The following is a 57671-nucleotide window of genomic DNA, read 5'->3' as shown; positions in this document are numbered from 1 at the left end:
GTGATTGAAGAAATAGGACAACAGTTAAAAACAAATGATCCTGATGTCCTTGAACCCACTCTAGTAGATGGTGTAGAAAGTATGGGTGAATCTAATTTGTTGCTGCGAACATTGACAAAGGTAAAGCCGGGAAAACATATTCAGATCCAGCGAAGTTTGCGGAAGATGTTTATGGATACTTTATTGATGGAAGGTATTCTACTTCCTGCTGGTAATGAAAATAGGGAAAATTAATTTGGTATACTCTTTTTCTCTCAAGTTATTATCTCTAAAAAATTTGGTTAAATTAGGTAGTTAGTTAAGTTTTATTTTGGGAATTTTTCTTAAATTTACCAAAAATGATATTGTCTAAAACAACGTGATCAAGATACTTTTTACATCTTGAATTATCTTATCTCTAAACATTGACTGAGATGATTTTTATGGGTTACAAAAATGCAAAAGTTCTTTAATTGCTGTTTCGAGTTAGAATTTTATCTCAAGATTGCTATTGCTTGTACAATGGTTCAGCAGGGATTTTATTTTTTGTTCAATAATATAGAACTTAATTTTATCACCCAGGTATTACTATACTGGCTGCTTGGTTCTATCTCATTTTATGCTATTGGTTTTTTCATTGAAAAATTCATCAAAAGTAAAGATAATTTAACTGAAAAATTAACTGCAAGAGTTAAAAAAGTAAAAAAGCAATCATTTCCTGCTTTCACTTTAACAGGTATAATTACAGGAGAAATTAAAAGTTTAATAGCAGCATTAATCATACTATATTTAGCCCCAGAAGTTCATAGAGGTAATAGTTTACTTTTAAATTTGGGATGGTTTTTGATGAGAATAGTTGCGGCTGATTTCTGCTTTTATGTAGCCCATAGGTTATTTCATACAAAACCATTTCTTAAAATTCATCTTAAACATCATGAATTTCAAGATACATCAAGTTTTGTAGCCGGACATAAAAGCCTTGTGGAATATATTATTGTTACCATTACAGATGTTTTACCTATCTTTATCTTTGGATATGATATTACTCAACTTTGTGCATGGACTTTAATAGGTAACATTTATAATTTAGAAGGACATAGTTCTTTGTCAATATTTTTCATTCCCTCAGACTTTCATGATCTTCATCACACTAATTTTAATGGAAATTATGGTATTCATGGATTTTGGGACAGAGTATTTAAAACACTTAATCATCCTACCAAGAAACTAGGAATTATGTTTCCTGTGAGTATTCTTGAGAATAAAATTAAAACTCTCAAATTATCTAGTAGTGTAGATGTAGAAGTTTCTTAAAATTTCACTGACAATTTTACAAAAGCAACTGACTAACCATGAAACCAAATCCTATCCCCCCGCAACCAGGCCAAGAATCAGTCTGGGACTATCCCCGTCCGGCAATTTTAGAAGATACTAACAAACATCTGAAGATAATTGTGAATGGGATTGTTTTGGCGCAAACACATCAAGCTAAAAGAGTCTTAGAAACAAGTCATCCTCCCGGTTATTATATTCCGGCTGAAGATATTAAGTTAGAACATTTAATTGAGACACCTAGAAAAACTTGGTGTGAATGGAAAGGTTGGTGTCAATATTATGATGTTTCCGTAGGAGATAAATACATAAATAATGCTGCTTGGCGATATATTCAACCCAGTCCTAATTTTATCTCAATTCAAGAATATTACAGTTTTTATCCTAGTTTAATGGATGCTTGTTTTGTGAATGATGAATTAGTTAAAGCGCAAACAGGTGATTTTTACGGAGGGTGGATTACTTCTGATATTGTTGGACCATTTAAAGGTGAACCAGGAACTATGTGGTGGTAAATAAGTTTTCGTAGGTTGGGTTAAGTGATAGCACAACCCAACAAAAGCCTATCAATGTTGGGTTTCCTAACGTCAACCCAACCTACATCATTATAATCCACATTATTATATGCACAATAGCTTAAAGAATGAACAAATCACAGCTTGATTTGATATTACAAGAAGTTAAACAAGCGTTGCAAGAACTTTATCGAAACCAACTGGAAGCAATTATTTTATATGGTTCTCAAGCGAGGGAAGACGCTAAAGAATTTTCTGATATTGATATTCTGGTTGTTCTAAAATCAGAGATTAACCCCTATCATGAAATTGATAAAACCAGTCAAATAATCTCAAACATTTGTCTAAACAACGATGTTGTTATTTCTCGTCACTTTATCTCTTTAGCAAAGTTTGAAAATGAAAATACTCCCTTTAATTATAATGTCAAAAAAGAAGGTATTTTTCTATGACATTTATAAAAAGGTTTATATTTTTGAGAATCAAACATCTGAAAATCTATAATTGTTGAGATTTTAACCACTCACTGACAACTTTTTCCACTGGTTGAGATTGATTATCTACTTGATAATTCATCTTTTGTATTTCTGTTGTGGAAATTTTACCTCCTAATTGATTAATTGTATCTGTTAATTCTGGATATTTTTGGAGAATTTCTTGATTAAAAATAGGTACGGCTTGATATGGTGGAAAGTATTTTTTATCATCTTCTAAAATCACTAAGTTTAACACTGGAATTAAACCATCTGTAGAATTTGCAGCAATAAAATCTACTTGCTTTTCTTTTAATGCTTGATACATTAATCCTAATTCCATTTGTTTGATATTAGCAAATTTTAAGTTGTAGGTTTTGGATAATCCTGGATAACCATCTGCTCTTTCTAAAAATTCATAACCAAATCCTGCTTTCATTTGCGGACTATATTTACCAACTTCAGAAAGGCTTTTAATTTGCCATTTTTTGGCATCTTCTCCACGCATAATCATGGCAAAGGTATTTTCAAAGCCTAAAGGCTTCATCACTGCTAGTTTTAATTTTTGGTCATAGTATGCTTTGACTTTCTGATAAACAATCTCAGGATCACCAATTGGTTTTTCTTTTAAAATAGTTGTAAATGAAGTTCCTGTATATTCTACATAGCCGGCAATTTTTCCCGCTTTTACTGCTTCATGAGCAATAAATGTTCCGCCTAAATTAAAACGACGATCTACTTTTAATTTGGTATGATTTTCTATGTGTTGTGCCAATATTTCCCCTAAAATTACTTGTTCTGTGAAATTTTTTGAGCCGATAATAATTGTTGCTGGTGATTGTTGATAGTTAAAAGCGATTAATCCAGCGATAATTAAAGTGATTATTCCGAAAATAATGCCTATCTGCTGATTAAATTTACCTTTATTTGCTATTTGTTTTGTGAGGTTTTTTTCTAGTAATCCTAAACCAAAATCTGCACTTAAAGCAATTAAAGCTGCGGGAACTGCTCCGGCTAAAATTAATTCATTATTAACTGTGGAAATACCGCGAAAAATAAATACTCCTAAACCACCACCACCAATAGCAGCAGCAATTGTGGCTATTCCTACGGATATAACTGTGGCTACTCTCACACCTGCCAAAATGACTGGTAAAGCTAGGGGAATCTCTACTTGTAATAGTAATTGTTGATCTGTCATTCCCATGCCTATGCCGGCTTCTTTAATGGCGGGATTGATGCTATTAATGCCAATGTAAGTATTACGAATTATGGGAAGTAAAGCATAAAGAGTTAAGGCAAATATAGCGGGAGTTTTGCCAATTCCTCCCAAAAAAGGCACGGAAATTAAAAAACCAAAGATAGCTAAACTAGGGATAGTTTGAATGGCGTTTGCTAAACCAAGAATGGGAGCAGCCAATGTTGGTTGACGAGTGATAAAAATGCCAATAGGAAGACCAATAGAAATGGCTATTGTTAAGGATACAATGACTAAAATTAAATGTTCTCCACTGCGGATAATTATTTCTGAACCGTATTGAAATAAAAACATAATTTTTGGATTTTTTATCTAGTTTTAATGGCTCTACTATTTCCTTTATTTAAAACAAAATTTATTGTAGCTTAGGTTAAGGAACGTTCACGTAGTGTGCCGAAAGCATAACCCAATACTCCTTGTTATCTGCCACTAATGTTGGGTTTCACTCCGTTCAACCCAACCTACAAAAATTAAATTAATATTCATTCTAATTAAGTTGCTCCCAATTATTACCAATATTTAAACAAGCTAGAAATGCTTTTGCTTCTGGATGTTGAGATTGGAGAAATTCTCTTCTAGTTCCTAATACGACTAAATTTCCTGCATCCATTAAACCAATTCTTGTGGCTAAAAAGAAGGCTTCTTGAATGTCATGGGTGACAAATATCACGGTTTTTCCTAATTGTTGTTGTAAATATTGAAATTGTTGTTGTAATTCTAAACGGGTAATTGGGTCGAGTGCGCCAAAAGGTTCATCCATTAATAGTATAGGTGGATCTGCAGCTAATGCTCTAGCAACTCCCACTCGTTGACGTTGACCTCCTGATAATTGATGGGGATAACGTTGAGCAAATTTTTCTGGTTCTAATCCCACTAAGTTTAACATTTCATAGACTCTATTTTGAATTTTCTGTGCAGACCATTTTTCTAAAGATGGTACAAGTCCTACGTTTTCCGCGATGGTAAAATGAGGAAATAAACCTGTTTCTTGGATGACGTAACCTATCCGTCTTCTCAGTTTAATGACATCCCAGTTAGTTGTCGGCCGATTTTGGACTAAAACTTGTCCTTGGGTGGGGACAAGTAAATGATTAATTAATTTTAAAGTCGTAGTTTTACCGCTACCACTGCGCCCTAATAAAATTAAGGCTTCCCCTTGATGAATGCTCAAATTTAAGTTAGATAATAGGGGAAGGTGATTAATCGCAAAACTGGTATTTTGAAACTCAACGGCAATTTCTGATGTTGTTGACATAATGGTTTTGCTAAACAAAATTAAGGTGGTCAGATACCCGACTTCTTAGAGAAGTGGGGGATCTTATTTATTCAAAATTAGTATGAAAAGAAACCAATGTAGTGGGTATTTTTTCTTCACCTCTTTCTACTTTTATGAGATTTTATGCCTGAGTAAGTATTCTCTACCTCTAGCACCTCTCAATGTTGAGGAAGGAATAAACTATTGGAAAACAGCCAGTTTTCAGGCTTGACTTCTAATTCATAAGGTATACATTTATAGAAATTCATTGTCTTTGATTTAATTACTTTTCTCTGTTAACAGTATTGATTTGAGCAAATTTACACCTGTATAGGTAACTTTGGCTAATGACACCGGATACATTGATGATTCCAGAAACAATTGTCCTCGACAACAGAACTTTTACCCCCGCAGACCAAAAAGAGATTTCCGAATGGCCTTGTGTTGTCAGTCAAAGACCACAGCCAACCATTACAGTTAAAGATGATGATTTATTCCTGGTGACAGATACGATGGGGAATATTTCCGATTGTTACCTTTATGGTAGCACTCCTAGTATGGGGATGTTTTGCCGTGATACAAGGTTTTTGAGTCGTTTGGAGTTACAGATTGAAGGGCGATCGCCTATATTACTGAGTAGTAATGCTGACAAGGGATTTGCTCTCTCGGTTTTATGTACCAATCCTGATTTAGAGAATCTTTTTAAGGCCGATACTGTGGGTATTCGTCGAGAATTGGTTCTCAATGGCGCATTATTTGAAGAAATAGAAGTTGCTAACTACAACACTACCAGCATTGTTTTTGAACTGAGTCTGAGTTTTGATGCTGATTTTGTGGATTTATTTGAAGTTAGAGGTCATCATCGCCAAAAACGGGGAAGACTTTTACATTTAAATGAATTAACATCTGATCATGTTGCACCTGTGTCTCCTCAATCATACAAAGAAGAATCTCTTACCCTAGCATATCAGGGTTTAGATGGTTCGATTATGGAGTCTCTAATTCAATTTCAGCATTTGCAACCAACTCGTTTTCACGGTTCTACGGCAGTTTGGCGGATAGAATTGGCAGCTCATGAAACTAAGAAGTTAGGTTATCGGCTAAATATGTTCACTGATAACCAACCTAGTTCTACTATCAGTGCTGCCTCTACTTTAGCACAGGCAAAAGCCGCTGAATTAATGGAGGAGCAAAATTGGTTGCAGCAAATTACTCGCATTAGCTCAGATAGAAGTCTTTTTAATCGCGTCATTTCGCGGGCTGAACAAGATATATATTTGTTGCTTCAGTCCTTTGGCAAACATAAAACTGTTTCTGCTGGAGTTCCTTGGTTTTCCACTTTGTTTGGTCGAGATTCCATCATTACTGCGTCCCAAACCTTGATGTTGAATTCCAAAATTGCCAAAGAAACCTTGCTACTATTGGCAGAATATCAAGGTCAAGCGGATAATATTTGGCGAGAAGAAGAACCGGGCAAGATATTACACGAACTGCGGTTGGGAGAAATGGCTAGATGTCAAGAAATTCCCCACACACCCTACTATGGGACGGTGGATGCTACGCCGCTGTGGTTAATGTTGTATGCTGAATATTACAGTTGGACTCATGATCAAGAAACCTTAGAAGCACTGTGGCCAAATGCTTTGGCGGCTATGGGTTGGATTGATCGTCAAATCCAAGAAACGGGTTATCTCAGCTATGCTCGTAAATCTAAAGGTGGTTTAATTAACCAAGGTTGGAAAGATTCTGGTGATTGTATTGTCAACCGCAAAGGGGAATTAGCCACAGGGCCTATTTCTCTGTGTGAGGTGCAAGCTTATGTCTATTCAGCAAAAAACCGGCTTGCAGAAATTGCCAAAATTCAACAACGTCCAGATTTAGAAGAACTTTGGCAAAAAGAGGCTAGACAACTCAGGGCTAAGTTTAACCAAGATTTTTGGTTAGAAGATGAAGATTTCTGTGCTTTAGCTTTAGATGGAGAAGGTAAACCAGTAGATAGTATTAGTTCTAATCCTGGCCAGTGTTTAAATTTGGGGATATTTACCTCTGCAAAAGCCTATAGTGTGGCGGAAAGACTGCGGGCGGCGGATATGTTCAATGGTTGGGGAATTAGAACTTTAAGTAGCTTGTCACCAGCTTATAATCCAATGGGTTATCATACTGGTTCAGTTTGGCCTCATGATAATTCTATGATTGCAATGGGATTGCGATCGCTCGGTTTAATTGATCAATCGCTGGAACTATTTCAAGGGTTATTCAACATGACCTCCCAGCAACCCTATCAACGCCCCCCAGAACTATTTTGTGGTTATGAAATGAACGGTGATAATGCTCCCGTCCAGTATCCCGTTGCTTGCACTCCCCAAGCCTGGGCTACAGGTAGCATTTTTCAACTCTTGCAAATGATGGTGAATTTAGTCCCAGACGCACAGAATAATTGTTTGCGAATTATTGACCCAGCCTTGCCAGAATCAATTAACAATTTATCTTTTCATAACTTGCGTATTGGTGGCACAATTTTAGATTTAGAATTTGAACGAGTTGGTAGCACTACCGCTTGTCGAGTTGCTAAAAAACGCGGTAACTTGCGCGTCGTCATTGAAGCTTAAATTAGCAAAATTTGAGAATATTCCGTAGGGGCGGGGAAACCCCGCCCTCAATTATAGTAACTCCGTCCACAACAGGTTTTTACTATATATTGCATCAAGCGTGATCACCGCCATAGCAAAAGTTAATTAAACTTTCATCTGTACTTGATGTTAGCTTTATTTTTCCTATGTTAGACTTGCCTAAGTTCTAGAAACTCAGCACCCAGTATTTTTTTGGGTAATCAGATAGAGCAGGTTTTCAGGGATTTTGATGAATTTTATCCATATAGGATAACTCAAGCCTCAAGTAAATCATCAGTAATCATTTGTCTGTTGCCATCAAGCACAACAATTACAAAAATAATCCAGGATGTCAATTTACTTGGCTCAATAAATTTGAATGAATTGGGCCAACTTTATATAGCTTTATTGTAGTTTTGCTGATGAATATTTGTAGCATCCTCACTGAGTACGCCTTTTATCCAACATATCAAAAACATCTTTTCCAAACTATTGAGGTTTATTAATTCATGGTTACTAATATTAGACAAACCGTTCGGGGCATAGTTTTTACAAATCGCCACTTAGCAAGACTTTACTATTTTTTGAGTTTTTCTCGCCCAGTTTTACCACAATGGGTTGGCGCTGATTACTACCGCGAAAAATCATCTTGGGAATTACAACCAGAACGTTGTCCATGTGATCTTGAATTAGTTGAATATTTACAAAAGCATAATATTCAAGATCAAACTATCTTCCATTTTGGCACAGGTTCTCATCATATTCTAGGATTGGAAAATCAGAAATTTTCTCAACCAAATGAAATTATTGGGATTACCGCTTCTGCACCAGAACATCAAGAATATATCCGATTATCTCTTAAAGATCGTCTACTTTTCAAGTATTACAAAGTTCTTTGTACAGATATATACACCTTGACAGACCGTTCTTTACCCATGCTCGATGTAATTTCTCTGTTTCATCTAGGCGAATTTTATATGCCTGAAGAAGCACCTTTTTTGCATCATAATGAAGAATCTCTTCTAGCTATGTTTCTGAGTAAACTGAATCCCAATGGCAAAATTCTCTTCTATACAAAATCAATTGGCTGGGGTCATGCTCAACCAATAATTGAATCATTTGTAAAACAGGGAAAAATGCACAAAATTGAAGAATACAAGAACTTGTTGGTGTATGCCAAAGTAGACTAAACTGATAGACATAGCAATAAGCAGCGGAACAGAATTAATTAACTACACAATTGATTTTTCTGTTCCCTGCGATGCACTGAGCTTGTCGAAGTGTTCCTTATTTTACGTGAAAGATGCTGAAAAAACCTTGAGTTTAAACATCTTCAACAAACTCAGTCAAGAACCTGAACGCTTTCAAAATATAATTAGCACTATCTTGAGGAGAGCTATTATAAAATGATGGCCATGCACTGGTTTTATCTTCATCATAATTATCCTGGCGATGGGGATGAGTTTCTAACCACGCTAACCGGACTGCGTGACCGATTAACACATCCAAAACTATATATTCCTCAATTTGCAATTTAGGGTTATTAGCCACAATTTTAGCCAATTCCATCAAGGCTTCTACATTAACTTGGCGATATTCTGGAGCTTCAATTTTATTCAGTAAATGTTCAACTAATAAAGCAAAATTCCTTTCTCCTGCTGTCATTTCCGATAGCATAATTTCACTTTCTAACCGATTCCGTCGTTCTAATTTATCGCCAATTACTAGACCTTTGCAATGCTGCATTAATAGCCAAACTTGTTTAAAAAAGTCTTTAGGTACACGATTTAATGCCCCTTCTGCTTGACGAAATCTCCGCCAACCATCAGGAGGAACTTCTGCTGCTTCACTAATTACAGGTTGGACAACCCAAGCAATATCACTTTCTTTTTGTTTAACGTGCAATGATTCCTGTTGACGTAATAAACTACTCACGCCACTATATCCAGTTAACACTTGACGCAAACGAATTTTCACTTCAAAAGGTGATAATTGCATTAATCTTTCATAAGCTTCATCTTGGGTGAGGATGAATTCTTTGGCTATGTCGCTAGTAATTAAAAGAATCAAATAACCGACTCTTAATGTCAGAAATCCGCGAAATAATTCTGGTTCTGACTTGATTAAGACACCGAGATAAATTAATATTTCTTGGGTTAAAACTCTATCTCGAATATCCTCACGACAGAAGTTATTAATTTTCTCAGTAATCTCACTTCCAGATATAGGAACAACTATCAAAGAAGCTTGACTATAAGCCCTCCCAACTGCAATTTGCTTACCTTGAACCAAAATACTCGTTATCGCGTCTGATAAGCCAATATCCAGCATTTGGCGTAAACCCGCAGCCCGTCGCACCACCGCCCACAGCCCTAAATCCCCGGCTTTAGTATAAACTTCATCAAGTAAATCGGCTACAGTGACAGCATGGGTAGGACCCGCATAGCCCGTATCAAATTCTAAACCCTGTAACCGAGTTAAAGTTTGCAGTAATTCAATTTGCTCATAAATATTTTCTGATGAGCGCAAATAGTCTAATAATGAATCTAAGTTAGTTTCGCATTCCATTTGGAATTCTTGGGTATGTCCCAAAGACCAACTTTTTTCTAAATGAGAAGTCAGGTAATAACAACGAATACCTCTATTTGCAACTGCTGACTGAGAAAATTGTGCATCTGACAAAAAATCAATTCTTTGCAATGCGGCTGTCAGCATTAATTGATTGAGTTTTCCTAATTTTACCTGGACTCCGTTACAAATACCATCTTTGAGTTCTTGCATTAATTCTAATAATGCTTCCGAACCAGTTTCTAACATAGTTCGAGTAATCATTAAAGTCAAAGTCGGCCGACCTAAATCACTCCAATATTTTTGAATATAAGCCAATTCCCCCCTAATTTGATCTACCAAAAAATGATAATCAAGAGTTAAATAAAACTGTTGAGAATCTAGAAATGATGGTAAAAAGACAACTGTTTGCTCTCGAATCCGAAAGAATCTTGATATGGTCAAACTTCTCAATCTTCGCAGCGGACGACCCGTTAAACCCAATTGATCATTTCTGCCAATTTGCGTATAAATTTGGGAAAGTTCTTCAGATTTTCTAATTTGAATTGGTGCAACTTGGGTAGGAGTTTGGGTTTCAATTCCATATACTTCTAATTGCGTTTGTAGAGCTTCATCTTCTGCTATTAAAGCAATTTGAACTAAAGCACTACGCTTTTTTCCGACGTTTAAATGTCTTCCTAAAGGATCAATATCACCTAAAGAGATTAAGTCTTCGCTTAACATTTCACCCAAATAATATAAGCTTTGCGCCCAAACTAAAGGAATATTTTCATTTGGTAATCTTAACTGAGACTGAGGATTTAATTTCTCAGCTTCTATATTTTCTTCAGAAACATAATAAATTTCTGGTAATAGCTGTAACCTATTTTGTTCTACCAACAATGATTGTAAAAGTTGCTGATATTTTTCAACTTGTGCTTGTTCACCGCGAAATAATCCATCAAGAACTAAATAAGTGAAAAATAATGGCCATTCACATTCAATATGTTCAAATTGTTTAAGTTCACCAGGTTCATAGTGAAGGCGTTCGGTGTCTTCTAAAACGGTTTGATGTCCATCTCGCAAAAACCGTTTACAACCATATTTTCCCTCAAGTTTATTAATAATTTCATTAAAGGTGCGCTCTCGCAATGCTTCATCTTTCACCGCAAAAGCGGGATAACTAATAATACTTAATAACGCCGCATCAACTTCTTTAGAACCTGATTCTCTGGGTAATAATGATTCTAAAGTAATTCTGGCTCTAGCAATTTCATCTGGTAAAACATGAATTACTGATGCTTGACTACCATGAACACCAAATAAGTTTAATCCATTTATAGATTCTAAAGCTGCTTTAGCCATTCCCAAGGAACTAGCATTTAATTCTGCACTACCATGATTAATTTTATTCCCCCGTTCCCAAATCCCAAAATCTGGTGTGCGGTAAGCTCGACCAATATAATAAACTAGGTTTTGGACAAAGTTCACTTCATCCAATGTAAAAATAATTGATAATCCACTGGCGGTCATTTGCGCCAACATCAATAAAAATATAGATGTCGCATCAAGTTGCAAATGTCCCCATTCATCATCACCGACGACTATATCACCTGTAGCTGTATTGTACTTGGCATGAAGTCCATCTAATAAAGATTGTGTATGTTTAAATTTTTCAACTTTATGGGATTGTCGCATCATAGAAAACAACAGACCCCGCATTAATTTAACCACACTATGTTCTAACTCATAGGTGCGTCCATCATCATGATCTAATTTGCGATAGGCTAAAGCTAAACCCCAAACGGCTAAAATACTATACACATTATCTCGCACCCAGGCATCTGTATAATCACCATGAGCAGTAATAGCGGTACTCGCCGGTAATAACCCAGTAATCGGGTTTTGACGCGCTAAAATAATTGTCTTGATTTGCTGATAGTAAAAATCTAAGCGAATCGGGGATGTGGTAGATGTGTTCATTATGCCGCTTTTACAGTGTGAGTTTGGAGATAGGGATGCGAAGTATTTGGGCGTTTACTTGGGGTGCTTTGGTGGGAGTTCTTGGTGGGTTAATCGGTTTGGGGGGTGCAGAGTTTCGGTTACCTGTACTAATTAGCATTTTTAATTATCGCACTCTTCCGGCAATTATTATCAATCTCATTGTTAGTTTAGTTACTGTTACCTGCTCGTTTGTTTTTCGTAGTGGTGTCATTGGTATTGAAAATGTTGTTGCTCACTTTGCCATCATCATCAATATTTTAGCAGGATCTTTGATTGGTTCTTATATTGGGGTTTCTTACGCTACGCGAATTAATGAACGAATTTTAAATCGTGTTGTTGTGATTTTTCTGGTTTTATTAAGTTTTGTGCTAATTGGGCATAATTTTATATTTAGTGTTGGTAGTTTACAATTGCCAAGTTTGTTGAGAATCAGTATTGGATTTGTGGCAGGTATTGTGATTGGCATATTTAGTAGTATGCTTGGTGTAGCCGGTGGTGAGTTGATTATCCCCACGGTAATTTTGTTATTTGCAGTTGACATCAAATTGGCAGGAAGTTTGAGTTTAGCAATTAGCATTCCTACTATTATGATGGGTTTATTTAAGTTCAGAAGTCAGCAACGATTACAGGAAGTTAAATCAGAGCAAAAATTTATTGTTTTTATGGCTTCTGGTTCAATTCTTGGTGCTTTTATTGGCAGCAATTTGTTGAATTATGTATCCAGTTCTTTACTGTATTTAATTTTAGGGACAATTCTCTTATTATCAGCGTTTAAATTAGCCAAGCATAAGCCAGCTAGATAATATTAATCTTCTAGACACTAAATAAAAAAGTTGTATAATTCATCCTGTGGGTGTATGTAACAATTATCCAGAGGAGAATTTATTATCACTACATACTTACCACTAAGTAGGTGGGCGTTAAAAATTGTCGTTATGGCAAGGCAAGAGGCACTCATGCAAGAGGCAAGAGTGAAGAGGGTTTAGGCGATTTTACTTTTCTTTACACAGATTGGTTTTATTGTGTTCACCTACTTACTTAAATTTTTATTTCCCTTGAATTCCCTATTCAAAAACCCTAACGGGGTAATGAACTGGATTTTCCCGGTTCGTTGTCAGGTAATCCCTCTAGTTTATTGAGTATTTGTACTTATTTCTCAACCGGGCTGTTTTCTTAGCGAGAGGCAATGGATAAAAACTAGTTATCTTGTACTATATTCTGAATTCCAAAGTCGGGGTCAATACTCTATCTTTTTCAAAATGAGAATTACTGAGGTTAAGATAGGATTAACCACGAACACCATATATTGAGTCGTATTTTCACTTATTTATCTTAATTTTAAGTAATTAGGACTTACGCACTGTACAAACTTGCCATGATATGAATGAACGAAATTGCGTCGTTTTCGGCTTTGGGAATAACCTATTGAGTAGGGTGCGTCAGACACGATATTTTGACAAAAAAACAGATTTCCTCTATCTGACGCACCCTACAAGGGATAAAATTCACGTTACATATTTGGAGAATCTTGTCAATGCGTAAATCCTAGTAATTTAAGGCTGATAGTAGTAAAAACAAGATAGGCATTTATCAACCTGTTATCAACATAATCTTTCTCATTTTTGCCCACCGTCTATTTCTGGCTTTATAAATAAGTTTAAGAATTAAATTGGTGCAGAATTTGGGATAAAATCTGTGTTCAGCCAAGAAAATCGAAGTATGTATCTTCTTGGATATCAAATTTAGATTACAGATTCGACATACTTCTTAATAAACCAACAGCGTAAACGCAAAACGTTCTAATCTAAAAATTGACCCAGTTAATTTACTGGAGTTTTATAGGCGTAACATACATAGATACGCACAAATGTCAAGCCTTAAAATAAATAACTCAGGCTTAACATATAAACAGTTATGATAGGAGTCTTAAAGAACCAATGAGTGTTAAGGCAAGCGGTGGAAGCTCAGTTGCGCGTCCGCAACTATATCAAACCTTACCTGTCTCTACCATTTCCCAAGCGGAACAACAAGACCGCTTTTTGGGAAGAGGTGAACTCAGTGAACTTAGCAGCTATTTTGCCTCCGGTGCAAAGCGGTTAGAAATTGCCAAGATTTTGACCGACAATTCCGAGATTATCGTTTCTCGTGCGGCTAACCGGATTTTCATTGGTGGTTCACCAATGGCCTTCTTAGAAAAGCCCCAAGAACGAGAATTGGCGATGGTTGGCGCAGGTGCTAATGTCCAAGAGGGCATGAAACTAGGAACAGTCACCTACGTTGAAAGTCGTGGTGGTTTCTTTGAAAACCTGCGTTCTATCTTCAATACTTCTGCTGGTGGACCAACACCTCCAGGCTTTAGACCCATTAACGTCGCTCGTTATGGGCCTAGCAACATGGCCAAGAGTTTACGGGATTTGTCCTGGTTCTTACGCTATGCGACATACTCGATTGTGGCTGGCGACCCCAACATCATCTCTGTCAATACCAGAGGTTTACGGGAAATTATTGAAAATGCTTGTTCTGGGGAAGCAACCATCGTTGCTTTACAAGAAATCAAAGCTGCTTCTTTATCCTTTTTCCGTAAAGATGCCGCAGCTACAGAAATTGTGACTCAGTACATGGATGTGTTGCTGACAGAATTTAAAGCCCCTACACCTTCAGCTAAAGTCCGTCAACGTCCTTCCGGCGACCAACAAGGGCTACAACTGCCGCAAATTTACGCTGTCGCAGCAGAACGTCGTCCTAAATACGCCATGAAGCCCGGTTTGTCTTCTAGCGAGAAGACTGAAATTATCAAAGCTGCTTATCGTCAAGTATTTGAGCGCGATATTACCCGTGCTTATAGCTTGTCTATTTCTGACTTGGAATCTAAAGTTAAAAATGGCGACATCTCCATGAAGGAGTTCATTCGTCGTCTTGCTAAATCTCCCCTTTACCAAAAACAGTTTTATCAGCCTTTTATTAACAGCCGGGTGATTGAATTGGCGTTCCGTCACATTTTAGGACGGGGTCCAAGTAGCCGTGAAGAAGTGCAAAAATACTTTGCCATTGTCTCACTCAAAGGTTTGGCAGGTTTAGTTGATGCTTTGGTAGATTCTACCGAATACAGCGATTACTTTGGCGAAGAAACAGTTCCCTACATTCGCGGTCTGGGTCAAGAAGCCCAAGAATGTCGTAACTGGGGACAACAGCAAGACCTGTTTAAATACAGTGCGCCTTTCCGCAAAGTTCCTCAGTTTATTACAACTTTTGCGGCTTACGAACAACCATTACCTGACCAACATCCCTACGGTTCTGGTAATGACCCCTTGGAAATCCAATTTGGGGCGATTTTCCCGAAAGAAACTCGCAACCCCAGCAGCAGTCCTGCACCATTCAGTAAGGATACCCGTCGGATCTTGATTCACCAAGGGCCTGGTATCAATAACCAACTGAGTAATCCTGGTGCGCGTGGTGTTGCTCCTGGTACTTTGGGTGCTAAGGTATTTAAGTTAGACCAGTTACCTGGAACTATTGGCAGAAAAGCTCCTACTGGTGTAAGTGTCAAGTTCTCCGAAAGTTCTACCCAAGCGGTAATTAAGGCTTGTTACCTGCAAGTTTTCGGTCGTGATGTTTACGAAGGTCAACGCCTGAAGGTTGCAGAAATTAAGCTGGAAAACGGCGATATCACTGTCCGCGAGTTTGTGCGGATGTTGGCGAAGTCGGATTTATTCCGCAAGATGTACTGGACTTCTCTCTATGTTTGTAAAGCGATTGAATATATTCACCGTCGCTTATTAGGTCGTCCTACCTATGGTCGGGAAGAGAACAACAAGTATTTTGATATTGCAGCTAAGAAGGGCTTCTATGCGGTCGTTGATGCCATTCTTGACAGTGATGAATACAGCCAAGCATTTAATGAAGATACTGTTCCTTACGAGCGCTATCTAACTCCTGCGGGTGTGTCCTTACGTCAATTGCGTGTGGGAACTATCCGCGAGGATGTGGCAAATGTTGAAAAACAAGAAACTCCTCGCTTTGTGGAATTGGGTGCAGTCACAGAAATGCGGACTGAACCAGATATTGATTTCCGCATTAACCAAGGTGTTACTAAGCAACGTGAGCAAACCAAGGTCTTCAAACTGACAGCAGTTAAGAATGACAAGGTTGCGGCGGAAATTGTGATTAGCGGCGCTTATCGGCAGATTTTCGAGCGAGATATTGCTCCTTACATCTCTAAGAACGAGTTCACGGTTCTCGAAAGTAAGTTGGTAAATGGTGAAATTACCGTTAGGGAATTTATTCAAGGTTTGGGTTACTCTAGCCTGTACCTGAAGGAGTTCTACACACCTTACCCCAATACAAAAGTAATTGAGTTGGGTACTAAGCATTTCTTGGGTCGCGCTCCTGTTGACCAAGCGGAAATTCGTAAATATAACCAAATCCTGGCTACTCAAGGGATTCGTGCCTTTATTAGCGCGATGGTTGAAAGTGCTGAATATGGTCAGGTGTTTGGTGAAGATACCGTTCCTTTCCGTCGCTTCCCCACTTTACCTGCGGCTAATTTCCCCAATACAGAGAAGCTTTACAACCAATTAACCAAGCAAAATGATGATTTGGTTGTTCCTAGTTTTGAGACTGTGAAGCCTCGGATTAAAACTGAGAATACACCAATTCTAGCGAAGGCGATCGCAGATTTAGCAGCCCAAGCCAAGAAAATGGACAAGACTAAACCCTTGTTTATTGAGTTGGGTCGTTCTTTCAACGATGGTCGTGGTCAATCTGTAGAAGTTGGTGTCGGTACAAGCCGTCGCAAACCAGCCCGGATTTACCGTGCTACCACTGGCACAAATTCCCCAGAAACCAATCAGGTAATCAATGCTATCTATGTCCAAGTCATGGACGTATTTAGCGGTCAAGTACCTGCTTATTTCCGCCGTTCTGACTTAGATAGCAAATTACGTAACGGCGAAATTACCGTCCGTGAATTTGTTCTCGAACTAGCCAGTTCCGAAATCTATCGCAAACGGTTCTACACCCCCTATCCCAACACCAAGGTAATTGAGTTCCTATTCCGTCACCTCTTGGGACGCGCACCCGCTACCCAAGGCGAAATCCGTCAATATAACAAACTATTGGCTGATAGCGGTTTACGGGCAGCAGTAGAGGCAATTGTTAACAGTCCTGAGTATGCTCGCTACTTTGGTGAAGACGTTGTTCCCTACAAACGCTATCCCTCTTTACCAGCAGGTAACTATTTAGGCAGTGTTCAAGCTGAAGCCGACCTAGTGAAACAATCCTGGTCTAGCTTATCTCCTTCTGTTTTAACAGGTGGTCTTCCTAATAGATAGGTGATAGGTGACAGGTAACAGGTGACAGGTGACAGGAAGAAGGTAAGAGGCAAGAGGCAAAAGATAATTCTTCCTTTCTTCTCCCTCATGATTCAGAAAATACCATTTAATCTGGATTTCACAGGCTTTTTACTGTTTCCTGTTCCCTGTTCCCTGTTCCCTGAGAATGAGTGAATCTGAAAATAAGTGTTACAAAATATTAAGAGCAGTAATAAATGCTCAACATAATACTGGACAATATTTTGCGGGAGGTAATTGAGTTTTCCACCTGGTTTACACCAAATCCAGACAATCTGGCTAAAAATGTAAATCAAGTTGTCAAGTCACTGCCAACCACATAAAGTCGTACCAGTTTAATCAAATTCTGGTTCCATTAGTTTTGGAGGAATCCATTAATGAGTATCGTCACGAAAGCCATCGTGAATGCTGATGCGGAAGCTCGCTACCTCAGCCCCGGTGAATTAGATAGAATCAAAGGTTTTGTTGCAGGTGGCGCACAACGTCTCCGCATCGCTCAAGTATTGACCGAAAACCGCGAGCGCATTGTTAAGCAAGCTGGCGACCAATTGTTCCAAAAACGTCCTGACGTTGTTTCCCCCGGTGGTAACGCTTACGGTCAAGAAATGACAGCTACTTGCTTGCGTGACTTGGACTACTACCTCCGTCTCGTTACCTACGGAATCGTTTCTGGTGATGTTACAGCCATCGAAGAAATCGGTATCGTTGGTGTACGCGAAATGTACAAATCTTTGGGTACTCCCATTGATGCAGTTGCTGGTGGCGTTGCCGCTATGAAGAACGTTGCTGCTACCTTGTTGTCTGCTGAAGACTCCGGTGAAGCTGGTTCTTACTTCGACTACGTTGTTGGTGCAATGCAGTAAGTTTTAGCTGTAACTCGGCTCAAACTCAAACTGTAGCAATAAGGTTGGAAATAAGGAAAAAACAACAATGCAAGACGCAATTACCTCCGTTATCAATTCTTCAGACGTTCAAGGTAAATACCTTGATACCGCTGCTCTCGAAAAGCTAAAAGGCTACTTCGCTACTGGTGAACTGCGCGTTCGTGCAGCTACAACCATCAGTGCTAATGCTGCTGCGATCGTTAAAGAAGCTGTAGCTAAATCCTTGTTGTACTCTGACATCACCCGTCCCGGTGGTAATATGTACACCACCCGTCGTTACGCAGCTTGTATCCGTGACTTGGATTACTACTTGCGTTATTCTACCTACGCTATGTTGGCTGGCGACGCTTCCATTTTGGATGAGCGTGTATTGAATGGTTTGAAAGAAACCTACAACTCCTTGGGAGTACCAGTAGGAGCTACAATTCAAGCTATCAGTGCTATGAAGGAAGTAACCGCTAGTTTGGTTGGTCCTGACGCTGGTAAAGAAATGGGCGTTTACTTCGACTATATCTCCTCTGGCTTGAGCTAGGAGTTAGCTTTGCACTTAGTGATGTAGGTGCGGCATTATTAAGGTCTGGAGATCAATCATGATTGCTAGAAGGTTCTCTTGCTAATTGATTGTAAGTGTTATCAGTCTGGTGCTGATGGTTGATTTCCAGCCTTGGAAAAAATAATTGTAAGGAGTCAGCACTTCGGCTTCGCTCAGTGACCAGTCAGGAGTCAGGAGTCAGAATATTTGATATATTGATAAGTAATCAAATACGATTTTTGGCATAAAATTTAAAAAAGCTGACCACTGATAGCTAAATCCTTACAGATAAATTAAAGATTTTCACTCAAGATATTTGAGATAAAAAAGTTTCCCAAACAATATCAGGAGATTTAAAACAAAATGGCTCGTCTATTTAAAGTAACTGCTTGTGTTCCTAGCCTATCTCGGACTCGCACCCAACGCGAATTACAAAATACTTACTTTACTAAGTTAGTTCCTTATGAAAATTGGTTCCGTGAACAACAACGGATTCAAAAAATGGGCGGCAAGATTGTTAAAGTGGAATTAGCAACCGGTAAACAAGGTACTAATGCTGGTTTGTCTTAATTTCTATAAATCAAACATTATTTTATTTTGATTTTGCAAGGGGTCTAAAAAGACCTCTTTTTTTGTGCCTTTGATATTAAGAAGCAATTTGCATTGTGCTTGCTTCAGGGATAGATTCACCTTCTGCTTCCCAGGAAAATTAAGTCATAATACTATGTGACACCCCATGCTTCTAAATGCCAGTTAGTCCAAACTCAAGTTAATATAAATTTTAACTATGATGATCATTTAAAATATTGTAAGCTTCATTTACTAACCTCATTTTCTCTTGCACCTGTTTTTGCATTTGTGGTTTATTCACAAACAAATCAGGATGCCATTTTTTTACCAATGTTCTATAAGCTTGTTTCACTTCTATAAAAGAAGCACTAGATTGTAATCCCAAAACTCTATAAGCGTTAGCAATTTTATCTTGTTGTGCTGGTTTTTTTGGTGAAGTTTGGGCTTTTTGACTTGCACCAGATGATTTCATATTCGCTTTTATTTCTGCGATTTCTTGTTCAAATTCCCAAGCTTGAAATTTGGCTTCTAATTCTGCGGGGTTTGGTGGTGGGGTATTAACTGGTTGACTTGGTGGAGGTGGAGGAGTATTAACTTGTTGACGTGGAGTTTCTACCTTGGGTGGAGGATTTTGAGGCGTATTTTGTTTGGGAGGTGTATATGTATAAACTTGTTGTTTGGGTATTTGAGGATTTTCCGGTTTAGGTTGATATTGATAAGGTTGATATTTACTGCTAATATTTGCCTTTGTTAACTCTGCTAATAACTGATTAAATTGATTTTGCAATCTTTGTAAATCTTCTCGTTGCTGAGTAACCGCTAATGGTTCTTGAGTCTCTACAAAATAAATTACTTTTCCTGCTTTTTGTTGATATGCAGCTAATATAGATAAACCTTGACTACTAAAACTAGATAAATAATTTTCAGCCGCACCGATACAAATTTTAGCAACTTGTTGATGATAAGAGTCTTTAATAGAATTTGCATCTTGTTGCAGATTTTTACTTAAAACATAAGAAATACTCCCAACTACAGCAGCGCCCACTGGACCACCTAATAACCAACCAATTCCACTACCTACAGCAATAGAACCAGGTTCGGTTAAATCACTACTATTAATAGTATTTGGTTTTTCTGGTAAAGTTAATTGTGGTGGATTGGGAAAGGGAATTTTTAAATCTTCTGGACGTTCTGATTTGAAAAAATCATAAGCTTGATATAGCCATTTCATTACAGCATTTTGTAATTCTGTCAAATCTTTTTTAAAAGTTCCTGTTTGCCAAGATTGCAAATTATTTTCCGCAAGTGCAACCGCAATATCACCTTGGTATTTTGTTACTAAATTAGGTAAAGATAACCAAGTTTCTAATTCATAAATACTGGTTTGAAAACCTTGATAAATTAGATTTTGGGCTTTTTGTTTAATTTCTATTTTAGATTTTTCTTTATGATCAAATATTTTAATCTCTTGATCACATTTGTCAATTTTATCAACTAATAAAGTTTGTAATTGAGAAGATATAGTTTGCAATCTTGGTAAACGCACATTACCAGAATTTTGCTGTAAAATCCCGACTAGATTTTGCAAAGCTGTTTCAAAAGCAACTAAACCGCTACTATTTGCAAGCGCTGTATCACCTTTTAATCTCGCGCGTAAAGCAGGTAAAGCATCAACTCGATATAAATTACTAAAACCAGGAGGTAAATCAGCGCGAAAACTTTCAGCGACAAATAGTAACCGATTGTGGACTTGTTTTTGTTCTTCTGGTTCAAGTAAATTGAGAAAATTGGCGACAAAAATAACTGTTTTAATATTTCTATCTAATAACCAATCGCGGAGATTTTCTCTTTCTCCTAATGTCATGAGTTTCCGCGCGTCTAATAATTGAATAACTAAATCTGTCCCTAATAATCTATCTTTAACTAAATTATCCTGTGCTTCTCGATCATTAGTTCCTGGTAAATCAATAAATTCGATTCCTGTTTCTAAAAAAGGATGGGGACAAAAAACTTCAACAGATATAACATCTTTTCGCATCTGTCTATTTCCATCTAAAATCGCAAATTGTTGTAAAATTTCTGTTCCGCTGCGATAAATTTCTGTACCATCTACTAACATAATTCGCGTGCGAACAGTTGTCCCATATTTAATGGTAATTGCTGCACCTGTGGTGGGAATTAAATCAATGGGTAAGGTGCGATCGCCCAACATCGCATTGAGTAATGTTGATTTACCATGATTAAATGGTCCAAATACGGCAATTTTAAAATTAGGATTAACTAAATAATTACAAATAGAATTTACATCTTGATGTAGTTGGGAATTTTTGTCTAAATTCAATACTTTACAGGTGGATTTTAAAGCGTCTGTTAATTCACTATAACCTTGATATTTTTGCTGCATGATATTTCTTAGTAATACTCTTGTTTCTCATGGCTTTGCGCCTGGAGCGTCTCTGCGTGAAAAAAATCTAGTGTTGGGTTTCCTTGCGTCAACCCAACCTACTGTTAATTAGCTGTAATAAGCTAACAAATTGCTGTAAGCAGCTTCGATTTTTTGCAGTTGTTCAATGATGTTTTCTTGTAAGTTTTTAAAGCGGTTAAATTCAGTTTCACGGTTAATTTCCCGTGTTTTCTTCTGTTGGAGGAGATTATCTAGTTCTGATTTGCGAGAACTAATATCATCATTAATTCGCTGACTTACTTCTTTTTCGTAAGTGCTAAAACATTCTTTGACTGCATCGTAAACAATTGGGGCTTGTTCGTTTGCAACTTGGGGAAGATATTTGACTAATTCTTTTTTTGCAGTTTTTACTAATTCTTTTCTTGCTTGATCTGCTTGTAAAATTCCTACTCCCAAACCTAATAAAGCAAAACCTATTGGTCCGAGGAAAATTCCTGTTACTGCTGTAATCATTCCCCCGACACCAATAACTGTAAAGTAGTTTAAAAGGATGTTTTTCCAATCAAAACCAGCACCAGCTAAAGCGACACCGGCTAAGTTACCTCTGGATAAAGATAATAAACCCATTGCCCATTTTGCCCAACCAGGAGAGTTATCATCTTCTGTGGTAGCATGAGTGTTAACGTTAACTTTTTGTCCTGTTAATTTTTCGGTGATTTGATTGGTAACTTGATTGTAGGAAGCACCATATTGGGCTGCGGAATTAGATAGTTCTCTAAATGCTGCGTTCATGTCTTTTTCCGCAGTTAATGTCCAAGCTGAGAATTTATCGGCGATATATTGTTCAAAGGCTTTTTGAAGGGCGATGTTAAAAGCGTCTCTTTTTCCACTACTTAAGAAATCGAACAAATTTAAATCTGGTTGATAGCGTAAGAAATCATTTTCAAAGGTGTTACCTAAGTTTAAAACGTAGCTGCGGAAAGATTCAGAAATTCCTCGCGCTTGACTATCTCTGGTATTGATAATTTCTTTTTGGAATTGATCACGAATACTATTGAGTTTGGTAAATTCGGGTTCTACGGAATCAACTCTTTTTTTCAATTCATCTACATCTTGATCTAGTAAGGGAATGCGTCTGTTAATAGCTTCTAGGGTATGGTTGACAGCTTGTCTAGCGAGGGTTCTGACTTGACGTAATTGAGCGATCGCTCTTTCCCTAGTCAAGAAGGTATTTAACGCCCCCATAAACTCAGGAAAGCCTGTTTTACTTAAATCAGCTTGAGGATTTTTTAATCTGCGTCGGAGGGCTTGAATGGAAGAAAGTTCAAACACTCTTTCATCATAAATATCTTGTCCATCTACATAACAATATTCCGCCAAATTAGCTTTAAATACTTGTCGGAGTCGAGTTTCTGCTGCGGTTAATTCTTCCATATCATCAGGATCAATCAATGATTCTTTCACCTGATCCCAAGCATTAACTAAAAAGAAAACCGATAAACCCCGTCCTTTGATATAATTCTCCAAATACCGTCTTTCACCTAAAGTACAAGGTTGAGAAGCCCGCATCACAAATAAAATGGCATGACAGTTATTCACATAGCCTAAAGATAACTCATTGCGAGCTTCTGTATCATTCAAACCTGGACTATCAACAATTTCAATGCCCTTTTCTAGTAACGTCAAAGGATACTCAACCACAGCATAATCAACATCAGGAAATGCTTGTTTTTGCTCCTGTTCTAACTTCTTTGCTTCTGCCGGATCAATGGTATATTTATATTTAAAACTCTGAAAATCTAACTGTTGGGGACTTTTGCCATCATTGAAATGAATGGTAACTTTCTTTTCTGGTCCATATCGTAAAATTGTTAATACCGCAGTACAGGGATTTACATCACTAGGTAATAAATTTTCACCAATTAAAGCATTAAGAAACGTACTTTTACCCCGTTTCATATCCCCTAAAACTAACAGCCGAAATACACCATTTCTGAGATTCTTACTAGCGGCTGTAATGTCTTCAATGTCTCTTGCTAAACTCAACTTACCAGAAGAAGTATCTCCAGACAATTCTGCTTGATTAATAACATCGGCGATTTTACTCAAACAAATAGAAATTTCGGAACGAACTTGAGAAACTCGTTCTAAATCGTTGATAAATTGGTCAGTTCCCACTTGATAATTCATGATGATCACACTTTATTTAATATTCTTAAATTTGGATTCTAGGAAAAGTTTATAAACAAGAAAAGCCAAAGCCCCAAAAATCACAACTCCTGCTAAAACTGAGGCTACTCGAACTGCAACCAAAGTCGCTACAGCCAAAGCAAAAAATTTACCACCGAGAATTACTTTTCTTAACCAAGGTTTTTGTTCGGGTTGATGTTTCTGAGTTTGATAAACAGGTTGATCAACAGGATTGATTTGATCATCTATTTCTCGCAGTCGCTTTTCCACCTGACGTTGAATGTCTTGATTGTGTTCATGGGGAGATTTCATTAATGTCTACCTCGTTTATGACATCATTTAATATATTGTATGATAACTGACATAGGTCAAACAACCAAGTAATATGAAGATTGCTGAATTGAGTTTAAATTCAATCTTTTGTCCTTGCTTTTCGGAAATTGTCTGGAAGAAGATCGCACTAAAATTGAGATTATAGCAATTTTAATGTATTTCTTCCTTTGCGTCTTTGCTCCTTAGCGACTCTGCGCGAAACAAAAACAAAATTTGAGAAAAACTCAGGTAGATACAAAATGGATATCAAAAATGGATTTGTTGGTACAATTGGTAACACCCCATTAATTCGTTTAAACAGTTTTAGCGAAGAAACAGGTTGTGAAATCTTGGCCAAAGCCGAGTTTCTGAACCCCGGTGGTTCTGTCAAAGATCGGGCTGCGCTGTATATTATCGAAGATGCAGAAAAAAAAGGACTCCTCAAACCCGGTGGTACAGTAGTAGAAGGAACAGCGGGAAATACGGGAATTGGGCTGGCGCATATCTGCAATGTCAAAGGTTATAAATGCTTGATTTTTATTCCCAATACCCAATCCCAGGAAAAAATAGATGCTTTAACCACCTTGGGTGCGGAAGTTCGTCCTGTTCCTGCTGTGCCGTACAAAGATCCGAATAATTACGTCAAACTATCTGGTAGAATTGCGGCAGAAATGGAAAATGCCATTTGGGCTAATCAATTTGATAATTTAGCTAATCGTGTTGCCCATTATGAAACCACAGGTAGAGAGATTTGGCAACAGACTCATGGTAAAATAGATGGCTGGGTGGCATCCACTGGTACGGGTGGTACTTATGCTGGTGTGGCTATGTACCTGAAAGAACAAAATCCGGGCGTTAAATGTGTGGTGGCTGACCCTTTAGGTAGTGGACTATATAGCTATATCAAAACTGGGGAAATCAAAATCGAAGGTAATTCGATTACTGAGGGGATTGGTAATAGTCGGATTACTGCTAATATGGAAGGCGCACCTGTTGATGATGCTATCCAAATTGATGATTCTGAAGCCTTGAGAGTGGTTTATCAACTATTAAGAAAAGATGGTTTATTAATGGGTGGTTCAACGGGAATCAATGTCGGTGCGGCGGTAGCTTTAGCGAAACAATTGGGTCCAGGACATACTATTGTAACTATTTTGTGTGACAGTGGTTCTCGCTATCAGTCACGAATATTTAATAGTGAATGGTTAGCCAGTAAAGGATTAGTGATGAGTTAGGATTTTTGAGAGGATTTTTTAGCGATCGCCACACATACCACATATATTATCATAGTGGCGATTTAGCAAATTCTGGAGATGATGGTTTTCCCGGTATTGGTGACGAAATCGGCGGTTTCGATGATGGTGGTGATTGCTTTTTCGGTAGTAATGGCGGTATTTTTTGGAACAGGAACGATATATTTACCTCTTTTGACTTCCTTCTCCTTTCATGAAGGAAACGGTAGAAGCAAAAATTTTTGATTGACAAGATAGTAGAATAAGGTACAGACTACGTGGTACAGAAGAGAGGAAGGGAAATTGGAAGAACTCAGGGCGGTATTGGAATTAGCCACCGAAGAGGAACTACAGGACTTGACAGCTATTCTGTTTAGTCGCAAGTTTAACCCCTTAGATTATGTTCACACACCCGAACCCATGACAGTGCAAAGCCAAGATCGTCAAGCTTGGTTAGATACAATAGAAGATCGTTTTCGGTTTTTAGCGGCTGATGGTATCACTGTATTACGCGGACGCACTGATCAAGTAACTTACAGACAAGCCCTAATTCAAGTATGCAAATATTTGAAAATTCACTATTATCAAGACTTAACAACAATTGATTTAGAAGCAGAAGTATTTTTGCATCTACTAGGAAAGGTTTGGAAAAAGTTGCCAAAAACAGATAAACAGCAACTAACTATTAATATCCAAGGTCAATTATCACAAACAAAATTTAAACAACCATTACCATTGTCATTGCAACGTGATCCTTTAGGATTAATATTTAAAGGTGGTAGTGCTTTGGCTGTAACTTCTGTCATTCAACCTTTTGTGCTTCAACAAATCGCCCGTCAATTTGCTATTCATTTTGCTACCTATCAAGTGACCAAAGAAGCAGCAATTACAGGTACAGGATTAGCTACCAAACAGTTTCAAAACTATGTAGCCTTACAAATGTCCCGTCGAGGTATGACCATGAGTGCAGCCCGTTATGGTGCGGTTCGTAGTGCGTTCGCGTTGGTAGGGCCTGTGATGTGGGCTTGGTTTTTTGCTGATTTGGGTTGGAGAGCGATCGCCACAAACTATGGCAGAATTATTCCTACCGTCTTCACCCTCGCGCAAATTCGTCTTACCCGTACAGAATGTTGGGAAATAGCTTAAAAAAAACTTTTGATCATCCAAATCCCCGCTTACAGACCCCTTGGAATTGGCTACAATTTGGACTAATATCTTTCCCCCTGAGTCCATTTTTAGGCGGTATCTCTATCGTTGTGGCATCATTGCTAACTTGGCGTAAACAATACCATATCATTAGCGATCGCCCAATTCACAAGGGATTTGCTATTTTGAGTATCTTACTCCTAATTACCACTGGATTCGCCTCTAGTCAACTCGATGCTGTTTTAGGTTTATTCAACTTAATCCCCTTCTTTTTCTTTTTTACCGGACTCACTCCTCTCATCCAAACACCCGCCCAATTACGACAAATTGCTTGGATCATGGTGTTTGGATCTGTACCTGTTTTAATCATCGGTTTTGGTCAATTGTTTCTCGCTTGGAATTTTCAATTTCAGTTTTTATGGATTGTTTTTGATTGGACAGTTGCACCAGAAAAATCATTATCAGGACGCATGACTGCTAATTTCATGCACCCCAATACTTTAGCTGCTTATTTAGTAACTATTTTTATTTTGGGTTTAGGGTTATGGCTAGAAAACTATCACAAACTCCAACAAAAAAATCGCCTAATTATCTTCTTGACAATTACAGTATGTGCTAACTTTATCGCCTTAATTTTAACCAATTCTCGTAATGGTTGGGGAATCACTATTTTCGCCTGTTTAGCTTACGCTTTATATAAAGGTTGGCGATTAATTGTTGCGGCTGTTGTCACCATTACTAGTTTTTGTTTCTTGGCAGCTTTTGCACCTTCACCTATTGCCCAATTTTTTCGCCTTTTTATTCCCTACGGTATTTGGGCGCGATTAAATGATGATATGTTCCCTAATAGACCAGTGGGATTAATGCGAAAAACTCAATGGGAATTTGCCTGGAATCTAACTCAACAACATCCTTTCACTGGTTCAGGTTTACGCAGTTTCGGGGGACTTTATAAAACCCAAATGCAAATTGATGTCAACCATCCCCATAATCTATTTCTAATGCTGTCTGCGGAAACGGGGTTAATTACTACTTTGCTATTTTGTGGGTTACTGATTTGGATATTAATTACAGCCAGTCAAATTCTTTGGAAATCTCGATATATAGAACCAGAAAATCGCCTAATTTTCTTTAGTTATCTTATCACCTTTATCGGATGGATACTATTTAATACTGTTGATGTCACCACTTTTGATATCCGGTTAAATACTCTCTCTTGGGTTTTCGTAGCTGCATTATCTGGAGTTACATATCAATATCAATCACATCATACAGGTAGGTAAATACAATAAAAAATCATAAAATTACCATTAGGCTTTAGTATTTGCGTCTTGACATCGCTCTCCCCCCCCCAATATACAACAATGAGCGATGACTTTCTCGAATTAATTGAATAGCTGCATTAATTTGGCTGAGATTTACCTTTAATATATAAATATTTTTCGTAGGTTGGGTTAAGCGACAGCGCAACCCAACAAATGCTTTGAATTGCATACTGAGGCTATAAATTGCAGATACCTCATCAGATTTATCTAGCTCGATACGGAAGCAATTTATAGTATTATTTGGTAGAAGAAACACTACCAATTAAACAAAATCATGAAATATGTCTTGATTATCCATGAAGTTGAAGACTATGAAGCATGGAAAAAGGTTTTTGATAATGCAGCCGATATCCGCAAGGAAGCTGGAGAAATAGCATATCAGGTTTTAAGGTACGAAAGTAATCCCAATAAAATAGTGCATTTTTCATCATGGACATCTATAGAAGATGCAAAGCGGTTTTTTGAATCTCCCAAACTCGTGAAAATTAGACAAGAAGCTGGAGTTAAGTCTCCTGATTTCATCTATTTAGATCAACTAGAATCGGGGACGTTGTAGAGTTATAATCTGTAATCCCACAAACTACCGAAATTTAGTTTTATCAAGTACCAACCCTCGACGGGGAAAATTTTTGTCATCATTGACTGGAATCTGCCAAATTTTAACTAAATTATCTTCACCACCACTAACTAGAAACTTCCCGTCAGCACTAAAAGCAAGGGAAGTAACAGCATTACTATGTCCCGTCAATGTTAGCATTTCCTCTCCTGTAGCTACGTTCCAGAGTTTAATGGTGTGATAGATTTGTTCTTCAGAAATATTTCGTCCAGCGCTTGCTAAAATTTTACCATCGAGACTAAAAGCAATAGTATTAACACTATTATCTTCTACCATGAGAGTCCGAATTTCTTTTAGGGTTTGCAGATTCCATAATTTAATTGTGCGATACCTTCGGTCAGCGCTTACGCGATCGCGGCTGGAACTTGCTAAAATTTTACCGTTAGGACTAAAAGCCACAGCTATAACTGTTTGTGAACTGGTAGCTAAATTCTGAATTGGTGCTTCTTGATTAAGATTCCATAATTTAATCGTTTTATCAAAACTACCACTTGCTAAGGTAACACCATCAGAATTAATATCTACAGTACGCACCCAATATTTATGACCAATTAAAGTGCGAATTAGTTTACCTGTGATTAAATTCCAAACTTTGATAGTTTTATCATCACTAGCACTAACTAAAATTTTACCATCACTACTAATAGCTAAACTATGAATTGCATCTGTATGACTCTTTAAGGTGTGAATTAATTGATTTGTTTGTAAATTCCAAATCTTAATAGTTTTATCATCACCAGCACTAACTAAAGTTTTACCATTAGCAGTGATAGCTACTACATTGACATTTTGGGAATGTCCCTTGAGACTGGTAATTTCTTTACCTGTAGTGACATCCCATAATTTAAGATTATCACATTGAATATTATTACTTTTTTCGCAATCACCACCGCTGATAATTAGTTTGCCATTTGGACTCATAACTACTGACAAAACTTTGCTTTTATGTCCAAAGAAAGTATTGACTAAAGATAATTTTTTTTCTGATGTTGCAGAGGTTGGTGGACTATTGCGAGGTTGACTCCAACTAAATGAAAAGTTGGTTTTTAACTTACGAAATTCTCGATAACCCGATTCTGCTAATGCGAAAGAGACAATTATCCCCGATATGAAAATTAAATTTCTGACCCAAGTATATTTGGATGACTGTGATTGAGCCTTTTTTGCAGTTGATTTTATGATTTGATGATTTGCTGCTGGTAGAATATGAGTATGCTTTTTCATCAAATCTCTAATTACTTCGTCAGCAGATTGATAGCGACTATCTATTTCTTTTTGGAGTAATTTATCTATGATTTCTGATAAGTCTGAACTCAAAGTAAAGCGTAAATACTGCTGCCAATTTTCTACCCAAGCATAACCATATTCCATCCATAATTGAAAAGGAGAAACTCCTGTTAATAGATGAAAACAAGTAGCACCTAAACTAAATAAATCACTGGCGGGATAGGCTTTTCCATCTCTAATTTGTTCAATGGGAGAATAACCATGTGAACCAATAGAAGTACCATTTTTTCGCTGTACTTGTGCGGTTAATTGTTTGGAAGAACCAAAATCAATCAGTGTTAATCTCCCATCAGATTTTCGACGAATAATATTTTCTGGTTTAATATCACGATGAATTACTCCATGTTGATGCACAAATTTGATAATGGGTAATAAATCTAATAAAATAGATTGAATATCCCAATCTTTATAAATTCTTCGAGATTTTAATTCATTAAATAAATTCTGACCATCAATAAATTGTTGTACTAAATACAAACAATTATCTTGCTGAAAATAAGCTACAAGTGTGGGAATTTGGGGATGTTCTCCTAATTCTTGCAGTCGTCTGGCTTCTTCTGCAAATAGTTGAGTTGCTTTTTTTTGTGACCAAGTACCTTGAAATTTTGGTGCTAGTTGTTTAACTACACATAATTCATTTAATTTATCAATATCTTCTGATATATAAGTTCTGCCAAATCCGCCTTCATCAGAAAGAACACGGAGGACACGAAACCGATTTCTCAAAAGTGGCACTAACGGAGTGTGACAAGTTTGACAAATTTTATGATGATCGGGATTTTGAGGATTTGAACAATCGGGATTTAGACAGCAGATCATAATCTATATGGTGCATCTGCATGATAAAATATATAGATAAACCTAGATTTGACTACAGCAATTAGTAATTATATTTAACCTGGAACTTCACAAGTATGAAAGATATATTATTGCCAATTATTTTGATGATATCTCATTGGAAAGGGAAAATAACGGCATTTTGCCATTTTTATTGTGATGTATATTTTGGTTGAAAATTGCAGTTATGTTTTCGGTAAAAATAATTATTTCTTTATCTGGTTTTTCTAATTAAGATGATTAATTAATCTGTATTTTAGGTTACAGATATGTAAAATTGTGATGAGAATTTACAAAGTTTTATATAGCTTCTCAATAAAAATGTCCAAAAAATAAACCGAATCTATTGCTTTGTCACAACGCTTTATAAAGCATATTTCATCTAATCATCGTTTCGGATATTGCGTTTAGAGGATATAGAATATATGATATGGATATCAAATATATATTCATTATGAAGACTATTACTGAGCAAAACCCTCCTTTAGAGTCAGTTATGGCTCAAGAACTGGAAAAATCATCTATCAAGCATCTGGAAAGTATACTCCAGCTTGAAGGCTCTCAACCAAAATTAGTAGGAGTAGACGGTCAAGAAATTCCCATTCCCGAATCGGTTTATCAGATTTTACATCAAGCTGTTCATGCACTGGCATTAGGTAAAGTAATATCTGTAGTTATTCAGGATAGAGAACTAACAACACAAAAAGCCGCAGACATTCTCAAAGTTTCCCGTCCTTACCTGATTAAGTTATTAGACCAGGGTGAAATTCCTTGTATTAGGGTAGGAACACATCGCCGTGTTCGTTTTGATGATTTAATGAAGTATAAGCAAGAACGAGATATAAAACGGAGGAAATGTTTACAGGAACTTATAGAAATAACTGAAGCAGCGGGACTGTATGATTACGAAGAGTGAATGAAATAGTTAAATTGTGATGCACAATGTTATTTTACTAATGAGATTTATGATTTATACACATAACAATAAAAGCAAATGCTAGAGCAGACTATAAATTTTGACTCTAACCCACCAGTTGCTACTAATGAGTACGACACGATGATTCAGATGGTTCTGCCTGGTTATGAGGTAATGCACAATCTTGCATTATCTGTTTTAGGCGCAAATTTACCAGAAAAAGCTAATTTGTTGATAGTGGGTGCTGGTAGTGGGATGGAGTTAGTCAAGTTCGGTAAAGGTAATTCACACTGGCAGATGCTAGGTGTAGATCCATCGAATGATATGCTTTCTATCGCTCAGAATAAAATAGATCATCATGGATTATCTGAGCAAATCAAATTATTTGCAGGATATACCCATGAATTAAATACTACTTTTTTATATGACGCAGCAACTTGTATTTTAGTAATGCACTTTCTTCCAGATGATGGCAGTAAACTGGCTTTACTTGAAAATATTTCCCAGCGGCTAAAACCATTAGCAACTTTTATTTTAGTGGATATATATGGTGAAAAAGAAACTGATGAATTTGAACAGATAATTTCCATAATTAAAGTTTTTTGGGAACAAATGGGAATAAACCCAGAAAAAAGAATGGAAGCATTAGAAACCATCAAAAAAGGTGTTTTTCCTATTTCAGAAATAAGAGTAGTGGAATTATTGCAGGAAGCTGGTTTTGGCAATATTTTAAGATTTTATACAGGACTATGGGTTGGTGGTTGGGTAGCAACTAAAAACTCTGACTGAAACTTGATTACCTAAATTCAACCACAAAATGTTAAATCTAGTAACGTTGAATAGTGGAAAACCAACGTGAAAGCACAAGTATTTAGAGGCGTAAATCAATTATCCTACGAAGAAGTTCCAGTTCCGACACTAGAAGCAGATGAAGTGCTGGTACAGGTGCGGGTTGTGGGTTTGTGTCAGTCCGATATTAAAAAGATTCGTTATCCTTTGTATGAACCGCCACGCATATTTGGACATGAAACTGCTGGAACTATTGCGGCTGTTGGTTCGCAGGTGAAAGGGTGGACTGTAGGACAACGGGTAGCGGTGATGCACCATATACCATGTATGCGTTGCGCTTACTGTTTAAGTGATAATTTTTCGATGTGCGATGTTTATAAAAATATCTCGACTACGGCGGGTTTTAACGCCAGTGGAGGCGGTTTTGCGGAGTATGTGAAAGTTCCAGGACATATTGTGGAAAATGGTGGCTTGATTCCGATTCCTGATGATATCAGTTTTGAGGAGGCGAGTTTTGTTGAACCGACTAATTGCTGTTTAAAGGCTGTTAAAAAAGCCCAAATTGCACCGGGACAAACTGTGTTAGTTACTGGTGCAGGTCCGATTGGGTTAATGTTTATGATGTTGGTGAAGTATTTTGGCGGGAGAGCGATCGCTACTGACCTCTTACCATCTAGAATTGAAAAGGCTCTGGAAGTAGGTGCAGAAGCAGCTTTTGATGCCCGTGACCCTGATTTATCTACCAAAATTCAAGCTTTAACTGGGGGAATGGGTGTTGATGTCACCTTGTTAGCTGTTCCCAGTGACAAAGCATTTTTTCAAGCTTTGGACTGTACTCGCAAAGGTGGAAAAATTCTCTTCTTTGCAGAGTTCCCAGACGAGTTAACCATCCCCATTAACCCCAATACTCTCTACCGTCGGGAAATAGACTTAATGGGCAGTTATAGCTCATCCTATCGCCTGCAAAGCCTATCTGCGGACATTGTATTTAATCGCCGCATTGATGTCAAAGCCTTAATTAGCGATCGCTATCCCTTAGAAAATCTACCACAAGCCGTAGACCAAGCGATCGCCCCGACGGCGGAAACTTATAAGATTTTGATTTATCCATAGCGGGGGAGTAGGGGGAGTAGGGGGAGTAGGGGAGAGAAATATTCTTTTGCGACTGACAATTAACAACTGACAACTGACCAATTTTGTAAACTTTCATATCATTTTTTTCATTTTGTAGTTTACGCTACAGAATTTTTGTTAGCTTAATAAGCGAAAGGACAAAAGATTATCTATCACTAAATAAACTTAAAAGGAGCGTAGTGTTATGTCTATTCAAGAAAAAGCACGTCAGTTAATGGTACGTCAACATCAGCAAGCTAAGAATCGTCAACAATCTATGTTGATGCGGGCTGCACAAGAACTTGGTTTGCATGAAGAAATGTCTCACTACTGGAATCCCATTCAAGGCAAGATGGACCCCGCTACGCAAACGCTTTATGGACGTAGCCAAGCTTCTATGAGTTGACTGTCAGAAAAAAAGCCACCTAGAAAGGGTGGCTAAAAAAATTACGTAATGATTCAGAATACAGAATGATCCAAGTCGGGATAAATATGACTTGTACTATCAAGAGTGATAATTTTACTGAAAATCTCAAATCTGTTGATTTGGCAATTTTACAATTATTCTGACTCCTGACTCCTGACTCCTGAATTCTTACTACTTTTACTACTTATTGCAATTAGCAATCGTAATACAAGAAAAATTCATAAGGATGTGGACGCAATTGCATTTGCTTAACTTCATTAGCAACCTTGTAATCAATCCAATTTTGGATAAAGTCTTCAGAGAAAACGCCACTTTCAGTTAAGAAAGCATGATCATTTTCCAAAGCTTCCAAAGCTAACTCCAAAGAACCAGGAGTAGAAGGAATCTTAGACAATTCCTCTGGAGAAAGTTCATAGATATTCTTATCTAAGGGTTCACCAGGATGAATTTTGTTTTTGATACCATCAATACCAGCACAAAGCATTGCCGCAAAAGCCAAGTAAGGATTAGAAGTAGCGTCTGGACAACGGAATTCTAAACGCTTGGCTTTGGGGTTATTTCCAGAAAGAGGAATCCGTACAGAAGCAGAACGATTACCTTGAGAATAAGCCAAGTTTACAGGTGCTTCATAACCAGGTACGAGGCGTTTGTAAGAGTTGGTGGTGGGGTTGGTGATTGCCAACAATGCTGGAGCGTGTTTGAGAATACCACCAATGTAGTAAAGTCCCATTTCGCTCATACCAGCGTATTTGTCACCCGCAAACAAAGGTTGACCATTTTTCCAAATAGATTGGTGACAGTGCATACCAGAACCGTTATCGCCAAAAATGGGTTTTGGCATGAAGGTGACGGTTTTGCCGTATTTTCTGGCAACGTTCTTGATTACATACTTGTAAGTCATCAACCAATCAGCGGCTTCAATCAACTTACCAAATTTGAAACCAAGTTCGCACTGACCACCAGTCGCAACTTCATGGTGTTGCTTCTCAATAGGTACTCCACACTCTTTCATAGTTAGCAGCATTTCTGTCCGCATATCTTGAAAGCTGTCAGTGGGAGGAACTGGGAAGTAACCTTCTTTAACGCGGGTTTTGTAACCCAGGTTAGGGCCTTCTTCTCTACCAGTATTCCAACGACCTTCTACGGAATCTACGTAGTAGTAACCAGAGTTGGTGGTTTGGTCATAGCGAACATCATCAAAAATGAAGAATTCAGCCTCAGGACCAAAGAAAGCAGTGTCACCAAGTCCTGTGGAAGCTAGATAATCGATCGCTTTTTGGGCAATAACGCGAGGACAACGGTTGTACCATTGACCAGTGCGAGGTTCTTTAATACTACAAATGATACTTAGGGTTGGCTCTTTCATGAAAGGGTCAATCCAAGCGGTGTTAGGATCAAGCACCATTGTCATGTCAGATTCTTCGATGCCTTTCCAACCCCGAATACTAGAACCATCGAAGGGAACACCATCAGAGAATGAACTTTCATCAATCTGGTCTTGGTACATGGTCAAATGTTGCCAAGTTCCCAGTGTATCAATGAATTTCAGATCAATCATCTGAATTTTTTCGTCTTGAATCTTTTTCAAGATTTCTTTTGGGGTTGTCATTTTTACTTTACTCCTGATGTAGCCAATTACCTAATATAAACCCAGAGTCTGCCCAAGCATCCTCACTTTGTTACGCTAACCCAAGTTGTCACACACTACCTGGAATATCGTAAATAGTTAACTTGACCTAATTTTGTCGTGTTTGTTACAGATTGTCTGGATTACAGGTTATGTTAACCTTTCTTTCTTAATTTGTACAAAACTAGAAAATTCATGATCATGGGTCAACTTTGGCATAAAATCCTTAGATAGCAGATGGATAGTTTTTGTGCCAGGGTCTATTTTATATGAATTGGCACGGAATCTTGTTGGTGCGTAATTGCAGCCAAATTAATATCAAATCATAGATAGCTAAATGATTGGGAGAAAAAAGAATGCGTGATGCCGTTACAACTTTAATTAAGAATTATGACGTAACCGGACGTTATTTTGACCGGAATGCCATTGATAGTCTCAAATCATACTTTGATAGTGGAACAGCTAGAGTTCAAGCCGCAGCCGCAATTAATTCCAATGCAGCCGCAATTGTTAAACAAGCTGGTGCAAAGTTATTTGAAGAACTACCAGAATTAATTCGTCCTGGTGGTAATGCTTACACAACTCGTCGCTTTGCTGCTTGTTTACGGGATATGGACTATTACCTGCGCTATGCTACCTATGCACTGGTGGCTGGTAATATGAATGTTCTGGATGAGCGTGTATTACAAGGACTACGGGAAACTTACAATTCTTTGGGTGTACCCATTGGTTCAACTGTTCAAGGTATCCAAATTATGAAGGGTATCGTCAAGGAACAGGTAGCGGCTGCTGGTGTTGCTAATACTGCTTTTGTGGATGAGCCTTTTGACTATATCACTCGTGAATTGAGTGAAATTGATGTTTAGAATTTCATAGGTATACTCAACACGACTTAATTACTTGATTCTCTGGGTAGGGGTAAAGCATTAGCTAAACCCCTACAAATCTGGGGTTTTCGTGATTTTACAAAAATCCATGTCTCAACTGTTTTTAGCTTAAACAAATGTTGCCATCATCCCGCATACCTGAAAGTGTCAGCAGAAGTTTATCATCTATGGTCAGGTTCGCACAAGTTCCATTATCATTAACCCCAATAAATAAAACTCCTGATTTTTGATGATTGGGTAAATCGTTAGCAAATGCACAAATTACTTCACAAAGTTTACCTCTATCGGATATTGAAGTCTTACGTTCCACTCGATCTGATTCCATATTATTTAGGAGAATTTCTAACTCCTGATCATTCATTGAGTTTCTCCTTATTCATAACTCGTTACTTTTTTATTGTGCATTAATATTATAGCCTCACTTCTTATTTCTTTTCTTTTTTTGCGTCTTTGCATGATAAAAAATCACTCCACCGCTGGATATTGTGCTAATACCTGCTGTAAATATTGACCAGTATAAGAACGGGGATTTTTTGCCACCTCTTCTGGCGTTCCCGCAGCAATCAGTTCTCCGCCTTTATCTCCGCCTTCTGGTCCCAAATCTATGACCCAATCAGAACAACGAATTACATCTAAGTTATGTTCAATGACTAAAATGGAATTGCCTTTATCTACTAATCTTTGGAGAACGTCTAACAATTTGTGAACATCATAAAAAGATAATCCTGTGGTTGGTTCATCTATTAAATAAAGTGTTTTGCCTGTGGCACGTCGAGATAATTCTGTGGCTAATTTCACCCGTTGCGCTTCTCCACCAGATAAGGTTGTTGCTGGTTGTCCTAATTGCACATAACCTAAACCAACATCAAATAATGTTTGTAATCTAGTTACGGCTTTGGGAATGTTTTGACAAAAATCTAATGCTTCTTCAACGGTCATATTCAAAACATCAGAAATTGATTTATCTTTATATTTGACTTGGAGAGTTTCGCGGTTATATCTCGCACCTTTGCAAATTTCACATTGCACATAAACATCAGGTAAAAAGTTCATTTCGATGACGTTTACACCTTGTCCACTACAAGCTTCGCATCGTCCACCTTTAACATTAAAAGAAAATTGTCCAGGTTTATAACCTCTGGTTTTGGCTTCTACGGTTTGGGAAAAGACATCACGAATGATATCAAAAACTCCTGTATAGGTGGCGGGGTTGGAACGGGGAGTTCTACCTATGGGTGATTGGTCAATGACAATGGCTTTATCAACGCAATTTAAACCTTTGATTTCATCTATATCTTTTGGTAAAGGAGCTTTTTTGAGGAGATGATGTTGTAGGGATGGATAAAGTAATTCGTTAATTAAGGTAGATTTTCCTGAACCAGAAACACCTGTGACGGAGACAAGTTTTCCCAAGGGAATTTCTACATCTATGTTTTGTAAGTTGTTGCGATGGGCATTTCTAATAGTTAGGGCGCGGCCATTTCCTTCTCTTCTTTTAGCTGGAGTATTGATGACTCTTCTTCCTGATAGGTAAGCACCAGTTAAAGACTCTTCTGCATTTAATAAATTCTCTAAACTGCCTTCGGAAATAATATTTCCACCATGAATGCCGGCACCGGGACCAATATCAACTATATAGTTAGCGGCGCGGATAGTTTCTTCGTCATGTTCGACGACGATTAAGGTATTTCCTAAGTCGCGTAATTTGGTTAAGGTTTTGAGTAATCGTCCGTTATCTCGTTGATGTAATCCAATGCTGGGTTCGTCTAAAACGTAAAGAACTCCTGTTAGTCCTGAACCGATTTGTGTGGCTAATCGAATGCGTTGGGCTTCTCCACCTGATAATGTCATGGCGGGACGATCTAAGGTGAGGTAATCTAAGCCAACATCTAATAAAAATTGTAATCTGGCTTTAACTTCTCTGAGAACTAATTCGGCTATTTGGGTTTGGCGATCGCTCAATTTTAATTTTTCGATTCTTTCCCGACATTCCCGAATGGAAACGCTGGTAAAATCTAAAATTCCATATTGTCCCAATTTCACTGCTAAGGCTTCAGGTTTTAATCTTTTCCCGCCACAAACTTCGCAGGGTTGATCAATTAAATATTCTTCTAATTTCTGTTTAACTAACTCTGTTCCCCCTTCATACTGTCTTTGTAAAATGGGAATGACACCTTTGAAACTTTGCTTTTTCTCTTCTGTAGTTTTCTTGTTTTCTTCCCCATACAAAACAACTTTTTGCTGTTCCGGTGTTAACTTACCCCATTGAGTTTGTAATTCAAAGCCATAATTTAAGCCGACAGCATACAGCAATTCCAAATAATAGGAGTTTTCCTTTTCTGACCAAGGTGCGATCGCTGCATACATGGGCGAATCTGGGTTAGGTGCAACCAATTCCGGGGAAAATCTTCTTAAAGTCCCAATCCCGTGACAATGGGGACAAGCGCCATAAGGGGAATTGAAAGAAAACAACCGGGGGGATAATTCTTCCATTACCGCCCCATGTTCGGGACAAGCAAAGTTTTCCGAAAACACCATTTCTGTGGGTAATTCTTGTTCAGAAATACCTTGATTTTCTGCCTCAGTTGTTATATACTTACTATCAGACCGCTCCAGCGCTATCTTATCCGATGTCTCTTTTAATACCTCAATTGTGGCAATTCCGTTAGATTGCTTAAGACAAGTTGCCAGAGAATCTACCAAACGCTCTTGAATACCATCTTTTTTAACTAATCTGTCAATAACCAGTTCTATAGTATGTGTGTTATTTTTATCTAACTCGATGGAATCAGATAGCTCTCGCACCTCTCCATTTACCCTAATTCGGACAAATCCTTGGGCGGCTAAACCAGAAATTAATTTACGGTGAGTTCCCTTTTTTCCCCGGACTACAGGGGCTAAAATTTGGAAGCGGGTACGGTCGGGAAGTTCCATGATGCGATCGCACATCTGGTCAATGGTTTGGGGAGCAATAGAGCGATCGCACATTGGACAATGAGGTTCACCAGCCCGACCATATAACAACCGCAGATAATCATAAATTTCCGTCACCGTCCCCACCGTCGAACGGGGATTATGGGAAGTTGATTTTTGGTCAATGGAAATTGCCGGACTTAAACCTTCAATGGCTTCCACATCAGGTTTATCCAACTGTCCTAGAAATTGTCGAGCGTAGGCGCTGAGGGATTCCACATAACGACGTTGACCTTCAGCGAAAATGGTATCGAACGCCAAAGAAGACTTACCCGAACCAGAAACGCCAGTAAAGACAATCAGGCGATCGCGGGGCAATTCCAAATCAATATTTTTCAGATTATGCTGCCTAGCACCCCGAATGCGGATAGTATTCTGGCTATTGTGAGCGTTTGGCAGCACATCGTTTAAAGCTAGGTTTTCTGACATATTGACAGGCTAAGGAAAGGTTACACAGTGAAACAATCCTTAATAATACTATCTTTGTTAATGAGTTTCCCACTCTCTATCCTTAATTTCATTAACTTAGCCTAGAAGAGCGATCTCGATGTAAACTCCAACCGCGAATAGGATCAACTTCATTGGCCAGAATTTCTTCATCTCGCTCAGAAACATCCTTTTCTACTGAATTTCCCAAAGCTGCTATTGAAAGCAAAAAATTTCTACTGGTTTTTTGGGATTGTTTTTCAGTTGCTTTATAGGGCAGGTAATCAACAAAATTGATGAGTTCAGTGAGTGAATCTTCTGGCAATGTCTTAATTGACTCAATAATTTGCTCTCTGTTTTTGGTTAGAGTATCCATATCTTTATTTAAAGGAATGCTGCTTACTTCAAACACACTATTCTATTCTATTCTGACTGAAATTGCTGTCTAACGGTTCTCCAGTTTGTGAAATCGGTTTTAGGGGTTGTTTGATTTTGCTTAACTCGTTCTAGCAATCCAGGAATTGCTAAAAGTTCTTGGGTTGCAGCTTCGCTTTGAGTATTTTCTTCAGCCCGCCATGCAGCATAGGCAAGAGCCTCATGGATATCTGCTTCTTCAAGGTAGGGGTAAGCCTTGAGGATATCATTTGCAATGTGTCCAGATGCCATTAAGCCAATGATGGAACTAACTGTGACACGCATTCCCCGGATACAGGGTTTACCGCCCATTACTTCTGGGTTGCGGGTAATTCTAGTGAGGTTTTGCATGGCTGATTAGATTGGGAAACCAGAAATGGCTGGGTCAATTTTTTCTATTATCACTCTTTTTTACTGAACTTCTCAAAGCTGCAATTGAAAGAAAAAAGTTTTTACTGGTTTTTTGGGATTGTTTTTCAGGTGCTTTATTCCTTCCTGTCTCAAATTTTATGATAAGAGGGAAAGAGGAAAGGCAAGATTTTAATAAAGAAAATATGATTTTTTATCGAACTTCTTGGACTTCTCCCAAGCGTGTAAATCGGATTTCAATTCGTCGTCGAGTGACATCCTCTTTCCGCGCTATCCCGGCAAATTGTCCACTTGGTAATATTAATTGTGCCGCAGAATAAGCACGAAATGATAGTCCAGATAGTTTACCTTGTTTTTTCTGAATATCACGCAGTACCGTAACAACTGACAAAGCCCGCATTAATCCCAAATCAGCATTAGAACCAGCTTGTAGTTTCCCTACTTTTAAGTTACCACTAGCTACATTTTCTAAATTTATATCTAAATTACTGATTACTTTACCATTAGCTTGTCCATCTGTGTGTCCAATTATTTCTACAACATTAATCCCATATTGTTTAGTTCTAGTTTCTATTTCCGGTACTATTTGTCTCAATATATAAATTGACATTTTTTGCGGAATTTCCGCACTACCAGAAGCAAATCTATAATCACCTTGATCTTTGATAACTATGATTGGTGGTGTATCTGTTGTTTTTTTAGTTATTTGTGATATGATAATAGTTAGAAACAAAAATAAGACTAATATCATAAAAGCATTAGACATCAGATCGGTAAATGCTTGCCAAACATTTAGATATTCATTGTACTCATTATATCGTGAACGGCGTGCCATAGGTTAAATGCTTTTTAAATATTTGGATAAATCTAATTTACTGAGTTATTCAAGTCCTTGTTTAAGTCTGACAATTGAACTTTTTGTATCATAAAGATTTTTATTACATTCTTGAAGAACATAGTTTTCAATAATTACTAACAAAAGTTTGAAGTTTTTTATTATTACCATCTATTTGATTAGATACACTGTCAATGGTAACATTAACCTCTGATGTATGTTTTTGATTATTATTACCATCTATTTGATTAGATACATCGGTGATGCTAGAATCAACTTTTGATGTATATGCTTTGACAGTTTCTAATAACTGATTAATAGCTATTATTAATTCATCTAAATTATTAACTTTATCTCCCACTCTTTGATCTAAATTATCCAGTTTATTAACTGCTTGCTCATAACTATTCGCTCCTTGCTGGAGTTGAGGAATAATCTCACTCAGAGAATTTTGATTAGTTTGATGTAACTCTAATACTTGAATAGAAGTTTGATTAATACCTTTGATATCTTCTCCTAAATTAATTAAACCCTGACTACAATTCTCAAGTTCAATTAAAGCTTTGATAATTAATTCACTTGTTTCAGATAAACTCGTTGCTGACTGGGAAAACTTTTTCTGTGTGTTACTTAAATCTGCTGTAGCTGCTGATAGTTGTTGAGGAAACTGACTTTGATTAAAAGTTTCAGCCGACTGTTTAAATATCTGAGATGTTGCATTTAATTCTGACATGGAATTTTCAAATTCATTAGCAGCACGAGATATAGTTCCAGCAGCATCTGTAAATTTTTCATAAACTTGTCTAGCTAAATATGTAGTTTCTTGATTTCCGTCAGCAATTTGTTGTGCTACCTTTCCCATAGATTGTTCCACAGCTTCGCGCACTGTTTTTCCAAAATTTGTTAAAAATACATCTTGCTGGGATACCATTTTATTAACTATTTTATCAAGACGGTTATCACCTTGGATTTCAGGAAGATAAATATTATCTAGATAATCTTCTAAAGAACTAATTAAGCGATATTTTGCAAGTCCCGCATTAAATATAAAATTGACCACTGTTAACAAAGCACTGAAAAATAGTCCTGTTAAACTGGTAGTAAATGCAATACTCATTCCTTCTAATGGTTTCTTTAACTCATTAACTAAATTACTAACATCATTAGGATTAGTTTGATTAATAGTTTGACTTAGCGTAGATAAATTAATGGTGATACCGGAAAAAGTACCGATTAACCCAAATGCTAACAGTAAGTTTGGGAGAATGCGACAGAAATAATCTATTTGTTCACAGGTAAATATAAAGATTTTTTCCTGACTATAAATTTGATCTATTAATGCTCCTGTATTTACCTGTTCTAATTGTTGACTAGCTTGGTGAAATCTATCTTCTAATATTTCGACTATTTTTGGTTGTTCTCCCCTTATTCCACTTTTGATTAATCGTTGGACTTTATTAGTCAACTTTATCAAATAGCGGTAAAGAGATATGCGAAGAAAAATAGTAACTATTGAGGGGATGATAACCAGAATAACAGTGATAAGAATTAAGTAAGGTGGTAGTGGTGGCATAAAAATGACCTTTGGTAGTGCAGGAGGATTATTAAAAGTGGGTAGTGATTAACTACCCAGAAAAAGACTATATTAGGTTAGATATTTTTCGACTACTTTTTGCATTTGGGTTTCATAATATTCTTGAGGAATCAAGTTATCATCGAATAATTCTTTTAACCGTGCTAATTCTGAACGTAATTTTTCTTGATTTTGATTATTATTATTCTCTGTAGGAAAATTAGGAACTATTTCACCAATAAGAGCTTTTTGATTTCCTCTATTGTCTGTGGGTGGAAGAGAATTTGGATTTCTCAATTTACCCTCCATTTTCTTCCAAAAACGATTTATCACCCCCTCTTTAACTGTAGGTTGAATATTGTCTGGTGAGACATATACTTTTTGTATATAGGGAAAATTTTGACTATCTTCGGGTATTTGCTTCAGCTTATCTGGAAATTGACGCAGTTTAGGTAGATATTCATTTTCCCATAATTTCGGATTATTTTGCATTTTAGAAATTGTATCATCTAAAATCTTCTGCAAAGTATCCGCCATATTGCGGTTATTGGCTAAATCTTCCAAAGCTTCCATCCAATTTTCACTGACAGCAGCAGTATAGTAACTATCTTGGAAAGAATCATAATGTTTAAATTCTAATTCCTTATTTTTCTGATTTTCTTTCAACAATTCCAACGCTAAACAAGGATAAAAAATATCCTCTAGTTCTTCCATTCTTCTAGCATCTGGGGGAATTATATCAGGAAAGGAAGCGCGAGAGTCATTATGTAGAAAAGATGTACCAGAATTTTGTTCTCGTAAGTATGGGTTTCTCATTCGTTCTAAACTACTAATTAACCTTAAAGGAAACCCTGCATATTCATTTACAATTAAGATTTCATCATCTGCTTGTATTGGTTTTAAATCATTGCTTGAAACTCCTAAATCTTGAGTGAGTAAAGTTTTAAACTGTCTCACTTCTAATTCATCTGTATCTTTATACCCCACTAATTTACTACTTTTAGCAGCCTCATCTCGAAAATAAGGATCATTCAAATTTAAACGCAAAAGTGGTTGAGCTTCCTGCATAATTTGTGCTAAACGAGTTGAACGCGCAGCTAAGGAGTATTTTTGCATGAAGCGTTTAATTACAGAAGTAACAATATTGCTACCTCGAAAAGCAAATAAACTATCAATTTTTAGATCGATTTCTTGTTTTAGCTGAGAGTGAGTAGTGCGTTCCATATTCAGGAAAAATGCTAAAGATTTTCCTCTACCAGTTTCTTCGGTAAGTGCTGAACTTGCTAAGACTAATTGAGGACGAACATCATTTTCTGGTATCATTGTTTGGTAGCAAAGTTCTATATCTTCTATATCAAAAATTGCCTCACCACTCATTTCGTCAAAATTCAATTGTTTTAATTCTCGTTCCTCTTTTTCATAAGCACTTTGTAAGTCTTCTACTAAACTACTAAAAGTAGCGACTTCTTTTTCTTTTTCTTGAACGTGCTTTTGTAACTGACTAACGATTTTTAGTGTTTCTTGTATAACTGTTAAATCAAAATTATGCCTAATTAGTTTACAAACTTCTTGGGTGGCTTTTTTACATTCGTCTTGAAACTGACTATTCTTTAAATTGCCAATCAGGATAAATCTATTTTCCAGTTCTTCAATAATTTGGTCAGTATTATCCCACTTCCTTTCTACATCTTCTAGGCGTTTCATTCCCCCCAAATCAGCTATTGATTCTTGCAAATCACGTTGATATTTATGTAATTCATATTGTAATGCTTCTAGCCAATTGCGTCCATTTTTAATAGAAAAGTTAGCCTCCATTGGTGTAAGTAACTTAATTAAATAATCATCAATATTCGTGCTAAGTTCTTTGAAGATTTTAGGAGCAGCCTGTATCAATTTTGTTAACCAATAACCACGAATACTTTCTGTTTCTCCTGGTTGCACGATACGAAATTGTTTATAAAATTCTGTCGCTAACTGTTGACGAATATTTACACGATCATCTTTATTTTTAGATTCGGAGATTAACTTTAATAATTTATTCTGCCAAATTTTGATACTATTACTAAAGGTTTTGTTAGATTCTTCTACAGACTCCGCTAATTTATTAGTTAATCCATCTCGTTTTACTAAATCATTATGCCAGTGATATTGAATCAAAAATTGTTCAAGTAAGTTGATAGGATCAGGGCTTTGACCTTTACCATTTAACCAGAATTTGATTAATTCTGAACTGACTTTTGTTAAGGCTATTTGAATAATAGTGTCACGAGGAAAATAAATTGCCGATAATCCAAATGTTACATATCCTTGGTTATTAGGTCTTGGATGTTGATCGTTATTAATCATGTGTAAAAGAAAATCATCTCTGATTTCTTTGACAGATGCTGCTAATTCACCAGAAAATTCTAAAGAAATTTTATGGGCAATTACATTACATAATTTACCCTGTGTAAGTATTGAATATTCTCCTATTGTTTGATTACTGACCAAATAAGCATATTCAAATGGTGGACGTTGTTCTTGTACATAAACTAAATTTTGAGTATCATAACAAGCTTCAAATTTTGTGCCAGGATAACTATAATAGTTCAGTTCTTTAAGGGCAGCATAAGTATTAGCAATCATACTTGTTGTACTACCATACAATTCTGGACTAATTACTAAATAGCCAAAGATCCGAGCGCCTTCTTCACCATAAAGATTTCTCAGGCTATAAGCAACATCTAAGAACATCCCACTTCCTGTGCCACCGCACAGAGAACCAATAACAAAAATATTTAGTCCTGGTTCTATTCTTAAACCTGATCTCAGCAATAAAGATTCATGTCCTCTTGTCCGTCTTTCTGCCGTTTCAATTGCTGTTTTAACCTTCTGATAGTTGTGAAAAAAAGCCAGTCTTCCTATCGGTCTGATACCTTTTGCACCTTCTTCTACTGCTTTAATATTCCGCAGTAACTGAGGAGGAAACCAGATGCCAATATGATCATAAGGACCATAACTATTATATTCTGAACGCCGTTCTAGTCCTTCTACAAACATGGTGACATCTTTCGATGACATGGTAGCACTGACCTTTTCAGCTTCTTTAAAACTTAAATCAACACCATGATAGGTACTTCCTGTTCTAATCCCTGTAACTTGGGTTGCGGCTTTATCTGTGTCTATATGAACAAAACTAACAATTGGTAAGTTATTTAAGTCTCCATAACGGTCAACAATTAATCTTCTAATTCGCATTAATACATCTCTACCAGTTCCACCTAAACCAATACAAATTGTCCGATTAATTCCTCTATACTGGGTTTCATTTGTAGATGCTTGAGTCATGGGGGTTTCTCCTATAAACTATTTCTTGATTTTGATAGATATTTCGTAGTCTTTCTGGCGTGAATCTGGGCAATTTAGAGTAAAATTAGCACTTGATATGAGAGTTCGTGATGTAACTTTTCTGTTGTTAAGTTGAATTTTTGTATCTTCCTTGGGAACTAAATAAAGTTTTTCTCCTTTCCGTTCTAAATAAGCTCTGATTTCTCCACCTGGACAGTCAATAGAATCTACACAGCTAGGATCATATTCACCAATGGCGATTTTTTTATTGTTGGGTAGTCTACATATTTGTTCTTCATATTCTCCATTACTTTCAAGCTTGACTCGTAAATCCCATTTTTTCTGTAATTTAGCATATTTTAATATACTCCCTACCATTGATGCAAATATTAATAATAAAATTAAACTAGGCAGCCATAGCTGTTTGAATAAATAAGGATTAACTAAACAAGTTTCTTGTCCTCCTGGTGCTGGTGTGCAAATTTCTTGAACTGTAGGATTAAGGTCTACTACAGATAGTTTATAATCTTTATTATCTTGGTTTTTAATGATGAGCGATCGCTCTTTTAATGATAAAATCTTAATCCAACCCTGTCTTTCCTGACTTTCCGGTGATGTCGCAATTCTGAAAGGACTATTAGCAGGAGTTTCTATCCAAACTTCGGAAGTAATTCCTGGTTTAGTAGATAACGGTGCATCAGTAATCCAAACAACCGATTGCGGCTTAATTGGTTGATTTTTGGAAACTCGATTTTGATTAATCTGTGCAATACCTTGATATACTGTTAACTCTGCTCTTTGAATATCTGTTCCATAGCGGTTAGGGTCAGAATTAAAAGGAATTTTTGCTAATACTTTATTAATATTTTCTGAATTTTTATCTCTAAAATATATAGGTTTTCCTAATGGATTTTCAACAGATATAATCTCATCAAAAACTAAATCTTGAGCAAAGGGAACAACATAAACAGAATCACCAGGTTTGAGACTGTCTGCCACTATCTGACGTAAACGAATCCGGCCTTGATCATTTAAACCTACACTTTCCGTGACATCAATAGCTAAAACAACATCACGTTTACCCCCACCCCACAGGGATACTAACTGTAAGCCATTTCTTTGCGTATCAGTCAGTGGTTGTCCAGGGGTAATTTTTGTCAAAGTCACAAACCCTATAGCCCATTAAATAATGTGTATCAGAATTATTACACAAAGAGTCTTAAAGTTTCCGTCTTTACACCCTGACGCAAAACATAATTTATAAAGCTATTATGCAACGCCATCATATTATGTATAGTCATTATTAATCATGAAATGATGAGCAAAGGTGAGAACTTCATCAGATTGATCTTCGGGAAGGCTTTTAGCGATAGCTGCGCTTGCCGAAGGCATCGCATAAATCTGTTCAGCAATAGTCATAATAGAGTTTTAGATAAAATCAGGTCGGTGAAATTATTTTATCGTAGATGCAACTACTGAGACAAAAATCCACCATGCAAACACTAGCCGTTACTGAAACTATTACCACCATCGCTGAAGCAGAAAAACGATTTGGCTTGAGTCGCAATGAATCTCAGAATTTTTTTACAGAATGGCATAATCAATTACCTGAGATTAACTCTAATGACCGCACCAACCTAGAAATTCTCTGGAAACGTTATCTTTATCATCGTTCAGGTGGACATTTATTAGAAAGTACGGTGATGCTATTACTCGTTTCTCCATTACTTACCGTTGCCGGTTTATATGATCCACCTTTTCGCATCAAAGCAGAAGAATCTGTGCAAATAACAATAGCTGATAGCGAAGAAACTCTCCAGGGTCGAATAGATTTACTGGTATTGCAAGACCGCTTATGGATAATTGTTTTAGAATCAAAAAAAACCATGTTATCAGTGTGGTCAGCATTGCCACAAACCCTGGCTTACTTAATGGCTAGTCCCAACACTGATTTACCTAATTTTGGAATGTTAACCAATGGTGACGATATTGTGTTTGTCAAACTAGAAAATCAACAATATGCCATATCACGAGTATTTGCGCCACTGGCTACCCAAAACGAATTAGAATCTGCCTGTCGAATTCTGTGCAAAATTGCCGAAATAGTAAAATGATAGAAAATAGGACTTACGCATTGATAAAGTAGTAAAATAGAAAAAATGCGCTCTGAAAACATAATTTCTAATTGGTATGAAGTGCAAAAAAACTTATTCACTTTATGCGTCTGAAGCGTGGAACTTAATCCTTAATTAACCCCTCCAACATCACCTGTAAATCCTGCGTCAACTCACTCACACCCTTACGCAAAGCTTGTTTATTCCCTTGACAATTTTCCCATCTTGTATTCACATTAATCGGTTCACCAACAAAAATCATGGCTTGTTTTAAACCTAAACGCGGCCTTCCTGGTAAAGTAGAATCCTGAATGCGAGACAACATATCAAACATTAATAAAAGGGTTTCTGCAAATCTTTCTGGTGTGGGTTTTTCGAGAATATAATCAGCAGTAACCGCGACAAAACTTTCCGCAATTCTCATGTGCTGCATTTTTAAATCTGCTTCTTGGGCTATCCAATCAGCTAAACCACGTTTGAAAGGTGGTAAACTGGGAATATCGGCAATATCATCTCGATAAATATAATTCCAACCAGCATCCTCTAAACGGCGACATCTATCAATAAAATTACCTTGAGACTGGACATTAAAATACTGTTCTGTAATTTTTAAAGCCGTATCCATTAACCGGTGTAATCTAGTAATTAAAACTTCATTTATAGAAACTTCTGAACTGATAATTTCTGGAAATTCTTGATGATAGAAACGGTGATAAAATTCCTCCATTTCTGAAATTAGATATTCAGCTAAACGCAAAACCCGCTGATATAAAATTCCTTCCCTGTCCTTTCCAGTTTGACTAAATTCCGTCATAGGTAAACCGCTATCAGCTTCCAATTTAGATAAAAGCCAATCTATTTTTTGCCAAGGGGGATTAACATATCTATATTTAATGCCAATAGGAATAATAAAAACCTGTTCTTCGCGGTTAGCCTTTTTTAAATCTTCCACACACCAAAAACCCAATTGTGCTACACCCGGTTCTAAAGGACTAACTATACTACTATGTCCATTTGTACCACCTTCAGGAGCGATCGCTATCGGCATTTCTGCATTGGCCAATAATTCCCTGGCCATCTGGATAGCGTTTCTGTCTACGCGTTTCCCCCTACGAATCGGTACACCACCCAGTCGAGAAAATAACCATCCCAACCAATTTCCTGCCCATAAAGTCATTCCTCTTTCATACATAAAATGACTGTGAACAGGGTATTTGAGACTAATACCTTTTTCCCTTGCCACCTTGGGGACAATCCGTGAGAGCAGGTATAACATAGATAGAGGATCTTCCACCTCTGGGTGACGGAAAGCAATTAAAAATCGAACTTTACCTGCTTGAAATTCGTGGTATAATTTAGCCAAGACTTCCGCATTTTTGGCTTCAACCTTGACAATACCCGCAGGTAGCCAAGGTCTAGTTCTCACCCGCAAAATCAAAGGCAAAAACCAAGACACAACTTTAACCACAAAGGGATTATGAAGTTGGGGAATAAATTTCAGGGGAGGTTGGGTAGAATGAATAGATTTAGGCAAGTTGTTCTCCTGTGGTGTGACAAAAAAAGCTAAAATTGAGGTGAGCATTCAGCCGTCAGTCGTCAGCTTTTAAAGCGGAAATACAGGTAATTAAAGCTTCCCTTTTTTGCGATTCCTGCTCTTGGCTGACTGCTGATAGCTGAATACCTATCGCTGCTAATTTAATTATCATAGTGAATGCTCGCCCGATATGAACACACCACCAGACCAGCGAAAATTTGCCCCCGCAACCCAACGCAACCGCGAACCGATTCTAGAATTGCTTTTACAAATACTGCCTCAACATGGAACTATTTTAGAAATAGCCAGTGGTACAGGTGAACACGCTACATTTTTCTCCTACCACCTTGCACCTCGGCAATGGCTACCTTCCGACCCTAACCCAGAACTGCGTGCTAGTATTAGCGCATGGGCTGAATTTCTACCGTGTGAAGCCATGCAACCACCCCTAGATTTAAATGCTAGTTCACCAACATGGCCAGTAGAAACAGAGCCATTACCAGAGCCTCCTATTACTGCTATTGTCAATATTAATATGATTCATATTTCCCCTTGGTCAGCCTGTTTAGGACTAATGGCAGGAGCTGGACGCATTTTGCCACCTGATGGTATCCTCTATTTATATGGGCCATACAAACAAAATGGCGAACATACTGCACCCAGTAATGCGGAATTTGATGAATCTTTACAGGCACAAAATCCAGACTGGGGAGTGCGTAACCTAGAAGATGTAGTTAAAGCTGCTGAAGCACAAAATCTGAAATTGCACCAAACTCATCCCATGCCAGCAAATAACTTTTCGCTAATATTTAAACATAATTAGAGTTTGCTGAATTGAAATATGGCTTTTATTCTTTGCGCCTTTGCGTGAGATATATTCATGAGAATCAATGGAGGTTAGCGGACTCGAACCGCTGACATCCTGCTTGCAAAGCAGGCGCTCTACCAACTGAGCTAAACCCCCAAGTCTGTTTTTTATGTAAAAAGGGCTTATTTTACATAACCACATTATCATAAACTATTATTATTAATTTGCCAAGACCATGAACCAAGAAAATCAGACAGTTGTTGCTGCACTATATAAATTTGTGAATATACCTGATTGTAGCGAACTGCAAACAGCCTTATTATCCTTTTGTCAATCACAAGGGATAAAAGGAACTATTTTACTAGCACAAGAAGGGATTAACGGCACAATTGCCGGTTCTCGTCAGCAAATTGACACAGTTTTAGCCTTTCTTCGCAATGATTCACGGTTTGCAGATTTAGAACATAAAGAATCTTACACAGAAATTTCCCCATTTGAACGGTTGAAAATTCGGTTAAAGCCAGAAATTGTGACTTTGGGATTACCAGAAGTTAACCCCAGTGAAAAAGTAGGAACTTATGTAAAACCAGAAGATTGGAATGATTTAATTTCTAATCCAGAAGTCACAGTCATTGATACCCGCAATGATTATGAAGTTACCATTGGGACTTTTAAAGGTGCAAAAAATCCCCAAACTCAAATATTTAGAGACTTTCCCGAATATGTACAACAACATCTTGATCCCAAAAAACATAAAAAAGTAGCCATGTTTTGTACTGGAGGTATTCGTTGTGAAAAAGCCTCATCTTATTTACTTTCTCAAGGTTTTGAAGAAGTTTATCACCTTAAAGGAGGCATTCTTAAATATCTAGAAGAAGTTCCCCAAGAAGAAAGTTTATGGGAAGGAGAATGTTTTATTTTTGATCAAAGAGTCACAGTTAGTCATGACTTAGAAGCAGGAAATCAGGAATTATGCTTTTGTTGTGGATATCCCATTTCTGAAGCAGATAAAACTTCCCCAGAATATGAAAAAAATATTTCCTGTCCTCACTGTTTCCATAGCTTAACACCCGACAAAAGAAAGCGACTACAGCAAAAATGGCAACATTACCAATCAATAAATTCAAGCAACGCTTAAATTTTTGGATTTTAGATGATGCTAAACACGACAGAAATATGGACTTTTACAAAATTATAAATAACCTAGATGTGTAAGGGTTTAGCACTGCTAAACCCCTACCTATAGAATCCAAAGACAAAGCTATTTTAAGTATAATCTCAAGGTTTCTTCCTTTGCGTCTTTGCGCGAAACAAAATCAAGATATAAAAAAAACCCTAATATCCAAAAGTGATCATTACAATATATTAATACAGAAACCTTTGGAGAACAATTTGTGGTAGCTAATCCCCCGCGCACTAGTCAAAAATCAGACAACTTTGCACAAAGACACATTGGACCAAACCCTGATGATGTTCAGCAAATGCTTGATATCTTAGGTCTTTCCCACCTTGATGATCTCATTGATAAAACAGTACCACAGGCAATCCGCTTTCATCAAACCCTAAATCTACCAGCAGCACAAAGCGAATACGCAGCGCTGGCAAAATTAAAGCAAATAGCTGATAAAAACCAGGTTTATCGCTCATTTATCGGTATGGGATATTATGACTGTATTACTCCTACCGTCATTCAACGTAACATCTTAGAAAACCCCGGTTGGTATACAGCATACACCCCTTATCAGCCAGAAATTGCCCAAGGACGTTTGGAAGCGTTATTAAATTTCCAAACGATGATTATAGATTTAACTGGTTTAGAAATTGCTAACGCTTCTTTACTTGACGAAGGGACAGCAGCCGCAGAAGCGATGAGTATGAGCTATGGTGTCTGCAAAAACAAATCCCTTAACTATTTTGTTTCTAGTGAATGTCATCCTCAAACCATTGATGTTTTGCAAACACGCGCTAAACCTTTGGGTATAAACATCATTATCGGTGATCATCAAAGTTTTGATTTTACCGAAACTATCTTTGGTGCAGTTCTGCAATATCCCGCAACTGACGGCACAATTTATGATTACCGCAATTTTATCACAAAGTCTCATGCTCAGGGTGCATTGGTGACAATAGCCGCAGATCCTTTAAGCTTAACATTACTTACACCTCCCGGTGAATTAGGGGCTGATATAGCAGTAGGCAGTACCCAACGCTTTGGTATTCCCTTGGGCTTTGGGGGACCACACGCTGCTTATTTTGCCACGAAGGAAGAGTATAAACGGCTCGTTCCAGGGCGTATTGTGGGGGTATCAAAAGATATTCATGGTAAACCTGCATATCGTTTAGCGTTGCAAACCCGTGAACAACACATCCGCAGAGATAAAGCCACCAGTAATATTTGCACAGCGCAGGTATTATTGGCAGTGATGGCGAGTATGTATGCAGTGTATCATGGACCCGATGGACTGAGAGCGATCGCTCAAAATATCCATGAACTTACCGCAACTTTAGCAAATGGACTGAAAAAGTTAGGTTATAAAATCAGTTCTGAAAACTTCTTTGATACCTTGCGTGTAGAATTAGGAAATACCAGATTAGAAGCAATTCTCGACGCTGCGAATGAGAGAAATATCAATTTGAGAATTTTTGATAATTCAACTGTGGGTATTTCCTTAGATGAAACTACCACCGAAGTAGATTTAATTGACCTTTGGCAAATTTTCGCGCTGAAAGATGAATTACCTTTTACTGTGTCAGAATTACCAGTTTCTAATTCTCAATTATCACGTGAAAGTAAATACCTCACTCATCCAGTTTTCAACCGTTACCATTCAGAAACCGAGTTATTACGTTATTTACATCAACTAGAAAGCAAGGATTTATCATTAACAACTTCGATGATTCCCTTGGGTTCTTGTACGATGAAGTTAAACGCAACTTCAGAAATGATTCCCGTAACTTGGGCAGAATTTGGGAAAATCCATCCTTTTGCGCCAATTTCCCAAACTAGAGGTTATCAAATTCTCTTCCAACAGCTAGAAGCATGGTTAGGAGAAATTACAGGTTTTGCGGGAATTTCCTTACAACCAAATGCAGGTTCTCAAGGTGAATATGCGGGACTTTTGGTAATTCATGAATATCACCAAAGTCGTGGAGAAGGACACAGAAATATTTGTTTAATTCCTCAATCTGCACATGGAACAAATCCCGCGAGTGCGGTAATGTGTGGAATGAAAGTTGTGGGAGTTGCTTGTGATGATCATGGTAATATTGATGTTGAAGATTTAAAAGCCAAAGCTGAAAAACATAGCAATGAACTTGCAGCTTTAATGGTGACATATCCATCAACTCATGGGGTATTTGAAGAAGCAATTCAAGAAATTTGTGCGGTAATTCATAGTCACGGTGGACAAGTTTACATGGACGGGGCTAATATGAATGCCCAAGTTGGTATTTGTCGTCCTGGTGATATTGGTGCAGATGTCTGTCATTTGAATTTACACAAAACTTTCTGTATTCCTCATGGTGGTGGTGGTCCTGGTATGGGTCCCATTGGTGTCGCTTCACACCTTGTCCCGTTTTTACCAGGACATTCTGTGGTGAGAATGGGTGGTGATTTGGGTGCTGTTTCCGCTGCACCTTGGGGTAGTGCCAGTATCTTAGTGATTTCTTGGATGTATATTATCATGATGGGTGCAGATGGGTTGACGGAAGCAACCAAAATTGCCATTTTGAATGCTAATTACATCGCTAAGAAATTAGAGTCATATTATCCGGTTTTGTATCAGGGAAAAAATGGTTTAGTCGCACATGAATGTATTTTAGATTTGCGAAGTTTGAAGAAATCAGCGCAGATTGAAATTGATGATGTTGCGAAGCGGTTAATGGATTATGGTTTTCATGCACCTACTGTTTCTTGGCCTGTTGCTGGGACAATTATGGTAGAACCAACGGAAAGTGAATCTAAACAGGAATTAGATCGTTTTTGTGATGCTTTGATTGCGATTCGTGAGGAAGTTGCGGCAATTGAATCTGGTAAAATGGACATTCAAGATAATCTTTTGAAAAATGCACCTCACACTGCGGAAAGTTTGATTGTTGGGGAATGGAATCATCCCTATTCCCGTGAACAAGCTGCTTATCCTGCACTTTGGAATAAGGAATATAAGTTCTGGCCAAGTGTGGGGAGAATAGATGCTGCTTTTGGGGATAGGAATTTTGTTTGTTCTTGTTTACCGATGGAGGCTTATAGTTAAATAGTCTCACGCAAAGACGCAAAGACGCAAAGGGTTTTTTATTGCGTTTTTGTGTCTTTTTTAAAAGAGTAATTATCAATTGTCTCAACATTTGTATTGTATTCATCTAATCAAATTGACACTCATAAGCCATGAAAGCAAGTTCTTCAACAGGTGCAGCTTTTATCACCACTGGAATATTAACAGGTGCGGGCATTTCCTCTACTGTGGGAGGTATTGGCATTGCTGGAGGTTTTGGTGCGGTAGGAATAGGCGCAACTTCTGTAACTGCTGTAGGTGCGGTTGTTGGTGCTGCTGTTTATGGTGCTTTTACAGGAATTATGGAAGGAGATTCCACCGTTTGTGGCACAATGGGAATAGGTGCTATTAGTGGTTTTGGTATTTCTAATATTATCGGTAATATCGGATTTGTTGCCCCTAAACTTGGTTTAGCTTTTGGTATTGGTACTGTACCAATGGCAGGAATTGGTGCGGTTTTGGGACTTGCTAGTTATGGTGTAGTAAAATTATTAGATAATTCGCAATTCCAAGAAACTCCCATGCAGCTTTTTGAACGTATGGAGGAAAAGGTTTTGCAAAATGATTATTATTTTGAAGCATTAATAGAGTTATCTAGTGATGATCTAAATGCTAAATTTACAAATTTAGAAATTGATGATGAATTACAACAATTAAAAGCTACATTTAATCATAAATTCCCTGAAAATGAACAAAAAATCTCAACAATAAACTCCCCATCAAAGGAAGTTTGGCAATGTGTAAAAACTCTGAAAGGACACAAATCTAATGTTAATGATGTAGCTATTCATCCTGATAATAAGACCTTAGTTAGTGGTAGTGATGACAGACAAGTGAATTTATGGAATTTGCTAACTGGAAAACTACTATATACTTTTTCTGGACAAGCTGAAGCTGTGTTATCTGTAGCTATTAGTCCTGATGGTAAACAGTTAATTAGTGGTAGTGTAGATCGGAAAATTAGCAAGTGGCAATTAGAAACAAAAAAATATAATGGTACATTATCTTATTTAAGTTCTCCCCACAGTCATAATGGTTTTGTAAATGCTCTTGTTTGTAGTCCTCATGGTAATATTATTGTTAGTGCTAGTACAGATAAAACTATTAGAATTTGGGGAAGCTACACGGGAACACTCAAACGTACTTTAAATGGACATACAGATGCAGTTTTAGCTGTTGCTATTAGTTCTGATGGTAAAAAAATTGTGAGTGGTAGTGCTGATACAACCATGAGAATTTGGGATATAGAAACTGGTAAACAATATTATATTATTAATCATCATTTAGCAGCAGTAAATACATTAGCAATTACTCCAGATAATAAAACTATAATTACTGGCTGTGCAAATGGTAAAATTCAATTATGGAATCTTAGTAGTGGAGAATTATACTCTACTTTAGAAAATCATTCAACAGCCATTTCTTGTATTGCTATTCACCCTGATGGTAAAATTATTGCTAGTAGTAGTCAAGATGGAATTATTAAACTTTGGAATATTGAAACTGGGGAATTAGTAGAATCTATTTCTGGTTTTAGTCCCCTCACTTTTAGCACAGATGGTAAAATACTTATTAGTGGTGGTAAAGCGGGAACTATCAAAATTTGGCGACAGGTTCACAAGGATGATAATTTACCTTTAATTGGGGAATGGTGGGAAATTTTAGGCGTGGAAGCAAACGCTATTCGTCGAGATGTAAAAGTTGCTTATCTCCGATTAGCTAGATTATATCATCCTGATATTAATACTTCTACTAATGCTAAAGCTGCGATGCAAGCAGTTAATCAAGCATATCAAAAGTTTCAAAATCAAGGAAATTCAAGCAAGAAAAATTAGCGTTCTCATATCTTACAGGTTGAGTTAAGGAACGCAACCCAACATAATGAAAATATCTGATTCATATTTTTTGTCTGAATCAGGATGTCCAGGATTTTAGGATTTACAGGATTGTGATTTGTAAGTTGTTGGTGGGATGCTGAAATTGTAATTGTCTGAATCAGGATGTCCAGGATTTTAGGATTTACAGGATTGTGATTGATGAATTGTCTGTAAATATTGAAAAATGATAAAATACAGTTACAGTAATAGTCAAGAAGTAACAGCAGATAATTTAATAATTTAACAGATAATTTATCGTAGTTTTTCACTCTCCCCCCACTTTCGAGAGTTTATAGGGTAGGTAGAAGTAGGGGTATGCATGATATGGTAATGTAAAAAAATCCGCAATGTAATTGAAGCCAAGAGGGAATGAACCGACTGAGTAAAGAAGACCTGGCACAAATGAACCGAGACTACTTCCAATCTCTGGACAAACAGAAATTGGTGGAAGTGGCGGAAAATCTTCATCAACTAGCAGTCGAGCAACTAGAAAAATTAGAACAAAACTCTGGCAATAGTTCCCTACCCCCATCATCAGACCACTTCAAAAGCCCAAAAAAATCGGGGTTAGAGGAAGAAGACCCGTCACAGGAGTCAGAATCACAAACAGAACTTAAGCAGGAAAAAAATCTTCTTTCAGAAGAAGGAACAACACTAGTGTGTTAATTTTGACAGGAAAACCAGGGATTTCCTTCATGCAGAAAGTATGATAGAAAAAAGGATACCTGAAAGCTCA

The 57671-nt window shown here is 37.3% G+C and carries 45 protein-coding genes, 1 tRNA gene and 1 pseudogene (1 of these 47 running past the window's edge); 27 read left to right on the top strand and 20 right to left on the bottom strand.

All coding sequences use genetic code 11. The features are described from left to right. From FJR05_RS25565 to FJR05_RS25550, 4 genes are all read left to right on the top strand, one after another. Positions 1 to 234, top strand: the 3' portion of a protein-coding gene (locus tag FJR05_RS25565; RefSeq protein ID WP_168646696.1) for a mechanosensitive ion channel family protein. The gene continues 1350 nt to the left of window position 1, outside the view; 234 of the gene's 1584 nt are visible here — the last part of the coding sequence; its start codon lies off the left edge, out of view; it ends in the stop codon at positions 232 to 234. Between the two features lie 201 nt (positions 235 to 435). Beyond that, the gene (locus tag FJR05_RS25560) at positions 436 to 1293 is read left to right on the top strand and encodes a sterol desaturase family protein (RefSeq protein WP_168646695.1); all 858 of its coding nucleotides are present in this window, start codon (positions 436 to 438) and stop codon (positions 1291 to 1293) included. Between the two features lie 38 nt (positions 1294 to 1331). After that, a complete protein-coding gene (locus tag FJR05_RS25555; RefSeq protein ID WP_168646694.1) occupies positions 1332 to 1826 on the top strand; it encodes a DUF427 domain-containing protein in 495 nt (164 codons plus the stop codon). Between the two features lie 128 nt (positions 1827 to 1954). Then, positions 1955 to 2278: a nucleotidyltransferase domain-containing protein gene (locus FJR05_RS25550; RefSeq protein WP_168646693.1), complete on the top strand. Its 324-nt coding sequence runs from the start codon at positions 1955 to 1957 to the stop codon at positions 2276 to 2278. Positions 2279 to 2324: 46 nt separating this feature from the next. Here the strand turns inward: FJR05_RS25550 and FJR05_RS25545 are convergent, their stop codons facing one another. Together FJR05_RS25545 and FJR05_RS25540 are read right to left on the bottom strand one after the other, a co-directional pair. After that, positions 2325 to 3851 carry a glycine betaine ABC transporter substrate-binding protein gene (locus FJR05_RS25545; protein ID WP_168646692.1) on the bottom strand — a complete coding sequence of 509 codons (1527 nt, stop codon included), beginning with the start codon at positions 3849 to 3851 and terminating at the stop codon, positions 2325 to 2327. A gap of 193 nt (positions 3852 to 4044) precedes the next feature. Next, entirely contained in the window at positions 4045 to 4812 is a 768-nt protein-coding gene (locus FJR05_RS25540; RefSeq protein ID WP_168646691.1) for an ATP-binding cassette domain-containing protein, read from the bottom strand. Between the two features lie 347 nt (positions 4813 to 5159). Between FJR05_RS25540 and FJR05_RS25535 the strand changes: the two genes are divergently transcribed. Further along, complete coding sequence (locus FJR05_RS25535) at positions 5160 to 7421, top strand: amylo-alpha-1,6-glucosidase (protein ID WP_168646690.1); 2262 nt, start codon at positions 5160 to 5162, stop codon at positions 7419 to 7421. Between the two features lie 509 nt (positions 7422 to 7930). Further along, on the top strand, positions 7931 to 8611 hold the full coding sequence (locus FJR05_RS25530) for a hypothetical protein (RefSeq protein WP_168646689.1): 681 nt from the start codon (positions 7931 to 7933) through the stop codon (positions 8609 to 8611). A gap of 133 nt (positions 8612 to 8744) precedes the next feature. Here FJR05_RS25530 and FJR05_RS25525 read toward each other — a convergent pair whose 3' ends face one another. After that, positions 8745 to 11951: a glycoside hydrolase family 15 protein gene (locus FJR05_RS25525; protein WP_168646688.1), complete on the bottom strand. Its 3207-nt coding sequence runs from the start codon at positions 11949 to 11951 to the stop codon at positions 8745 to 8747. Positions 11952 to 11986: 35 nt separating this feature from the next. Between FJR05_RS25525 and FJR05_RS25520 the strand changes: the two genes are divergently transcribed. The 5 genes from FJR05_RS25520 (at position 11987) to FJR05_RS25500 (ending at position 19306) form a co-directional block, all read left to right on the top strand. After that, positions 11987 to 12775, top strand: a complete 789-nt coding sequence (locus FJR05_RS25520; RefSeq protein ID WP_174783858.1) for a sulfite exporter TauE/SafE family protein — start codon at positions 11987 to 11989, stop codon at positions 12773 to 12775. 1134 nt (positions 12776 to 13909) lie between these two features. Further along, entirely contained in the window at positions 13910 to 17302 is a 3393-nt protein-coding gene (locus FJR05_RS25515) for a phycobilisome rod-core linker polypeptide (protein WP_168646687.1), read from the top strand. Positions 17303 to 17697: 395 nt separating this feature from the next. After that, positions 17698 to 18183 (top strand): allophycocyanin subunit alpha, encoded by a 486-nt coding sequence (apcA, locus tag FJR05_RS25510; RefSeq protein WP_039203384.1) that lies wholly within the window; start codon positions 17698 to 17700, stop codon positions 18181 to 18183. Positions 18184 to 18250: 67 nt separating this feature from the next. Then, on the top strand, positions 18251 to 18736 hold the full coding sequence (apcB, locus tag FJR05_RS25505; RefSeq protein WP_027402733.1) for an allophycocyanin subunit beta: 486 nt from the start codon (positions 18251 to 18253) through the stop codon (positions 18734 to 18736). 363 nt (positions 18737 to 19099) lie between these two features. Next, a complete protein-coding gene (locus FJR05_RS25500) occupies positions 19100 to 19306 on the top strand; it encodes a phycobilisome linker polypeptide (protein WP_027402734.1) in 207 nt (68 codons plus the stop codon). Between the two features lie 211 nt (positions 19307 to 19517). On the opposite strand, the gene FJR05_RS25495 is transcribed toward FJR05_RS25500, so the two are convergent. The 3 genes from FJR05_RS25495 to FJR05_RS25485 form a co-directional block, all read right to left on the bottom strand. Then, on the bottom strand, positions 19518 to 21710 hold the full coding sequence (locus FJR05_RS25495; RefSeq protein WP_168646686.1) for a dynamin family protein: 2193 nt from the start codon (positions 21708 to 21710) through the stop codon (positions 19518 to 19520). A gap of 108 nt (positions 21711 to 21818) precedes the next feature. Next, positions 21819 to 23900 carry a dynamin family protein gene (locus FJR05_RS25490; protein WP_168646685.1) on the bottom strand — a complete coding sequence of 694 codons (2082 nt, stop codon included), beginning with the start codon at positions 23898 to 23900 and terminating at the stop codon, positions 21819 to 21821. Between the two features lie 12 nt (positions 23901 to 23912). Then, positions 23913 to 24212 (bottom strand): hypothetical protein, encoded by a 300-nt coding sequence (locus FJR05_RS25485; protein WP_168646684.1) that lies wholly within the window; start codon positions 24210 to 24212, stop codon positions 23913 to 23915. A 260-nt stretch (positions 24213 to 24472) separates the two neighbouring features. Here FJR05_RS25485 and FJR05_RS25480 point away from each other — a divergent pair, with 260 nt between their 5' ends. From FJR05_RS25480 to FJR05_RS25465, 4 genes are all read left to right on the top strand, one after another. Next, complete coding sequence (locus FJR05_RS25480) at positions 24473 to 25447, top strand: cysteine synthase A (protein WP_168646683.1); 975 nt, start codon at positions 24473 to 24475, stop codon at positions 25445 to 25447. Between the two features lie 5 nt (positions 25448 to 25452). Beyond that, positions 25453 to 25662 (top strand): hypothetical protein, encoded by a 210-nt coding sequence (locus tag FJR05_RS25475; RefSeq protein WP_168646682.1) that lies wholly within the window; start codon positions 25453 to 25455, stop codon positions 25660 to 25662. 85 nt (positions 25663 to 25747) lie between these two features. After that, entirely contained in the window at positions 25748 to 26590 is an 843-nt protein-coding gene (locus tag FJR05_RS25470) for a YaaW family protein (RefSeq protein ID WP_168646681.1), read from the top strand. Further along, positions 26572 to 27873: an O-antigen ligase gene (locus FJR05_RS25465; RefSeq protein WP_168646680.1), complete on the top strand. Its 1302-nt coding sequence runs from the start codon at positions 26572 to 26574 to the stop codon at positions 27871 to 27873. Before FJR05_RS25470 ends, FJR05_RS25465 begins: the two co-directional genes overlap by 19 nt. Positions 27874 to 27907: 34 nt before the next feature. On the opposite strand, the gene FJR05_RS25460 is transcribed toward FJR05_RS25465, so the two are convergent. Further along, positions 27908 to 28084: a hypothetical protein gene (locus FJR05_RS25460; protein ID WP_168646660.1), complete on the bottom strand. Its 177-nt coding sequence runs from the start codon at positions 28082 to 28084 to the stop codon at positions 27908 to 27910. 105 nt (positions 28085 to 28189) lie between these two features. Here FJR05_RS25460 and FJR05_RS25455 point away from each other — a divergent pair, with 105 nt between their 5' ends. Continuing rightward, a complete protein-coding gene (locus FJR05_RS25455; RefSeq protein ID WP_168646679.1) occupies positions 28190 to 28471 on the top strand; it encodes a putative quinol monooxygenase in 282 nt (93 codons plus the stop codon). A gap of 24 nt (positions 28472 to 28495) precedes the next feature. On the opposite strand, the gene FJR05_RS25450 is transcribed toward FJR05_RS25455, so the two are convergent. Next, the gene (locus FJR05_RS25450) at positions 28496 to 30637 is read right to left on the bottom strand and encodes a serine/threonine-protein kinase (protein ID WP_168646678.1); all 2142 of its coding nucleotides are present in this window, start codon (positions 30635 to 30637) and stop codon (positions 28496 to 28498) included. Positions 30638 to 31109: 472 nt separating this feature from the next. Between FJR05_RS25450 and FJR05_RS25445 the strand changes: the two genes are divergently transcribed. From FJR05_RS25445 to FJR05_RS25430, 4 genes are all read left to right on the top strand, one after another. Next, a complete protein-coding gene (locus FJR05_RS25445; RefSeq protein WP_168646677.1) occupies positions 31110 to 31571 on the top strand; it encodes a helix-turn-helix domain-containing protein in 462 nt (153 codons plus the stop codon). Positions 31572 to 31649: 78 nt separating this feature from the next. After that, entirely contained in the window at positions 31650 to 32360 is a 711-nt protein-coding gene (locus FJR05_RS25440; RefSeq protein ID WP_168646676.1) for a class I SAM-dependent methyltransferase, read from the top strand. A 66-nt stretch (positions 32361 to 32426) separates the two neighbouring features. After that, the gene (locus FJR05_RS25435; RefSeq protein ID WP_168646675.1) at positions 32427 to 33473 is read left to right on the top strand and encodes a zinc-dependent dehydrogenase; all 1047 of its coding nucleotides are present in this window, start codon (positions 32427 to 32429) and stop codon (positions 33471 to 33473) included. A gap of 205 nt (positions 33474 to 33678) precedes the next feature. Beyond that, a complete protein-coding gene (locus tag FJR05_RS25430) occupies positions 33679 to 33879 on the top strand; it encodes a hypothetical protein (protein WP_168646674.1) in 201 nt (66 codons plus the stop codon). Between the two features lie 214 nt (positions 33880 to 34093). Here FJR05_RS25430 and glnA read toward each other — a convergent pair whose 3' ends face one another. Next, on the bottom strand, positions 34094 to 35509 hold the full coding sequence (gene glnA, locus FJR05_RS25425; protein ID WP_168646673.1) for a type I glutamate--ammonia ligase: 1416 nt from the start codon (positions 35507 to 35509) through the stop codon (positions 34094 to 34096). A gap of 374 nt (positions 35510 to 35883) precedes the next feature. On the opposite strand from glnA, the gene apcB (FJR05_RS25420) reads away from it, so the two are divergent. Then, positions 35884 to 36393, top strand: coding sequence for an allophycocyanin subunit beta (gene apcB / locus FJR05_RS25420; RefSeq protein WP_168646672.1), 510 nt, complete (start codon positions 35884 to 35886; stop codon positions 36391 to 36393). Positions 36394 to 36517: 124 nt separating this feature from the next. On the opposite strand, the gene FJR05_RS25415 is transcribed toward apcB (FJR05_RS25420), so the two are convergent. The 9 genes and pseudogenes from FJR05_RS25415 to FJR05_RS27730 all read right to left on the bottom strand — a co-directional run bounded on the left by FJR05_RS25415 (position 36518) and on the right by FJR05_RS27730 (position 47750). Further along, positions 36518 to 36775, bottom strand: a complete 258-nt coding sequence (locus FJR05_RS25415) for a helix-turn-helix domain-containing protein (protein ID WP_254447108.1) — start codon at positions 36773 to 36775, stop codon at positions 36518 to 36520. A 104-nt stretch (positions 36776 to 36879) separates the two neighbouring features. Then, positions 36880 to 39816 carry an excinuclease ABC subunit UvrA gene (gene uvrA / locus FJR05_RS25410; protein ID WP_168646671.1) on the bottom strand — a complete coding sequence of 979 codons (2937 nt, stop codon included), beginning with the start codon at positions 39814 to 39816 and terminating at the stop codon, positions 36880 to 36882. A gap of 91 nt (positions 39817 to 39907) precedes the next feature. After that, positions 39908 to 40189, bottom strand: coding sequence for a DUF2281 domain-containing protein (locus FJR05_RS25405; protein ID WP_168646670.1), 282 nt, complete (start codon positions 40187 to 40189; stop codon positions 39908 to 39910). A 185-nt stretch (positions 40190 to 40374) separates the two neighbouring features. Then, positions 40375 to 40578, bottom strand: a pseudogene (locus FJR05_RS26790) (DUF433 domain-containing protein); the annotation flags it as partial. Positions 40579 to 40789: 211 nt separating this feature from the next. Then, positions 40790 to 41431: a flagellar motor protein gene (locus FJR05_RS25395; RefSeq protein WP_168646668.1), complete on the bottom strand. Its 642-nt coding sequence runs from the start codon at positions 41429 to 41431 to the stop codon at positions 40790 to 40792. A gap of 127 nt (positions 41432 to 41558) precedes the next feature. Continuing rightward, positions 41559 to 43004, bottom strand: coding sequence for a hypothetical protein (locus FJR05_RS25390; RefSeq protein WP_254447106.1), 1446 nt, complete (start codon positions 43002 to 43004; stop codon positions 41559 to 41561). A gap of 72 nt (positions 43005 to 43076) precedes the next feature. Next, a complete protein-coding gene (locus tag FJR05_RS25385) occupies positions 43077 to 46331 on the bottom strand; it encodes a tubulin-like doman-containing protein (RefSeq protein WP_168646667.1) in 3255 nt (1084 codons plus the stop codon). 18 nt (positions 46332 to 46349) lie between these two features. Continuing rightward, on the bottom strand, positions 46350 to 47498 hold the full coding sequence (locus tag FJR05_RS25380) for a VWA domain-containing protein (protein WP_168646666.1): 1149 nt from the start codon (positions 47496 to 47498) through the stop codon (positions 46350 to 46352). Positions 47499 to 47618: 120 nt separating this feature from the next. Beyond that, entirely contained in the window at positions 47619 to 47750 is a 132-nt protein-coding gene (locus FJR05_RS27730; RefSeq protein ID WP_256376212.1) for a hypothetical protein, read from the bottom strand. A 74-nt stretch (positions 47751 to 47824) separates the two neighbouring features. Here FJR05_RS27730 and FJR05_RS25375 point away from each other — a divergent pair, with 74 nt between their 5' ends. Beyond that, a complete protein-coding gene (locus FJR05_RS25375) occupies positions 47825 to 48445 on the top strand; it encodes a type I restriction endonuclease (RefSeq protein WP_168646700.1) in 621 nt (206 codons plus the stop codon). A gap of 124 nt (positions 48446 to 48569) precedes the next feature. On the opposite strand, the gene FJR05_RS25370 is transcribed toward FJR05_RS25375, so the two are convergent. Then, a complete protein-coding gene (locus FJR05_RS25370) occupies positions 48570 to 49979 on the bottom strand; it encodes a 1-acyl-sn-glycerol-3-phosphate acyltransferase (protein ID WP_174783859.1) in 1410 nt (469 codons plus the stop codon). A 190-nt stretch (positions 49980 to 50169) separates the two neighbouring features. Here FJR05_RS25370 and FJR05_RS25365 point away from each other — a divergent pair, with 190 nt between their 5' ends. Beyond that, on the top strand, positions 50170 to 50802 hold the full coding sequence (locus tag FJR05_RS25365; RefSeq protein ID WP_168646664.1) for a DUF938 domain-containing protein: 633 nt from the start codon (positions 50170 to 50172) through the stop codon (positions 50800 to 50802). A 68-nt stretch (positions 50803 to 50870) separates the two neighbouring features. On the opposite strand, the gene FJR05_RS25360 is transcribed toward FJR05_RS25365, so the two are convergent. Beyond that, positions 50871 to 50943, bottom strand: a tRNA-Ala gene (locus FJR05_RS25360). A gap of 79 nt (positions 50944 to 51022) precedes the next feature. On the opposite strand from FJR05_RS25360, the gene FJR05_RS25355 reads away from it, so the two are divergent. The 4 genes from FJR05_RS25355 (at position 51023) to FJR05_RS25340 (ending at position 57601) form a co-directional block, all read left to right on the top strand. Further along, a complete protein-coding gene (locus FJR05_RS25355; RefSeq protein WP_168646663.1) occupies positions 51023 to 51925 on the top strand; it encodes a rhodanese-related sulfurtransferase in 903 nt (300 codons plus the stop codon). A gap of 256 nt (positions 51926 to 52181) precedes the next feature. Beyond that, positions 52182 to 55040: an aminomethyl-transferring glycine dehydrogenase gene (gene gcvP / locus FJR05_RS25350; RefSeq protein ID WP_168646662.1), complete on the top strand. Its 2859-nt coding sequence runs from the start codon at positions 52182 to 52184 to the stop codon at positions 55038 to 55040. Positions 55041 to 55171: 131 nt separating this feature from the next. Then, positions 55172 to 56893, top strand: coding sequence for a DnaJ domain-containing protein (locus FJR05_RS25345; protein WP_168646661.1), 1722 nt, complete (start codon positions 55172 to 55174; stop codon positions 56891 to 56893). A 411-nt stretch (positions 56894 to 57304) separates the two neighbouring features. Further along, positions 57305 to 57601, top strand: a complete 297-nt coding sequence (locus tag FJR05_RS25340) for a hypothetical protein (protein WP_168646659.1) — start codon at positions 57305 to 57307, stop codon at positions 57599 to 57601. Positions 57602 to 57671 lie beyond the last annotated feature (70 nt).

It is taken from the genome of Dolichospermum sp. UHCC 0259, from assembly GCF_009711935.1.
Lineage (GTDB): Bacteria > Cyanobacteriota > Cyanobacteriia > Cyanobacteriales > Nostocaceae > Dolichospermum.
The sequence above is the reverse complement of the archived record's forward strand: the minus strand, read 5'-3'. Positions and strand labels throughout refer to the sequence as shown.

What these genes read in the sequence shown, in the direction of transcription:
- FJR05_RS25560 (WP_168646695.1), top strand. Translation starts at nt 436, where the DNA reads ATGCAAAAGTTCTTTAATTGCTGTTTCGAGTTAGAATTTTATCTCAAG.
- FJR05_RS25555 (WP_168646694.1), top strand. Translation starts at nt 1,332, where the DNA reads ATGAAACCAAATCCTATCCCCCCGCAACCAGGCCAAGAATCAGTCTGG.
- FJR05_RS25550 (WP_168646693.1), top strand. Translation starts at nt 1,955, where the DNA reads ATGAACAAATCACAGCTTGATTTGATATTACAAGAAGTTAAACAAGCG.
- FJR05_RS25545 (WP_168646692.1), bottom strand. Translation starts at nt 3,851, where the DNA reads ATGTTTTTATTTCAATACGGTTCAGAAATAATTATCCGCAGTGGAGAA.
- FJR05_RS25540 (WP_168646691.1), bottom strand. Translation starts at nt 4,812, where the DNA reads ATGTCAACAACATCAGAAATTGCCGTTGAGTTTCAAAATACCAGTTTT.
- FJR05_RS25535 (WP_168646690.1), top strand. Translation starts at nt 5,160, where the DNA reads ATGACACCGGATACATTGATGATTCCAGAAACAATTGTCCTCGACAAC.
- FJR05_RS25530 (WP_168646689.1), top strand. Translation starts at nt 7,931, where the DNA reads ATGGTTACTAATATTAGACAAACCGTTCGGGGCATAGTTTTTACAAAT.
- FJR05_RS25525 (WP_168646688.1), bottom strand. Translation starts at nt 11,951, where the DNA reads ATGAACACATCTACCACATCCCCGATTCGCTTAGATTTTTACTATCAG.
- FJR05_RS25520 (WP_174783858.1), top strand. Translation starts at nt 11,987, where the DNA reads ATGCGAAGTATTTGGGCGTTTACTTGGGGTGCTTTGGTGGGAGTTCTT.
- FJR05_RS25515 (WP_168646687.1), top strand. Translation starts at nt 13,910, where the DNA reads ATGAGTGTTAAGGCAAGCGGTGGAAGCTCAGTTGCGCGTCCGCAACTA.
- apcA (WP_039203384.1), top strand. Translation starts at nt 17,698, where the DNA reads ATGAGTATCGTCACGAAAGCCATCGTGAATGCTGATGCGGAAGCTCGC.
- apcB (WP_027402733.1), top strand. Translation starts at nt 18,251, where the DNA reads ATGCAAGACGCAATTACCTCCGTTATCAATTCTTCAGACGTTCAAGGT.
- FJR05_RS25500 (WP_027402734.1), top strand. Translation starts at nt 19,100, where the DNA reads ATGGCTCGTCTATTTAAAGTAACTGCTTGTGTTCCTAGCCTATCTCGG.
- FJR05_RS25495 (WP_168646686.1), bottom strand. Translation starts at nt 21,710, where the DNA reads ATGCAGCAAAAATATCAAGGTTATAGTGAATTAACAGACGCTTTAAAA.
- FJR05_RS25490 (WP_168646685.1), bottom strand. Translation starts at nt 23,900, where the DNA reads ATGAATTATCAAGTGGGAACTGACCAATTTATCAACGATTTAGAACGA.
- FJR05_RS25485 (WP_168646684.1), bottom strand. Translation starts at nt 24,212, where the DNA reads ATGAAATCTCCCCATGAACACAATCAAGACATTCAACGTCAGGTGGAA.
- FJR05_RS25480 (WP_168646683.1), top strand. Translation starts at nt 24,473, where the DNA reads ATGGATATCAAAAATGGATTTGTTGGTACAATTGGTAACACCCCATTA.
- FJR05_RS25465 (WP_168646680.1), top strand. Translation starts at nt 26,572, where the DNA reads ATGTTGGGAAATAGCTTAAAAAAAACTTTTGATCATCCAAATCCCCGC.
- FJR05_RS25460 (WP_168646660.1), bottom strand. Translation starts at nt 28,084, where the DNA reads ATGCAATTCAAAGCATTTGTTGGGTTGCGCTGTCGCTTAACCCAACCT.
- FJR05_RS25455 (WP_168646679.1), top strand. Translation starts at nt 28,190, where the DNA reads ATGAAATATGTCTTGATTATCCATGAAGTTGAAGACTATGAAGCATGG.
- FJR05_RS25450 (WP_168646678.1), bottom strand. Translation starts at nt 30,637, where the DNA reads ATGATCTGCTGTCTAAATCCCGATTGTTCAAATCCTCAAAATCCCGAT.
- FJR05_RS25445 (WP_168646677.1), top strand. Translation starts at nt 31,110, where the DNA reads ATGAAGACTATTACTGAGCAAAACCCTCCTTTAGAGTCAGTTATGGCT.
- FJR05_RS25440 (WP_168646676.1), top strand. Translation starts at nt 31,650, where the DNA reads ATGCTAGAGCAGACTATAAATTTTGACTCTAACCCACCAGTTGCTACT.
- FJR05_RS25430 (WP_168646674.1), top strand. Translation starts at nt 33,679, where the DNA reads ATGTCTATTCAAGAAAAAGCACGTCAGTTAATGGTACGTCAACATCAG.
- glnA (WP_168646673.1), bottom strand. Translation starts at nt 35,509, where the DNA reads ATGACAACCCCAAAAGAAATCTTGAAAAAGATTCAAGACGAAAAAATT.
- apcB (WP_168646672.1), top strand. Translation starts at nt 35,884, where the DNA reads ATGCGTGATGCCGTTACAACTTTAATTAAGAATTATGACGTAACCGGA.
- FJR05_RS25415 (WP_254447108.1), bottom strand. Translation starts at nt 36,775, where the DNA reads ATGAATGATCAGGAGTTAGAAATTCTCCTAAATAATATGGAATCAGAT.
- uvrA (WP_168646671.1), bottom strand. Translation starts at nt 39,816, where the DNA reads ATGTCAGAAAACCTAGCTTTAAACGATGTGCTGCCAAACGCTCACAAT.
- FJR05_RS25405 (WP_168646670.1), bottom strand. Translation starts at nt 40,189, where the DNA reads ATGGATACTCTAACCAAAAACAGAGAGCAAATTATTGAGTCAATTAAG.
- FJR05_RS25395 (WP_168646668.1), bottom strand. Translation starts at nt 41,431, where the DNA reads ATGGCACGCCGTTCACGATATAATGAGTACAATGAATATCTAAATGTT.
- FJR05_RS25390 (WP_254447106.1), bottom strand. Translation starts at nt 43,004, where the DNA reads ATGCCACCACTACCACCTTACTTAATTCTTATCACTGTTATTCTGGTT.
- FJR05_RS25385 (WP_168646667.1), bottom strand. Translation starts at nt 46,331, where the DNA reads ATGACTCAAGCATCTACAAATGAAACCCAGTATAGAGGAATTAATCGG.
- FJR05_RS27730 (WP_256376212.1), bottom strand. Translation starts at nt 47,750, where the DNA reads ATGACTATTGCTGAACAGATTTATGCGATGCCTTCGGCAAGCGCAGCT.
- FJR05_RS25375 (WP_168646700.1), top strand. Translation starts at nt 47,825, where the DNA reads ATGCAAACACTAGCCGTTACTGAAACTATTACCACCATCGCTGAAGCA.
- FJR05_RS25365 (WP_168646664.1), top strand. Translation starts at nt 50,170, where the DNA reads ATGAACACACCACCAGACCAGCGAAAATTTGCCCCCGCAACCCAACGC.
- FJR05_RS25355 (WP_168646663.1), top strand. Translation starts at nt 51,023, where the DNA reads ATGAACCAAGAAAATCAGACAGTTGTTGCTGCACTATATAAATTTGTG.
- FJR05_RS25345 (WP_168646661.1), top strand. Translation starts at nt 55,172, where the DNA reads ATGAAAGCAAGTTCTTCAACAGGTGCAGCTTTTATCACCACTGGAATA.
- FJR05_RS25340 (WP_168646659.1), top strand. Translation starts at nt 57,305, where the DNA reads ATGAACCGACTGAGTAAAGAAGACCTGGCACAAATGAACCGAGACTAC.